The 47,839-nt window shown below is 70.2% G+C and carries 40 protein-coding genes and 2 tRNA genes; 35 read left to right on the forward strand and 7 right to left on the reverse strand.

From position 1 onward, the window contains the following. Positions 1-210 precede the first annotated feature (210 nt). On the forward strand, positions 211-2,184 hold the full coding sequence (locus tag JHN63_RS28885; RefSeq protein ID WP_200686086.1) for a TIGR03960 family B12-binding radical SAM protein: 1,974 nt from the start codon (positions 211-213) through the stop codon (positions 2,182-2,184). Positions 2,185-2,273: 89 nt separating this feature from the next. Here the strand turns inward: JHN63_RS28885 and JHN63_RS28890 are convergent, their stop codons facing one another. Beyond that, positions 2,274-3,194 carry a hypothetical protein gene (locus JHN63_RS28890; protein WP_200686088.1) on the reverse strand — a complete coding sequence of 307 codons (921 nt, stop codon included), beginning with the start codon at positions 3,192-3,194 and terminating at the stop codon, positions 2,274-2,276. Positions 3,195-3,495: 301 nt separating this feature from the next. Here JHN63_RS28890 and JHN63_RS28895 point away from each other — a divergent pair, with 301 nt between their 5' ends. After that, complete coding sequence (locus JHN63_RS28895; RefSeq protein ID WP_200686090.1) at positions 3,496-4,647, forward strand: glycosyltransferase; 1,152 nt, start codon at positions 3,496-3,498, stop codon at positions 4,645-4,647. Between the two features lie 15 nt (positions 4,648-4,662). Here JHN63_RS28895 and JHN63_RS28900 read toward each other — a convergent pair whose 3' ends face one another. After that, entirely contained in the window at positions 4,663-5,520 is an 858-nt protein-coding gene (locus tag JHN63_RS28900) for a helix-turn-helix domain-containing protein (RefSeq protein WP_200686092.1), read from the reverse strand. Positions 5,521-5,670: 150 nt separating this feature from the next. Between JHN63_RS28900 and JHN63_RS28905 the strand changes: the two genes are divergently transcribed. Continuing rightward, positions 5,671-6,423, forward strand: coding sequence for an SDR family oxidoreductase (locus JHN63_RS28905; protein WP_200686094.1), 753 nt, complete (start codon positions 5,671-5,673; stop codon positions 6,421-6,423). Positions 6,424-6,432: 9 nt separating this feature from the next. On the opposite strand, the gene JHN63_RS28910 is transcribed toward JHN63_RS28905, so the two are convergent. Then, positions 6,433-6,978: a cysteine hydrolase family protein gene (locus JHN63_RS28910; RefSeq protein WP_200686096.1), complete on the reverse strand. Its 546-nt coding sequence runs from the start codon at positions 6,976-6,978 to the stop codon at positions 6,433-6,435. Between the two features lie 119 nt (positions 6,979-7,097). On the opposite strand from JHN63_RS28910, the gene JHN63_RS28915 reads away from it, so the two are divergent. From JHN63_RS28915 to JHN63_RS29005, 19 genes are all read left to right on the forward strand, one after another. Beyond that, positions 7,098-7,718 (forward strand): TetR/AcrR family transcriptional regulator, encoded by a 621-nt coding sequence (locus JHN63_RS28915; RefSeq protein ID WP_200686098.1) that lies wholly within the window; start codon positions 7,098-7,100, stop codon positions 7,716-7,718. A 19-nt stretch (positions 7,719-7,737) separates the two neighbouring features. Beyond that, positions 7,738-8,217: a GNAT family N-acetyltransferase gene (locus JHN63_RS28920; RefSeq protein WP_200686100.1), complete on the forward strand. Its 480-nt coding sequence runs from the start codon at positions 7,738-7,740 to the stop codon at positions 8,215-8,217. A 3-nt stretch (positions 8,218-8,220) separates the two neighbouring features. Continuing rightward, entirely contained in the window at positions 8,221-8,754 is a 534-nt protein-coding gene (locus JHN63_RS28925) for a GNAT family N-acetyltransferase (RefSeq protein ID WP_200686102.1), read from the forward strand. A 15-nt stretch (positions 8,755-8,769) separates the two neighbouring features. Further along, positions 8,770-9,882: a hypothetical protein gene (locus JHN63_RS28930; RefSeq protein WP_200686104.1), complete on the forward strand. Its 1,113-nt coding sequence runs from the start codon at positions 8,770-8,772 to the stop codon at positions 9,880-9,882. A 46-nt stretch (positions 9,883-9,928) separates the two neighbouring features. Then, entirely contained in the window at positions 9,929-10,708 is a 780-nt protein-coding gene (locus JHN63_RS28935; protein ID WP_200686106.1) for a TIGR03936 family radical SAM-associated protein, read from the forward strand. A gap of 635 nt (positions 10,709-11,343) precedes the next feature. Beyond that, positions 11,344-14,577, forward strand: coding sequence for a ribonuclease E/G (locus JHN63_RS28940; protein WP_374222953.1), 3,234 nt, complete (start codon positions 11,344-11,346; stop codon positions 14,575-14,577). Positions 14,578-14,807: 230 nt separating this feature from the next. Continuing rightward, positions 14,808-15,128, forward strand: a complete 321-nt coding sequence (rplU, locus tag JHN63_RS28945) for a 50S ribosomal protein L21 (RefSeq protein WP_006374708.1) — start codon at positions 14,808-14,810, stop codon at positions 15,126-15,128. A 14-nt stretch (positions 15,129-15,142) separates the two neighbouring features. Further along, positions 15,143-15,397, forward strand: coding sequence for a 50S ribosomal protein L27 (rpmA, locus tag JHN63_RS28950; protein WP_019063244.1), 255 nt, complete (start codon positions 15,143-15,145; stop codon positions 15,395-15,397). A gap of 104 nt (positions 15,398-15,501) precedes the next feature. Next, the gene (gene obgE, locus JHN63_RS28955; protein WP_200686108.1) at positions 15,502-16,938 is read left to right on the forward strand and encodes a GTPase ObgE; all 1,437 of its coding nucleotides are present in this window, start codon (positions 15,502-15,504) and stop codon (positions 16,936-16,938) included. A gap of 211 nt (positions 16,939-17,149) precedes the next feature. Continuing rightward, on the forward strand, positions 17,150-18,700 hold the full coding sequence (locus tag JHN63_RS28960) for an alkaline phosphatase (RefSeq protein WP_200686110.1): 1,551 nt from the start codon (positions 17,150-17,152) through the stop codon (positions 18,698-18,700). A 97-nt stretch (positions 18,701-18,797) separates the two neighbouring features. Further along, on the forward strand, positions 18,798-19,961 hold the full coding sequence (locus JHN63_RS28965; RefSeq protein ID WP_200686112.1) for a hypothetical protein: 1,164 nt from the start codon (positions 18,798-18,800) through the stop codon (positions 19,959-19,961). A gap of 150 nt (positions 19,962-20,111) precedes the next feature. Then, on the forward strand, positions 20,112-21,605 hold the full coding sequence (locus JHN63_RS28970) for a bifunctional cytidylyltransferase/SDR family oxidoreductase (protein WP_200686114.1): 1,494 nt from the start codon (positions 20,112-20,114) through the stop codon (positions 21,603-21,605). Between the two features lie 58 nt (positions 21,606-21,663). Then, positions 21,664-23,748 (forward strand): hypothetical protein, encoded by a 2,085-nt coding sequence (locus tag JHN63_RS28975; RefSeq protein WP_200686116.1) that lies wholly within the window; start codon positions 21,664-21,666, stop codon positions 23,746-23,748. Between the two features lie 154 nt (positions 23,749-23,902). Continuing rightward, the gene (locus JHN63_RS28980; RefSeq protein WP_200686118.1) at positions 23,903-25,087 is read left to right on the forward strand and encodes a glycosyltransferase family 2 protein; all 1,185 of its coding nucleotides are present in this window, start codon (positions 23,903-23,905) and stop codon (positions 25,085-25,087) included. A 159-nt stretch (positions 25,088-25,246) separates the two neighbouring features. After that, positions 25,247-26,353: a glutamate 5-kinase gene (gene proB / locus JHN63_RS28985; RefSeq protein WP_200686162.1), complete on the forward strand. Its 1,107-nt coding sequence runs from the start codon at positions 25,247-25,249 to the stop codon at positions 26,351-26,353. 236 nt (positions 26,354-26,589) lie between these two features. Next, positions 26,590-27,048: a hypothetical protein gene (locus JHN63_RS28990; RefSeq protein WP_374222954.1), complete on the forward strand. Its 459-nt coding sequence runs from the start codon at positions 26,590-26,592 to the stop codon at positions 27,046-27,048. A gap of 126 nt (positions 27,049-27,174) precedes the next feature. Further along, on the forward strand, positions 27,175-28,461 hold the full coding sequence (locus JHN63_RS28995; protein ID WP_200686122.1) for a glutamate-5-semialdehyde dehydrogenase: 1,287 nt from the start codon (positions 27,175-27,177) through the stop codon (positions 28,459-28,461). Positions 28,462-28,582: 121 nt separating this feature from the next. Continuing rightward, positions 28,583-29,164 carry a hypothetical protein gene (locus tag JHN63_RS29000; RefSeq protein ID WP_200686124.1) on the forward strand — a complete coding sequence of 194 codons (582 nt, stop codon included), beginning with the start codon at positions 28,583-28,585 and terminating at the stop codon, positions 29,162-29,164. A gap of 334 nt (positions 29,165-29,498) precedes the next feature. Continuing rightward, the gene (locus JHN63_RS29005; RefSeq protein WP_200686126.1) at positions 29,499-30,587 is read left to right on the forward strand and encodes a hypothetical protein; all 1,089 of its coding nucleotides are present in this window, start codon (positions 29,499-29,501) and stop codon (positions 30,585-30,587) included. Positions 30,588-30,795: 208 nt separating this feature from the next. On the opposite strand, the gene JHN63_RS29010 is transcribed toward JHN63_RS29005, so the two are convergent. Beyond that, the gene (locus JHN63_RS29010) at positions 30,796-31,923 is read right to left on the reverse strand and encodes a M48 family metallopeptidase (protein ID WP_200686128.1); all 1,128 of its coding nucleotides are present in this window, start codon (positions 31,921-31,923) and stop codon (positions 30,796-30,798) included. A 101-nt stretch (positions 31,924-32,024) separates the two neighbouring features. On the opposite strand from JHN63_RS29010, the gene JHN63_RS29015 reads away from it, so the two are divergent. From JHN63_RS29015 to JHN63_RS29045, 7 genes are all read left to right on the forward strand, one after another. Beyond that, positions 32,025-32,186, forward strand: a complete 162-nt coding sequence (locus tag JHN63_RS29015; RefSeq protein WP_033285921.1) for a hypothetical protein — start codon at positions 32,025-32,027, stop codon at positions 32,184-32,186. Between the two features lie 200 nt (positions 32,187-32,386). Beyond that, positions 32,387-32,548, forward strand: coding sequence for a hypothetical protein (locus JHN63_RS29020; protein WP_200686130.1), 162 nt, complete (start codon positions 32,387-32,389; stop codon positions 32,546-32,548). Positions 32,549-32,615: 67 nt separating this feature from the next. Beyond that, positions 32,616-33,305: a nicotinate-nucleotide adenylyltransferase gene (gene nadD / locus JHN63_RS29025; RefSeq protein ID WP_200686132.1), complete on the forward strand. Its 690-nt coding sequence runs from the start codon at positions 32,616-32,618 to the stop codon at positions 33,303-33,305. Between the two features lie 16 nt (positions 33,306-33,321). Further along, a complete protein-coding gene (locus tag JHN63_RS29030; RefSeq protein WP_200686134.1) occupies positions 33,322-35,025 on the forward strand; it encodes an LCP family protein in 1,704 nt (567 codons plus the stop codon). Between the two features lie 121 nt (positions 35,026-35,146). Continuing rightward, entirely contained in the window at positions 35,147-35,590 is a 444-nt protein-coding gene (rsfS, locus tag JHN63_RS29035; protein WP_200686144.1) for a ribosome silencing factor, read from the forward strand. Next, positions 35,587-36,252: a histidine phosphatase family protein gene (locus tag JHN63_RS29040; RefSeq protein ID WP_200686146.1), complete on the forward strand. Its 666-nt coding sequence runs from the start codon at positions 35,587-35,589 to the stop codon at positions 36,250-36,252. Before rsfS ends, JHN63_RS29040 begins: the two co-directional genes overlap by 4 nt. A 93-nt stretch (positions 36,253-36,345) precedes the next feature. Beyond that, positions 36,346-36,418, forward strand: a tRNA-Ala gene (locus JHN63_RS29045). 70 nt (positions 36,419-36,488) lie between these two features. On the opposite strand, the gene JHN63_RS29050 is transcribed toward JHN63_RS29045, so the two are convergent. Beyond that, entirely contained in the window at positions 36,489-37,334 is an 846-nt protein-coding gene (locus tag JHN63_RS29050) for a helix-turn-helix transcriptional regulator (RefSeq protein ID WP_200686148.1), read from the reverse strand. A gap of 202 nt (positions 37,335-37,536) precedes the next feature. Between JHN63_RS29050 and JHN63_RS29055 the strand changes: the two genes are divergently transcribed. From JHN63_RS29055 to JHN63_RS29065, 3 genes are all read left to right on the forward strand, one after another. Then, positions 37,537-38,913, forward strand: coding sequence for an MFS transporter (locus JHN63_RS29055; protein ID WP_200686150.1), 1,377 nt, complete (start codon positions 37,537-37,539; stop codon positions 38,911-38,913). Between the two features lie 246 nt (positions 38,914-39,159). Beyond that, positions 39,160-39,393 carry a hypothetical protein gene (locus tag JHN63_RS29060; RefSeq protein WP_003976229.1) on the forward strand — a complete coding sequence of 78 codons (234 nt, stop codon included), beginning with the start codon at positions 39,160-39,162 and terminating at the stop codon, positions 39,391-39,393. A gap of 133 nt (positions 39,394-39,526) precedes the next feature. Beyond that, positions 39,527-39,599: transfer RNA gene (locus tag JHN63_RS29065), tRNA-Ala, on the forward strand. Positions 39,600-39,725: 126 nt separating this feature from the next. Here JHN63_RS29065 and JHN63_RS29070 read toward each other — a convergent pair. Together JHN63_RS29070 and JHN63_RS29075 are read right to left on the reverse strand one after the other, a co-directional pair. Further along, entirely contained in the window at positions 39,726-41,339 is a 1,614-nt protein-coding gene (locus JHN63_RS29070; RefSeq protein ID WP_200686152.1) for an NADH-quinone oxidoreductase subunit NuoF family protein, read from the reverse strand. After that, positions 41,336-42,673, reverse strand: coding sequence for a cytochrome b/b6 domain-containing protein (locus tag JHN63_RS29075; RefSeq protein WP_200686154.1), 1,338 nt, complete (start codon positions 42,671-42,673; stop codon positions 41,336-41,338). Before JHN63_RS29075 ends, JHN63_RS29070 begins: the two co-directional genes overlap by 4 nt. Before the next feature lie 444 nt (positions 42,674-43,117). On the opposite strand from JHN63_RS29075, the gene leuS reads away from it, so the two are divergent. The 3 genes from leuS to JHN63_RS29090 all read left to right on the forward strand — a co-directional run bounded on the left by leuS (position 43,118) and on the right by JHN63_RS29090 (position 47,515). Next, complete coding sequence (leuS, locus tag JHN63_RS29080) at positions 43,118-45,997, forward strand: leucine--tRNA ligase (protein WP_200686156.1); 2,880 nt, start codon at positions 43,118-43,120, stop codon at positions 45,995-45,997. 150 nt (positions 45,998-46,147) lie between these two features. Beyond that, positions 46,148-46,879 (forward strand): hypothetical protein, encoded by a 732-nt coding sequence (locus tag JHN63_RS29085; protein ID WP_200686158.1) that lies wholly within the window; start codon positions 46,148-46,150, stop codon positions 46,877-46,879. Between the two features lie 108 nt (positions 46,880-46,987). Next, positions 46,988-47,515, forward strand: a complete 528-nt coding sequence (locus JHN63_RS29090; protein ID WP_200686160.1) for a DegV family protein — start codon at positions 46,988-46,990, stop codon at positions 47,513-47,515. Positions 47,516-47,839: the final 324 nt, after the last annotated feature.

A 47,839-nucleotide genomic window follows, 5' to 3' on the forward strand; every position in this document is an offset into this window, starting at 1 on the left:
GGTGCTGTACGGGCGCGAGGAGCAGCGGGCGGCGGCGGTGGAGGCGGCGTTGCCGGAGGCGTGGGCCGAGATCGTGGCCGAGGGGTCCGCGGCCGGGGCTTAGTCGGGGAGGGGGGAGGTCCGGGGCGCACGGGTTACGGGTGAGGTCCGGGATCGCGTTAGTCTGGATGGTCACCCGTCCGTTCAGTCCCGCTCACGAAGGTTCGCGAGATGCCTGCCGAAGTCGCTGCGGCCGCAGAGTCCGTGTTTCCGCAGCTCGAAGCCCTGCTCCCGCAGGTGCAGAAGCCGATCCAGTACGTCGGCGGTGAGCTCAACTCCACGGTCAAGCCCTGGGAGTCGTGCGATGTCCGCTGGGCGCTGATGTACCCGGACGCGTACGAGGTCGGACTGCCCAACCAGGGCGTCATGATCCTCTACGAGGTGCTGAACGAACAGGAGGGCGTCCTCGCCGAGCGCACGTACAGCGTGTGGCCGGACCTGGAGGCGCTGATGCGGGAGCACCGCGTCCCGCAGTTCACGGTCGACAGCCACCGCCCGGTGGGCGCGTTCGACGTGTTCGGCCTCTCCTTCTCCACCGAGCTCGGCTACACGAACATGCTGACGGCCCTGGACCTGGCGGGCATCCCGCTGGAGTCGAAGGACCGGACGCTGGACGACCCGATCGTGCTGGCGGGCGGCCACGCGGCCTTCAACCCCGAGCCGATCGCGGAGTTCATCGACGCGGCGATCATCGGCGACGGCGAACAGGCCGTCCTCGACATGACGAAGATCATCCGCAACTGGAAGGCGGAGGGCCGCCCCGGCGGTCGCGAAGAGGTCCTCTTCCGGCTGGCGAAGACGGGTTCGGTCTACGTCCCGGCCTTCTACGACGTCGAGTACCTGCCGGACGCCCGGATCGCGCGGGTGGTCCCCAACAAGTCGGGCGTCCCGTGGCGGGTCAGCAAGCACACCGTCATGGACCTCGACGAGTGGCCGTACCCCAAGCAGCCCCTCGTCCCCCTCGCGGAGACGGTCCATGAGCGGATGTCGGTGGAGATCTTCCGCGGCTGCACGCGCGGCTGCCGTTTCTGCCAGGCGGGCATGATCACGCGCCCGGTGCGGGAGCGGTCGATCACGGGCATCGGCGAGATGGTGGAGAAGGGCCTGAAGGCGACGGGCTTCGAGGAGGTGGGCCTGTTGTCGCTCTCCTCCGCGGACCATTCGGAGATCGGCGAGATCGCGAAGGGCCTGGCGGACCGGTACACGGAGGACAAGGTCGGCCTGTCCCTCCCGTCGACCCGCGTGGACGCGTTCAACGTGGACCTGGCGAACGAGCTGACGAGGAACGGCCGTCGCTCGGGCCTCACCTTCGCCCCCGAGGGCGGCTCGGAGCGCCTGCGCAAGGTCATCAACAAGATGGTGTCGGAGGAAGACCTCATCCGCACGGTCTCGACGGCGTACGGCAACGGCTGGCGCCAGGTGAAGCTGTACTTCATGTGCGGCCTGCCGACGGAGACCGACGAGGACGTGCTCCAGATCGCCGACATGGCGATGAAGGTGATCGCCGAGGGCCGCAAGGTCTCCGGCCAGAACGACATCCGCTGCACGGTCTCGATCGGCGGCTTCGTCCCCAAGCCCCACACCCCCTTCCAGTGGGCCCCGCAGCTCTCGGCGACGGAGACGGACGCCCGCCTCACCAAACTCCGCGACAAGATCCGCGCCGACAAGAAGTACGGCCGCTCGATCGGCTTCCGCTACCACGACGGCAAGCCGGGCATCGTCGAGGGCCTCCTCTCCCGCGGTGACCGCCGCATCGGCGCGGTCATCCGCGCGGTCTACGAGGACGGCGGCCGCTTCGACGGCTGGCGCGAGCACTTCTCCTACGACCGCTGGATGCGCTGCGCGGAGAAGACGCTGCCGGCCTTCGGCGTCGACGTCGACTGGTACACCACCCGCGAGAAGACCTATGAGGAGGTCCTCCCCTGGGACCACCTCGACTCGGGCCTCGACAAGGACTGGCTCTGGGAGGACTGGCAGGACGCCCTCGACGAGACGGAGGTCGAGGACTGCCGGTGGACGCCGTGCTTCGACTGCGGGGTGTGCCCGCAGATGGACACGTCCATCCAGATCGGCCCTACGGGGAAGAAGCTGCTGCCGTTGACGGTGAAGCAGCCTGCGGGGACGGGTGGCGGGCACGTGCACTGACGTGGGCGGGGTGGCCGGCCGGGGGTTTGGTTCTGTGCCTGGCCCGGCCGCGTCCTCCGACGCGGCCGGGTCCAGTGCGTGCTGAGCGGTCAGTTGTTGTTGTTCCCCGGTTCCGGTGAGTTCAGTGGGTCCCACTGGCCGGCACAGATCAGGTGGGGCGCGGTGTTCCCGGCCTGGCTCTCCTGGCAGATCGTCTCGAAGACCAGGCCGGTGGTGGTGATGACGTCGAACTTGATGCCCGCCAGATCCTGGTTGCCCTGGCTGTGCTCGTTGACGGACACCCCGCAGGCGAAGCCGTTGGTGCCGCCCTTCGGGTAGCCCGTCAGGGTGCTGAGGTCGGTCCACCGCATCGTGTGGTCCTCGTTGGGGCGGACGTCACGGATGCCCGCGTAGGTGATGGTCCCGCTGATCGCGCCGCGGACCTCGTACACCTGCTGGTCCTGGTACCCGTCGATGTCGACGCAGGGGCCGGTGTCGCCCTTCGGTCCGGCGGGACCCTGGGGTCCGGCAGGTCCGGCAGGTCCGGCAGGTCCGGCAGGTCCAGCGGGTCCGGCGGGTCCAGCGGGGCCCTGGTCACCCTTCGGTCCGGCGGGGCCCTGGTCGCCCTTCGGCCCGGCAGGTCCGGCGGGGCCTTGAGGTCCCGCGGGTCCCGCGGGTCCCGCGGGTCCAGCAGGTCCGGCAGGTCCCGCAGGCCCGGCCGGGCCCGTCGCTCCCTTGTCGCCCTTCGGGCCCTTGGGGCCGGTGGGGCCGGTCGGACCGGTCGGGCCCTTGCAGTGGCCCTTGCCGCCGGACTCGGTCGCCGCGGACTTGTGGTGGTGCGGCTTGCAGTCGCCGCCGCCACCGTTTCCGGCTGTCGCCTTTACCTGCTCGGTCACGCTCTGCGCCGCTGCGGTGGCCGGACCGGCCGCCCCGGCCGCCAGGACCAGTGCGAGCGAAGCCACCATGCCCGCCTTCCGGAACCTGTTCCGGACCAGCGGCCCGAGCGGTGATGTTCGGAACTCAGGACTCATCCACATGCTCCTTGCTCGACCGGTTCGGGTGATGTCCCGAATCCGAGTGCGAGCTTGACCTGAGTGGATCGGGCGCCAGGCCCAACCGGCCTGAACGCGGCTATTTATCATCGTATCGGACTAATCGGCGCGTTCTGGTGGGGCATTTTTTACCTGTGGTCACCCGTCCGGGCTCGGCCACCGCTGTTCGGGGGCTCTCGGGCGCGGTCCTCCGCGTGGATGGACAGGCGGGGAGCGGGCGCGTGTCACTGTGGCGCGCGTGTTTCCGACGGGACGTCAGCAGTCCGGGACGGGTGAGGCCGTGAAGCAGCAGACCCTCTGCCTGTGCATGATCGTCAAGAACGAGTCGCTCGTGATCGAGCGCTGTCTGGAGGCCGTCCGCCCCCTCATCGACTACTGGGTGATCTCCGACACCGGCTCGACGGACGGCACCCAGGACCTGATCCGCGAGGCGCTGGACGGTGTTCCGGGCGAACTCCACGAGGAGCCCTGGGTCGACTTCGGGCACAACCGCACCCGGAACATCCAGCTCGCCCGCGGCAGGGCCGACTACCTGCTCACCCTCGACGCCGACCACGTCCTGCGGCAGGACGCCCCGCTGCCACGGCTGACGGCGGGCTCGTACATGCTGCGCTACGACGGCCCCGGCACCCAGCACCGTTTCAAGCATCTGCTGCGGGGCGACTGGCTGTGGCGCTACGAGGGTGTCACGCACGAGTACCCGTGCACCGACGAGCCCGACGCCCAGGAGAACCTGGGCGCTCTCGTCATCGAGGACCAGGCCGACGGCGGGTGCCGTAGCGACAAGTTCGAGCGGGACGCGCTCCTGCTGCGGCGCGAGCTGGAGCGCGACCCCGACAATCCGCGCACCGTCTTCTATCTGGCCAACACCGAACGCGACCTCGGGCACGCGGAGGAGGCGATCGCTCTCTATGAGCGTCGCGCCGAGATGGGCGGCTGGGGCGAGGAGGTCTACTGCTCGCTCCTGGAGGCCGGACTCCTGCGGGCGGAGCGGACCGACGACTGGCCGGGGGCGATGGACGCGTTCTCCCGGGCCTGGGACGGACGCCCCCAACGGCTCGAAGCCTGCTACGAGTTGGCGTCCCGGCTGCGCCTCGCGGGCCGCTACCGCACCGCGTACGCCCTGCTCCGTGACGTCGTCGGCAGTCCGGAACCGGACGATCTGCTCTTCACCCAACCCTGGGTGTACCGATGGGGGCTCCTCTTCGAACTCTCGATCACCGCCTACTGGGTGGGCGAGTTCGCGGCCTCCGTCGAGGCGTGCGACAGGTTGCTGGCCCTGCCGGACCTGCCCGCCTCCGTCCGCCGGCGGACCCTGGCCAACCGGGAGTTCTCCGCTCCGCACCTCGCCACGGTCCCCGGACCGTCCGCCCCCGTGCGCAGACCGAAGGTCTCCCGGGCGGGCAAGGCGGCCAGGGGGCGGAAGAAGTAGGCGGAATCGCGGGGTTCAGTGCTTCGTCGCGTGCACGGAGCCCAGTCGTGCCAAGGCTGCCGCGTCCTCCGTGCCCGGATCGGCCGTGCCGACCAGGAGGCACTGGCCAGGGGCGCTCTGTACGTCGAAGGTCTGGTACGTGAGGGTGATGCGGCCCACGGTCGGGTGGTTGAAGGTCTTGGACTGGCGGCCGGGGCGGCTGACGTTGTGGTGTTGCCAGAGGGCGGCGAACTCCTTGCTGTGGTCGAGGAGTTCGGAGATCAGGGAGTCGAGTTCGCGGTCGTCGCGGTCGTGTCCCGTGGCCAGGCGCAGCGCCTCGGCCGAGCAGCGGGCGACGTGGTCCCAGTCGGCGAAGAGGTCCTTGGCGGCGGGGTCCAGGAAGAGCGAGCGGACCATGCGTCTACGGTCGCCCAGGGGAGCGAGGAGTGCGTCGGCCAGGGGGTTCGACGCCAGGACCTCCAGGCGCCGGTTGATGACGTACGCCGCCGCCGTCGGGAACGCGTGCATCAACTGGAGCAGCGCCGGGTCCACCTCGTCGGACGGCTCGGTGGGGACGGGCCTCGGGACCAGGCCGGCCAGCCGGTACGCGTGCCAGCGGGCGTCCGTGTCGAGGCGCAGGGCGCGGGCGATGGCGTCGACCACCTGGCCGGAGGGGCTGCGTTCGCGGCCCTGTTCCAGCCGGGCGTAGTAGTCGGCGCTGACCCCGGCCAGCACGGCGACCTCCTCCCGCCGCAGCCCGGCCACCCGGCGCGCCCCGGAACGGGGAAACCCCACCTCGGTGGGCGTCAGCCGGGAACGCCGCGCCCGCAGGAAATCACCGAGCGGGTAGCCGTGTGTGCCCTGCGTGCCGCCCGTTCCGTTCTTTCCGTCCATACCAAAAGGCTACGGCGGCCCGGCTTCTCCGCTTCCTGGGTGTGGCGCACCCAGGAAGTCCCGTCCTGCCTCATCGGGCCCATCCCGCCGATGCTCGGAGGGCGCGGTGGACGGCTGCCGCGCGGATCACGTTTCTCCGAAGGGCTCCTCATGACTGCCACCACCGTCCACTCCACCTCCCGTACCGGCAAGGTCGTGCTGGTCACCGGCGCGAGCAGCGGGATCGGCGAGGCCACGGCCCGGCTGCTGGCCGCGGCGGGGCACCGGGTGCTGCTCGGTGCCCGGCGCGCCGACCGGATCGCCGCCGTGGCCAAGGACATCCAGGCGGCCGGGGGTACCGCCGAGCACCGCGAGCTGGACGTGACCAGCCTGGAGAGCGTGCAGGCGTTCGTCCGGGCCGCGCAGGAGTCGTACGGACGGGTCGACGTGCTCGTCAACAACGCGGGGGTGATGCCCCTGGCGATGCTGGAGGAGGTGCGAGTCGAGGAGTGGAATCGCATGATCGACGTCAACATCCGCGGAGTGCTGCACGGCATCGCCGCGGTGCTGCCCGTGATGCGCGAGCAGGGTGCGGGGCACATCGTGAACGTCGCCTCCGTCGCCGGGCACCGCGTCGATCCCACCGCGGCCGTCTACTGCGCCACCAAGTTCGCGGTCCGCGCCATCTCCGAGGGGCTGCGGCAGGAGAGCCGCGACCTGCGTGTCACCGTGGTCAGCCCCGGCCTCACCCGTAGTGAACTGACCGACGGGATCGGCGACTTGGGCATGCGCGCGGTCGCCGAGGACATGATGGGCGTCGCGATCCCCGCGACGGCGATCGGCGAGGCGATCGTCTACGCCGTCGACCAGCCCGCGGACGTCGACGTCAACGAGATCGTCATCAGGCCGACGGCGCAGGGCTGAAGTCCCGGTTCAGGGCGTCCAGTTCGCGACCGTCGTCACCTCGGCCTGCATCGGGAACACCTTCTCGGTGAGGACGCGGTGGACCTCCGGGTCGTTGTCGAGGCAGCCGTCGGACAGGACGGTGAGGGTGAAGTCCAGGTCGGCGGCCTGGCGCAGGGTGGACAGGACGACGCCGCTGGTGGCGATGCCCGTCAGGACCAGGTGGTCGATGTCGTTCGCCCGCAGGACCATGTCGAGGTCGCTGCCGGCGAACGCGCTGACGCGGCGCTTGGTGACCTGGATGTCGCCGGGGGCGGGGGCCACGTCCGGGTGGATCTCGTTGGCCTGGGCGGCGGCCGCCGGCAGGGTGACGCCCGCGAGCCTGCCGAACAGCTTGTTGCGGGGGCTGATCTCCGGGGCGCCGGGGCGGAATCCGACGGCCGCGTAGATCACGCGGACGCCGTTCGCGCGGGCCGTGTCGATCGCCTTGCGCAGGCGCGGCAGATAGGCCGGGTCGGGGTAACGGTCCACGATCACGCGCTGGACGTCCATGACGAGGAGGGCCTGGTTGGACACCGTCGTCCCTTCGTAGGGCTAAGTCATCAGGTGATTACTTGCTTAACGTAACCACGCCCTGTAGGCATGTCAACGAGTGATTACTTGGACGGGGGACGGGGCATGGGAGGTCGCCGGTGGTGACGGACGGAACTGGTGAGGCCGAAGGGCCCCGTCGGCGGGACGCGGCGGCCACCCGCCAGGCGCTGCTCGAAGCCGCTGGCAGCCGGTTCACCCGACTCGGGTACGACCGCACGACCTTGCGGGACGTCGCCGCCGACGTCGGGGTCAACCTGGCCCTCATCAAGCGGTACTTCGACTCGAAGGAGGGACTGTTCAAGGCGGCCCTGGCATCGACTCCCCGCTTTCTGGGCCGGGATGAGGAGTTCCCCGCGGACCGGGCCGCTCTCGCCGAGGCGCTCAGTCGTCAACTGTCCGCCGGCGCCTGGCCGGAGTTCGGCGAACACCCCGTACTGATGCTGCTGCGCGACTCCGGCGACGAACGCGTGGACGCCCTGCGCCGCAAGGCGCTGGACGAGTACAGCCGCCAGATCCTCGAAGCGTCCGGCGAGGGCCCGGCGGGGGAGGACGACGAACGGCTGCTGCGCGCGGAACTCCTCGTCGCGCTCGGCGTCGGCGTCGCCGTCGTACGGTCCGCCGTAGGTCTGCGCCCCCTGCGTGACGCGACCGCCGCCCAACTGGCCGCGCCGCTGCGGGAGATCGTCGACGCGCTGCTGGCGCCCCCTGCCGACGAGCGCTGAACTGCCGCACAATGCACGGGTGGACGACATCACGATCCGCCCCGCCGAACCCGCCGAGACCGGCATCGTCGCCGGGCTTCGGTGGCGCTGGATTCTCGAGAACGGACACCGACCCGTCACCACCCGCGAGGAGTTCGTCCGCCACTTCGTCAACTGGGCGGCGGAGAACACGGGTTCACACCGGTGCATGGTCGTCGTACGGGACGGCGTGATCATCGGGATGGCCTGGCTGGCCGTGGTGGCGCGGGTGCCGAGTCCGCGTGCGCTGCTGCGGGCCAGCGGTGATCTCCAGTGCGTGTACGTGATCCCCGGCGAGCGCGACGGCGGCATCGGGGGACGGCTCGTCGAAGCGGTGCTGGCCCGCGCCCGGGACCTCGGGCTCGAACGGGTCACCGTCCACTCCTCCCCGCGGGCGATCCCCGCGTACGCCCGCCGCGGCTTCGAGTCCTCGCCCCGGCTCCTCCACGCCCGTGTCGGCCGCGCCGACCCCTACCCTTGACCGATGCCTCAACTGATCCTGCCCGACGCCCGGTTCCGGGTCTCCTTCCTGGACGCGGTGCACGAGCACATCGTCGAGGACGACTTCTTCGGCGGCACCCTCGCGCGTGAACTGCGGGAGCACGGCGGCACCTGGCGGCAGCCGGCCGGGTTCGCGCGGTACGTCGAGGCGGTGCGCGAGGAGGAGTCGGAGACGGGGCGCCGGCCCGAGGGCTTCGTGCCGAGCACCTGGTACTGGTACGTCGACGGCGACACCTACCTCGGCCGGATCCAGATACGGCACCGCCTCACCCCGTACCTCCTCGACTACGGCGGCCACATCGGGTACGGCGTCCGGCCGACCCGTCGTCGCCGGGGGCACGCGACCGCGATGCTCCGTGATGTCCTGCCGTACGCTCAGGCACTCGCCCTGGATCCGGTCCTCGTGACCTGTGACTCCACCAACATCGCTTCCCGCAAGGTGATCGAGGCCGGTGGCGGGGAGTTCGAGGACGAGCGGGACGGGAAGTTGCGGTACTGGATCCGGACGGGGGGCTGAGGCGTCTTGCCCGGTATGGACGCCCCCAGGAAATTCGAGAAGCCGCCCGCCGCGCGGCCGTCGCCGCAGTCGCCCGAGGGATGTCTCGCCGTCGCGATCCGCGTCCCGGTGCGGATCGTCGTGCTCGTGCTCGTCGTGCCGGTACGGCTGGTGTGGGACGGGCTGGTGGCCGGCGGGCGGTTCCTGTACCGGACCGTGCTGCGGCCGGTGGCACGCGCGGTGTTCGTGTGGCCGTGGGTGGCGCTGTGGCGGTACGTCGTCGTGCCGCTCGCCAAGGCGCTCGGATGGCTCGTCAACGTGCTCGTCCTGGTGCCCCTGGTCTGGCTGTACCGCCATCTGTTCACCCCGCTCGGACATGCCCTGGCCTGGGTCGCCCGACAGATCGGGGACGGGCTGGCGTGGGTGTACGCGCGCGTGCTCACTCCCGTCGGGCACGCGTGCGCGTGGGTGCTGACCGGGCTGGCCGCCGCCGTGGCCTGGGTCGTCAACGGGGTGGCCGCCGCCGTGGCCTGGCTCGGCCGGTATCTGCTCGTCGTGCCCGCCGGGTGGCTGTACGCCTGGATCCTCACGCCGGTCGGACATGCGCTCGCCTGGTGCGGACGGGGAGTGCTGTGGCTCGTGAAGGCCGTCGGTACGGGAGTCGGTGTCGTCCTGTACTGGACGGCGCGGATTCTGCTCGTGCTGCCCGCCGTCGCCCTGTGGCGCTGGGTGCTGACTCCGGTCGGGCGGGTGCTCGCCGTCGTCGGGCGGGAGGTGTGGGACGCCCTCGGGCATGCCTGGCGGATCGCCGGGCACATCTCCCGCGCTGTCGGGCGGGTGCTGGGGACCCTCTTCCGGTGGATCTTCGTGGAGCCGGTGACCTGGGTCTACCGGACCGTTCTCACCCCGGTCGGACACGTCGTACGGGACCTGGTGCTGCGGCCCGCCGCCGAGGCCGCGCGCGGTGTGGGGCGGGTCACCCGGCAGGTGCTGGGCGCCGTGCGCGACTCGGCCCGGCAGGCGCGTGCCGACTTCCGGCGGATGGTCTTCGGCGAGCCGCGACAGCCGCAGCCGGTGGAGCGACGGGAACCGATGGACGACGACACACGTACTCTTGGTAGAAGTACGACCGTTCTCACGAAGGACTAGGACACTGGGCAAGCGACAGCCCGAAGGCCCGCCGCCCGCACCCGCGGTGCAGCGCATCCGACTGCGCTACACCAAGCGCGGCCGCCTCCGGTTCACCAGCCACCGAGACTTCCAGCGCGCCTTCGAGCGTGCGCTGCGCCGCGCCGAGGTGCCGATGGCGTACTCGGCGGGGTTCACGCCACATCCGAAGGTGTCGTACGCCAATGCCGCACCCACCGGCACGGGCAGTGAGGCGGAATACCTCGAGATCGCGCTCACCGCCGAGCGCGACCCCGACAAGCTGCGCGAGCTGCTCGACGAGTCGATGCCCGTCGGGCTCGACATCGTCGACGCGGTCGTGGCCCGGACCTCCGGGCTCGCCGACCGGCTCACGGCCTCCGTGTGGGAGCTGCGGCTGGACGGGGTGGCGCCCGAGGACGCCGAGCGCGCGGTGGCCGCGTTCAACGCGGCCGAGACCGTCGAGGTCCAGCGCATGGCCAAGAACGGCATGCGGACGTTCGACGCCCGTTCGGCCGTAGCGAGCCTTGAAGCTGTTTCCGGGACGCACAGTCCCCAGGCTGATAGGCCTACCGACCAGGCCTGTGCGATACTGCGGCTGGTTGTTCGGCACGTGACGCCTGCCGTTCGACCCGACGACGTCCTGTCCGGTCTTCGCGCCGTGGCCGACCTGGCGCCGCCGGTCGCCGCAGCGGTGACCAGGCTGGCGCAGGGGCTGTTCGATGAAGAGACCGGCACGGTGACCGACCCGCTCGCGCCCGACCGCGAGGCAGTAGTGACCGGGAACACCACGGTCGCCGAAGCTGCCGCCGCGAAGGTGCCGGCGTAGGGAAGGTTCCGCGTAGGACGGACGTCGTAGCGTCGCCCTCGGACTCGGGAGCCACCTGGGTCGGGCAGCGCACCGACCACAAGACTTTCGCCAGGCCGTCCGCAACTGGGCGTACGGAACCGGCGAGACAGGACACAGAGAGCTCCCGTGCGGCGCCCGCGCCCCGGACGGCGGCACCGCGCAACGCGCGAGCCGCGGACGTCACCGGCATCCATGCCGGACCAGGCGCGGCGCCCGGGAGCCTGACGGGAGAAACGCCCGCATGCTCGAACCGACCGAACCCATCGAGGGTTCCGAACCGAACACCCCCAGCGACACGCTGCCGCCGCGCCGCAGGCGCCGCGCCGCGTCTCGCCCGGCGGGACCGCCGACCGGCGCCGAGGGCGCGGTCGAAAGCAGCGCTCCGGCCATACCGGCCGACGTGAGCGACGAGAAGAACGACGAGGTGGCTGTCGTCGCCGAGGCGCCCGCCGGAGAACGTCGAGAACGTTGCAGTCACCGCAGTGACCGAAGAAGTGACCGAAGGTTCCGCGGCCGAGGTGTCCGATGAGGATGCCGGTCCGCGTCGGAGCCGTCGTCGCGCCACGCGCCGTGTGTCCGCGCCTGCCGGGACGCCCGTGGGCGAGGAGGCCCCTGTGAACGACGAGACCCCCGCGGACACCGCGGACACGAGTACCCCCGCCGAGGCTCCCGTGGAGGACTCCGGGCCGCGACGTCGGCGTCGGGCCGTACGGACCGCTGCCGGAGGGTTCTCCGCGCCCGCGCCCAAGAACGGGAACGCCGCCGAGGACGAGGACGGACCGCGTCGGCCGAGGCGGCCCGCGGTGGCCGTGTTCCAGGCGCCCGTCTTCACCGAGCCGATGTTCCAGACGCCGGAGCGCGCCGCCGCGGCCGCTGCCGCCGAGGCCGCGGACGACGACGAGGAAGAGATCGTCGTCGTGGCGGAGCCCGTGCCCGTCGTGGCGGAGGCTGTCGAGGAGGAGACCGGCGGGCGTCGTCGGCGTCGGCGCCGGGGGGCCGCCTTCGAGGCGGAGCCCGAGGCTCCGGCCGTCGTCGAGGCCGTCGTCGTCGAGGAGGAGCCGGACGAGGCCGAGGAGGCCGAGGACTCCGCCGACGGTGACGAGGCCGAGGAGACCGGTTCGCGCCGCCGCCGTCGTCGTGGTGGCCGGCGTCGTCGCCGTGGCGAGTCCGCCACCGGTGAGGACGAGGGCGAGGACGGCGAGGAGTACGCCGCCGAGCAGGTCGCCCAGGATGCCGAGGACACCGCCGAGCAGGTCGAGGAGGACGCCGAGGAGGCGGACGACGACCAGGGCGGTTCCGGGTCGAGCAGCAGCCGTCGCCGGCGTCGTCGGCGTCGTCGTGCCGGTGACTCGGGCGGCGAGAGCGAGGCGCCCTCGTCGGCCGACGACCCCGAGCGCACCGTCGTCAAGGTCCGCGAGCCGCGCGCCAAGAAGGACGAGCACCCGAGCGACGAGGTGCAGTCCATCAAGGGCTCCACGCGTCTTGAGGCCAAGAAGCAGCGCCGCCGCGAAGGCCGCGAGCAGGGGCGCCGGCGCGTCCCGATCATCACCGAGGCCGAGTTCCTGGCCCGGCGCGAGGCCGTCGAGCGTGTGATGGTCGTGCGGCAGAGCGGTGAGCGCACGCAGATCGGCGTCCTGGAGGACGGCGTGCTCGTCGAGCACTACGTCAACAAGGAGCAGTCGACCTCGTACGTCGGCAACGTCTACCTGGGCAAGGTCCAGAACGTGCTGCCCTCCATGGAGGCCGCGTTCATCGACATCGGCAAGGGGCGCAACGCCGTCCTGTACGCCGGTGAGGTCAACTTCGAGGCGCTCGGCATGGCCAACGGGCCGCGCCGTATCGAGTCCGCGCTCAAGTCCGGTCAGTCGGTCCTCGTGCAGGTCACCAAGGACCCGATCGGCCACAAGGGCGCGCGTCTGACCAGCCAGGTCTCCCTCCCGGGGCGTTACCTCGTGTACGTCCCCGAGGGCTCGATGACCGGCATCAGCCGCAAGCTGCCCGACACCGAGCGGGCCCGGCTGAAGACCATCCTCAAGAAGATCGTCCCCGAGGACGCGGGCGTCATCGTGCGCACCGCCGCCGAGGGCGCGAGCGAGGACGAGCTGAGCCGTGACGTCGAGCGGCTCCAGGCGCAGTGGGAGGACATCCAGAAGAAGTCGAAGGGCGGCGGCGGTTCGAACGCGCCGACCCTGCTGTACGGCGAGCCGGACATGACCGTCCGCGTCGTGCGCGACATCTTCAACGAGGACTTCACCAAGGTCATCGTCAGCGGCGACGAGGCGTGGGACACCATCCACGGCTACGTCTCGCACGTCGCCCCCGACCTCGCCGACCGGCTGTCCCGGTGGACCTCCGAGGTCGACGTCTTCGCGACGTACCGCATCGACGAGCAGCTGATGAAGGCGCTGGACCGCAAGGTCTGGCTGCCGAGCGGCGGTTCGCTGGTCATCGACAAGACCGAAGCGATGATCGTGATCGACGTCAACACCGGCAAGTTCACCGGTCAGGGCGGCAACCTCGAAGAGACCGTGACCAGGAACAACCTGGAGGCGGCCGAGGAGATCGTGCGCCAGCTGCGGCTGCGCGACCTGGGCGGCATCGTCGTCATCGACTTCATCGACATGGTCCTGGAGTCCAACCGGGACCTCGTCCTGCGGCGCCTGCTCGAATGCCTCGGACGCGACCGTACGAAGCACCAGGTCGCCGAGGTCACCTCGCTGGGCCTGGTCCAGATGACCCGCAAGCGCGTCGGACAGGGTCTGTTGGAGTCCTTCTCCGAGACCTGCGTCCACTGCAACGGCCGCGGTGTCATCGTGCACATGGAGCAGCCGACCTCGGTCGGTGGCGGCGGCAAGCGCAAGCGGCGCGGGCGTGGCGGCGACGGCAGCGGACAGGACGTCCACGACACGCACGACGGTCACGAGACGCACGAGCACGACCACGAGTCCGACGAGGTCGAGACCGAGGCTGAGGTGGCGGCCGAGGTCGCGATGCCGGTGCCGTTCGCCGAGACCGAGTTCCGGCCGGACGAGGACCTGTACAGCAGTGCCGCCGAGGCGGAGGCCGCGGCCACCCGTGGCGGGCGTTCGCGGCGCCGGACGAGCCGGCGGGCGTCGGCTCCGGCCGGTGCGCCGAGGGCGGAGTCCCGTGAGTCGCGGCAGCCGCGTGAGGTGCACGAGGTGCGCGAGGAGGCCGAGCCGGTCGCCGTCGCGCAGGCCGCGCCCGTCGCCGTGGAGGACCCGGTCGTCGAGGCGCCTGTCGTCGAGGAGACCCCGGCCCCCGTGGTCGAGACCCCGGTTGTCGACGACGCCGCGCCCAAGGGGCGTACGCGCCGTCGTGCGACCCGTAAGGCGACCGCGCCCGCCGGGTCTCCGGCAGGGTCCGAGGAGGCCGCCGTCGTGACGGTCACCGAGGCCGCCGCGCCGGTCGTCGTCGAGGCACCCGCCCCGGCCGCCGAGGCCGAGCAGCCCGAGGCGCCCGCCGAGAGCGCGGCTCCGGCCCGCCCCCGGCGCCGTGCCGTGCGCAAGGCCACCGCGCCCACCGCGTCCGAGGAGGCGGCCGTCACGGTCGTACCGTCGGCCGTGGTGGAGGAGAAGCCGGTCGCCGAAGCCGGTGCCGAGGTCGAGGCTGACGCGCCCGCCAAGAAGACGGCCACGCGCAAGGCCGCCAAGAAGGCCCCGGCGAAGAAGGCGGTCGCCAAGAAGGCGGCGGCCACCAAGACCGCGGCCAAGAAGACGGCCGCGAAGAAGACGACGGCCAAGAAGGCCGCCAAGACCACGTCGAAGAAGACCGCGGCGGCGGAGCAGACGAGCCCGTCCACCGTCACCGCCTCCACCGACGAGGGCTGAACCCCGGGTGGGTGCGGCCGGTCCATGTGACCGGCCGCACTCCCCACGGGCCCGGTTTGACCCGTTCGGCTGCGGCCCCGTAACCTTGACTGTCGGCGTGTCCACTGGTGACACGCCACATCCCCGTAAACCTCTTCCTCCCGGGTGTGTTCCACCGGGAGAGGCCGCCTGCTCCCGCAGGGCGGCTGGACTGCGGGGGTGCCGTCCCTGAGCTAGAGAGTGAGATCCGCGTGTACGCCATCGTGCGCAGCGGTGGTCGCCAGCACAAGGTTGCTGTCGGCGACATCGTTGAGGTTGACAAGATTTCCACTGCCAAGGTTGGCGACACCGTAGAGCTCTCTACGCTGCTCGTTGTCGACGGCGACGCTGTGACCAGCGACCCGTGGGTCCTGGCCGGCATCAAGGTCCAGGCCGAGATCGTGGACCACCACAAGGGCGTCAAGATCGACATCCTTCGGTACAAGAACAAGACCGGTTACCGCCGTCGTCAGGGCCACCGCCAGCAGTACACGGCGATCAAGGTCACTGAGATCCCCGCGGCTGCGAAGTAAGGGACTGAGGAGAGATGGCACACAAGAAGGGCGCATCGTCCACCCGGAACGGTCGCGACTCCAATGCCCAGCGGCTCGGCGTGAAGCGCTTCGGCGGTCAGGTCGTCAACGCTGGTGAGATCCTGGTCCGCCAGCGTGGCACCCACTTCCACCCCGGTTCGGGCGTCGGCCGTGGCGGCGACGACACGCTGTTCGCGCTGAACGCCGGTGCGGTGGAGTTCGGTACCCACCGCGGCCGCAAGGTCGTGAACATCGTTCCGGTCGCCTGATCGGAAGCTTGCGCGAGGCGGACCTCACTTCCCCTGGTGGGAAGCGGGTCCGCCTTTCGCGTGTTAGTACGAAGACACCCCGTAAGTAACTGGAGGCACATCCCATGACCACCTTCGTGGACCGCGTCGAGCTGCATGTCGCCGCGGGTAACGGAGGCCACGGCTGTGCCTCCGTCCACCGTGAGAAGTTCAAGCCGCTCGGCGGCCCGGACGGCGGCAACGGCGGAAGGGGCGGTGACGTCATCCTCATCGTCGACCAGTCCGTGACCACGCTGCTGGACTACCACCACTCCCCGCACCGCAAGGCCACCAACGGCAAGCCCGGCGAGGGCGGCAACCGCTCCGGCAAGGACGGCCAGGACCTGATCCTGCCGGTGCCGGACGGCACGGTCGTGCTCGACGGCGCGGGCAACGTCCTCGCGGACCTCGTCGGCCACGGCACCTCGTACGTCGCCGCACAGGGCGGCCGCGGCGGCCTCGGCAACGCGGCGCTGGCCTCGGCCCGCCGCAAGGCCCCCGGCTTCGCGCTGCTCGGCGTTCCGGGTGACGTCCAGGACATCGGCCTGGAGCTGAAGACGGTCGCCGACGTGGCCCTCGTGGGCTACCCGAGCGCCGGCAAGTCCTCGCTGATCTCCGTGCTGAGCGCGGCCAAGCCGAAGATCGCCGACTACCCGTTCACCACCCTGGTCCCGAACCTGGGCGTGGTCACGGCCGGCGAGACGGTCTACACGATCGCCGACGTCCCCGGCCTCATCCCCGGCGCCAGCCAGGGCAAGGGCCTCGGCCTGGAGTTCCTGCGCCACGTCGAGCGGTGCAGCGTCCTCGTGCACATCCTGGACACCGCCACGCTGGAGTCCGAGCGCGACCCGGTCTCCGACCTCGACATGATCGAGGAGGAGCTGAAGCAGTACGGCGGTCTCGACCGGCGCCCGCGGATGGTCGTCCTGAACAAGATCGACGTACCGGACGGCAAGGACCTGGCCGAGATGGTGCGCCCCGACCTGGAGGCGCGAGGCTACCGCGTCTTCGAGGTGTCGGCCGTCGCCCACACGGGACTGCGTGAACTGTCCTTCGCCATCGCGGAGTTCGTCGCCGCGTCGCGTGCCGCGAAGCCGAAGGAGGAGGCGACCCGGATCGTCATCCGCCCGAAGGCGGTCGACGACAGCGGCTTCACCGTCGTACAGGAGGAGGACGGTCTCTTCCGCGTGCGGGGCGAGAAGCCCGAACGCTGGGTCCGCCAGACCGACTTCAGCAACGACGAGGCCGTCGGCTATCTCGCCGACCGGCTCAACCGCCTCGGTGTGGAGGCGGAGTTGATGAAGGCGGGCGCCCGCTCCGGCGACGGCGTCGCGATCGGCCCCGAGGACAACGCGGTCGTCTTCGACTGGGAGCCGACCGTCATGGCCGGCGCCGAGATGCTGGGCCGGCGCGGCGAGGACCACCGGCTCGACGAGCCGCGGCCCGCGACCCAGCGACGCCGCGACAAGCAGGCCGAGCGGGACGAGGCGGCGCAGGAGTTCGAGGACTTCAAGCCCTTCTGAAGTGGACCGGCGCGCTGATCGCCCCTTCGGAGTGAAGATCGTTTGCTCGGCGTGACCGAGACTGGCTGAGACCCGTTGCTCTCGAAGCAACGGGTCTCTTGCTGTGTGCATATTTGCCATGGACGCGATACCTACTGTTCAACAGGCGGGACTCCGCGCACTGTGAGGCTTCCAAGTGACCCAAGAGGCCAACGTCGCAAGGGAGTTCACGATGACCGGAGCCGTATCACCCGATCGACGACGTTTTCTCGCGGCCGGTGCGGCGGTGCTCGGGGCCGCCGCCTCCGCGCAGTTGTGGCTGTCGACCTCCGCCCGGGCTGTCGAAATCCCGCTGCCCGACGGTGTGTTCAGCCTCGGTATCGCCTCCGGCGACCCGCTGCCCGACGGCATCGTGCTGTGGACGCGGCTCGCCCCTGACCCGCTGCACGGCGGCGGGATGCCGGACCAGGTGGTCCCGGTGGAGTGGGAGATCGCCGAGGACGCCCGCTTCAGAAAGCACGTGCGCCGCGGAACCGCCCCCGCCCGGCCCGAGTACGGGCACAGCGTTCACGTGGATGTACGGGGACTGCGCCCGGGCCGCGACTACTGGTACCGCTTCCGCACCGGCGGGCAGCTCTCCGCCACCGGCCGCACCCGCACCGCCCCGCACGCGAACAGCTCCGGCGGCCGGCTCCGCGTCGCGCTCGCCTCCTGTCAGAACTGGCAGAACGGCTACTTCACGCCGTACGCCGACATGCTGGCCCAGGACCCCGACTTCGTGCTCTTCGTGGGCGACTACATCTACGAGTCGGCGCCGTCGAACGCGGGCCCACGCCGGCACGAGGGGACGGGGGAGCCGTACAGCCTGGTGCAGTACCGCAACCGGTACGCGCAGTACCGCAGCGACCCGGACCTGATGGCGATGCACGCCAACACCCCCTGGGTGGTGACCTTCGACGACCACGAGGTCGACAACGACTGGGCGGGGGAGATCCCGCAGGACCCCGCCCAGCAGTCGCACGACGCGTTCGTGGCGCGGCTGACGGCGGCCTTCCAGGCGTACTACGAGCACATGCCGGTGCGCGCGACCGCCGTGCCGAACGGGCCGCACATCCAGATGTACCGGCGCCTCGAGTTCGGCCGCCTGATGCGCCTGAACGTCCTGGACACCCGGCAGTTCCGCAGCGACCAGGCGACCACGCCGGCCGGCGCCGAGGACCCGTCGATGACCATGATGGGCGCCGAGCAGAAGGCGTGGCTGCTGAAGGGGCTGCGCCACTCGCCCGCCCGCTGGAACGTCATCGCCTCGCAGATCATGATGGCCGAGACGGACACCCTGCTCGGCGCGGGCAAGCAGTGGTTCTACGACGCCTGGGACGGCTACCAGGTCGAACGCAACGCCCTGCTGGAGGACTTCAAGAGCGTCCGCAACCCCGTGGTGCTCAGCGGCGACCGGCACCTGACGATGATCAGTGACCTCAAGGAGGACTTCGCCGATCCGGACTCCGATGTCGTCGGCGCCGAGTTCGTCGGTACGTCCATCTCCAGCAACGGCGACCAGGACCAGGCCGCCTTCCACGCCCAGTGGGACCCGCTGATGGCGGACAACCCGCACTGGAAGGTGATCGACGCGCACCGCGGCTACCACCTGTTCGACATCCGCAAGAACGGCATCGACGCGAAGGTGAGGGTCGTGGACACCGTGCTGAAGCCGACGGCCACGTCGAGCACGTACGCCGCACTCCGGGTGGAGTCGGGCGATCCGGGCGTCCGCGTCGTCTAGCCGACTGTGAAGCCTGTGCAACCGGAGCCTGGGACTCATCTGTGTCCCAGGCTCCTCTCAGGTCCGACTCAGGAACAACTCTTACCGTCCGTTAACCATGGAGACGGATTGCATTAAGGAAGCGTTGCCCGTCGGGACCCGGCTGCTGCACATCGGCCCGCACAAGACCGGGACCACCGCCATCCAGGGCGCGCTGTTCGCCGCGAAGGACACGATGCCCGCGCACGGCGTCGACTTCCCCGCGCACAGCAGACACCCGATGGAAGCGGCCCTCGCCGCCTGCGCCCGACCCGCGATGATGGGCGACACCGTGCCCACCGACAAGCACTGGACACGCCTCCTCGACGCCGTACGCGCCACCGGCGACCGCACCTCGGTGATCAGCAGCGAGTTCTTCGCCGACGCCCAGGACGACGAGACCCTGGTCAGGATCGTGGAGCAGCTCGGCGGCGAGCGCGTGCACATCCTGATCACCCTGCGCCCGCTGGCGCGGATCATGCCCTCGCAGTGGCAGCAGTACGTGCAGAACGGCCTGCGCATGGGCTACGACAACTGGCTGGAGCACATGCTCCGCAAGGCGCCGTACGAGCAGCCCAACCCCAGCTTCTGGCGGCGGCACCGGCACGACCGGCTGGTCGAGCGCTGGACCCGGGTCGTGGGTCCCGAGCGGGTCACCGTCGTCGTGGTCGACGACAGCGACCGGGACGGCCTGCTGCGCACCTTCGAGGCGCTGCTCGGACTGCCCGCGCATCTCCTGCAACCGGTTCCGGACACGGCGAACCGTTCTCTTACCCTCGCCGAGACCGAAATGCTGCGGAAGCTCAACGTCGAATTCCGCGGGAATGGGCTCCCCGACGAGCTGTATTCCAAGCTCGTGCGCAACGGCGCGGTCATGCATATGAAGAATGCGTGCAGTCCGACCCCACAGGACGTGAAGATCACCACTCCCCGGTGGGCGCTGGAGGCGGCGGGCGCGATCGGCGCCGAGATGGCCGGGACCATCGCCGCCACCGGCGTACGGGTCGTAGGGGACACGGGGCTGCTGTCGGCCGTACCGGAGGCGGTCGAGAAGGTGCCCGCGGCGCCGCGGATCGCGCCCGAAGTGGCCGCGCAGGCGCTGTACGGGGCGCTCGCGGCGGCCGCTTCGGTGCCCGTCCGGCACAGTGCGTCGGCGAAGGCGCGGACGGTTCACCAGACCTCGTCGAAGGAACTCGTACGCGTTCTCGGTCACCGTTGTCTGAAGAAGCTGCGCCGCCGCTGAGTGGTGTCATCGCCCGGTCACCAGCAGTACAAGATGAATGACAGATGTTGCGCACCTATGCGGCGGAGGTCACTCGCCTTGCACTGCGGTAACCGCGAGTGGGACCATTTGCGCGTTCCCCCATTGTCCCGAGGTAGGTCAAGGTCACCTGTGTCGCACATAGCCAAGCCCCGCACCACCGCAGTGATCCTGGCCGGCGGTACCGGTCAGCGGGTGGGTCTCTCGATCCCCAAGCAGCTGCTGAAGATCGCCGGCAAGGCAGTCATCGAGCACACCCTGACCACCTTCGAGAACGCCGACTCGATCGACGACATCATCGTCCTGATGGCGCCGGGCTACGTCTCCGACATCGAGAAGATCGTCGCCAAGGCCGGCTTCCGGAAGGTCACCCGGATCATCGAGGGCGGCACCACGCGCAACGAGACGACCGAGCGCGCCATCGCCGCCCTCGGTGAGGGCCTGGCCGAGGGCGAGGACCGCAACGTCCTCTTCCACGACGCCGTGCGCCCCCTGCTCTCGCAGCGTGTGATCGACGACTGTGTGATCGCCCTGGAGCGCTTCCAGGCCGTGGACGTGGCCATCCCGTCCGCCGACACCATCATCGTGACCCGCACGCACGGCGACGACGGCGAGTTCATCACCGAGATCCCCGACCGCTCCCGGCTGCGCCGCGGCCAGACCCCCCAGGCGTTCAAGCTGTCCACGATCCGCCGCGCCTACGAGGTCGCCGCCGGGGACCCCAACTTCCAGGCCACGGACGACTGTTCGGTCGTACTCAGGTATCTGCCGGACGTGCCGATCCACGTCGTCGCGGGCGACGAGTACAACATGAAGGTCACCCAGCCCGTCGACGTCTTCATCGCCGACAAGCTCTTCCAGCTCGCCTCCACGGCCGCGCCCGAGCAGGTCGACGAGGCCGCCTACCGCGAGCTGCTCACCGGAAAGACGCTGGTCGTCTTCGGCGGCTCGTACGGCATCGGCAAGGACATCGCCGAGGTCGCCGAGGGCTACGGCGCGACCGTGTACGCGCTGGGCCGCTCGACCACCGGCACGCACGTCGAGAACCCGGAGGAGGTCGACGACGCGCTGTCCAAGGCGTACGGCGAGACCGGGCGCATCGACTACGTCATCAACACCGCGGGCGTGCTGCGCATCGGCAAGCTGGCCGAGACGGACAACGCGACGATCGAGGAGGCGCTGAAGGTCAACTACCTGGCGCCCGTGCAGATCGCCCGTTCCGCGTACAAGTACCTGGCCGAGACCAAGGGCCAGTTGCTGCTCTACACCTCCAGCAGCTACACCCGGGGCCGCGCCGAGTACAGCCTGTACTCCTCGACCAAGGCCGCGATGGTGAACCTCACGCAGGCCCTGGCCGACGAGTGGGCCGGCGACAGCATCCGCGTCAACTGCATCAACCCGGAGCGCACCGCGACCCCGATGCGCACCAAGGCGTTCGGCCAGGAGCCCTCGGGCAGCCTGCTCTCCTCCGAGGCCGTGGCCCGTACCTCGCTCGACGTGCTGCTGTCCGAGCTGACCGGCCATGTCATCGACGTCCGCCAGCAGGACCCGACGGCCGGCGCGGCCAAGGCGTCCGGCTTCGAGGCCGCCCTCGCCTCGGTCCTGGACGTCCAGGACGGCGTTTAATCAAGCCTGACTCTGAGCCCCGGTAAATTACTCGAAACCCCCAAGAGCAGGTTTATCAGTGATTTCCACCGCTATTCGCGTGGCCCGGGTGGGCAGCGCGGCTGAGCTGGCCGCCGCCGTCCTCATGATGCTGGGATTCCCGGCCCTCATGCTGGCCGCCCTCATCCCGAGCGTCCCCGCCTTCGCCGCCGCGGCCGTCGTGACGTACGTCGCGGACCACTATCTGCACCGCCAGGCCAGCTATCTGGTCAGCCGGCTCAGCAAGGTCAGGGCGGGCCTCTCCATCCGCTTCCTGATCCGCCAGCTCCTGCTGATCCTGCTGCTGGCCCGCATGGACCTCTCCGACCACCTGATCTTCTACGGCGCGATCGCCTGCTTCATCGCCTTCTACGGCCTTCAGGCCCCGCACGGCGCGGTCGTCACGCTGATCCGCAACCGCCGCCGGATGCCGGTCGCCACCCGCAACGTCGACCTGGGCTCGCGCATCCACATCCCGGACGCCCCGCCGTTCGGCCTGCTGGAGCGCTCCGCCGAGAAGATGCTCCACCTCGACCTGTTCGCCGTCGTCGGCCTGCTCATCTCCGCACAGCTGGACTCGGCCGTCGCCGCCTTCATCGGCATCGGCGTCACCCTGTTCCTGGGCACTCTCTACGTCGCCGCGCTCCTGCCGTACATAAGGGGTACGAAGATCCCGCCGACGCCCGAGGTCATCCTCAAGGCCGTCGACGACTGGCTGCACGAGTACCAGCCGCAGACGGTGCTCTGCTTCTCCGGCTCCAAGGACTCGGCCTACCAGGTCAACATGTGGCTGGAGACCATGGAGCAGCTGGAGACCCGGCCGCTGGTCCTGCTCCGCGAGCGCGTCATACTGCAGAACCTCGCCCCCACCAAGGCCCCCGTCATCTGCGTGCCCGGCGGTGTGCACCTGATGAACATGGACCTCTCCAGCGTGCGCGTCGCGCTGTACGCGGCGAACGTCGGCAAGAACATCCACCTGCTGCGCGTCCCCACCATGAAGCACGTCTTCATCGGCCACGGCGACAGCGACAAGCTGGCCAGCGTCAACCCGTTCAGCAAGGTCTACGACGAGGTGTGGACCGCAGGCCGCGCGGGCCGCGACCGCTACGCCATCGCCGACGTCGGTGTCCGCGACGACGACATCGTGGAGGTCGGCCGCCCGCAGCTCGCCCCGATCCAGACCTGGCAGGGCGTCCCCGAGGGCCGTATCCCCACGGTCCTCTACGCCCCCACGTGGGAGGGCTGGGACAACGACCCCGGCAACACGTCCCTCCTCCTGGCCGGCGAGAACATCGTGAAGAAGCTGCTCAAGGCCGACCCCCCGGTCCGTGTCCTGTACAAGCCGCACCCCTTCACCGGCACCGTCAGTTCCGCGGCCGGCTCGGCGCACCGCAAGGTCACCGCGCTGGTCGAGAAGGCCGCAATCGAGCGCGCGAGCGACCCGCGCTTCACGGCCGACGCCGCCGCCCAGACCAAGGCCAAGGCCGACCTGGCCCGCATCGAGGCCCGGATCACCGAACTCTCCGGCGGCCCCGCCGACAAGGGCGACGAGGCCGAGCTGACCCGCGACGGCGTGGTCGACCTGGCCAAGTACGAGGAGATCGCCCGGCTGCGCGCCGAGTGGAACGACGCGTACTGGACCTCCGTCGGCACCTTCGAGCACCGGGTCATCTCGGGCGCCGAGCCGCGCCTCTACGACTGCTTCAACGTGTCCGACGCGATGGTCTCCGACATCTCCAGCGTGGTCTCCGACTTCATCGCGAGCGGCAAGCCGTACGCGGTCACCGACTCCGCGAAGCTCGGCGTGGAGGAGTTCAAGCGGCAGAACACGGCGGTGCGCGCGGCGGTGATCCTGTCCAACAAGGCGGCGGAACTGGGTGAGTTGCTGGCGGCGGTCCGCGCCCCGGACGCCGACCCGCTGGCCGAGGACCGCAGGGAACTCAAGGAGTATCTGCTCGGCCCGGACGAGCCCACGTCCATCGAGCAGTTCAACACCGCGGTGGAGAACCTCGCGCTGAAGTCCGAGGCGCGGAACGTCGGGCAGGAGCGGGCGGCGGCGAGCGGTGACGCGGCGAGTCCGCCCTCGGCCGAGGCGCAGCTGTCGGCGGACCCCACGGTCGGCTGACCCGCACGAGTCAGTACTTGGTCAAGAAGAGCCCGGTTTTTGGGGAGTGATCCTCGAAAACCGGGCTCTTCTGCGTATCCCCTGCTGACGGAAGACAACCGATCCACTCGGGCGGCTGTCTTGCAGATGGCGATTCAATGGACAAAGGGGGCGCGTGACCGTGACGCAGCCTGATGTGACCGTGGTCATCGGCGCGTACGAGGCGATGCCGTACCTCGTCGAGTGCCTGCGCTCGGTCGAGGCGCAGACCCTGGACGCGACCCGCATCGAGGTCATCGCCGTCGACGACGGCTCGACCGACGGCACGGGGGAGTACCTGGAGGAGTTCGCGGCCCGCGCCGCGACCCATGTCACCGTGCTCCGCCAGGAGAACTCCGGCGGCCCCAGCTCCCCGCGCAACGTCGGCCTCGGCAAGGCGAGCGGGCGCTACGTCTTCTTCCTCGACGCGGACGACCGGCTCGCCCCCGAGGCGCTGGAGCGGATGGTCGCGATGGCCGACCGCAACGGCACGGACGTGGTGCTCGGCAGGGTCGAGGGCATCAACCGGGTCCCGCCCAAGGCCGCGTGGGTCGAGACGCTGGAGCGCACCGACGTCTTCCACTCCAACATCAAGTTCACGCTGAGCGCCCAGAAGCTGTTCCGGCGGGCGCTGTTGGAGCGGAACGGCATGCGGTTCGACGAGTCGCTGTTCACCGGCGAGGACGCGCTGTTCACGATGGAGGCCTATCTGCGGGCCGACGGCGTCTCCGTGATCGCCGACCACACCTGCTACTACCTGGTGGGCCGCGACGACGGCAAACACGTGACGAAGAGCGGGAGTTACACCCTGCGCTTCGACTCGGCGCGCGCCCTGATGAACCTCATCGCGGAGATGGTCCCGCCGGGGGTGGAGCGCGACAAGCTGATGGTCCGGCCGTTCCTGGTGACCCTGCTCCCGCAGTTCGGCCCCAAGTACGCGGGGGACAGCGAGCAGGTACGGCGCCACAAGTTCGAGCTGGCGAAGCCGCTGATGGCCGCGCACTGGACGGACGAGGTGGCCCTCCGCCTCAAGGTCGACGAACGTCTGCGACTGCATCTGGTGGCCGAGGAACGTCCCGAACTCCTGCTGGACGTGGCCGAGTTCCTCAAGTCGAAGAAGCGGCCCGAGGCGGTGCTGGAGAGGCGGGGGCGGCGGGTGTACCTGGCGTATCCGCACTTCCGCTCAGCGGAGGCCGCCCTGCCCGACTCCCTCTACCTCGCCGAGCCGCGGGAGGCCCGTGCGGTGAAGGGATATCGGGAGGGGGGAGCGGGCGTGTTCCTGCGTCGGGTGGCGCGAAAGGTACGGCGGGCACTGAGGTGAGCCGGTCGGGAACGTGAGTGCGGCTGCTTCTCAGGGGGGCGCGGGGCCGTGTCCGAGACCTGGACCGACGTGCGCAGCCCGACCCGGTTCGCGTAAATTGCCGCGGGGCACCCGAACCTACCCGAGGGGAAGCCGCACGTGGCAGGGGCAAGGCAGGCCGTGACCGAGGCCCGCAGGATCGTCGTCAAGGTGGGTTCCTCCTCCCTGACCACCGCGGCCGGCGGCCTGGACGCCGACCGCGTCGACGCACTCGTGGACGTCCTCGCCAAGAGCCGCAGCGGCGGGGAGAAAGAGGTCGTCCTCGTCTCCTCCGGCGCCATCGCCGCCGGCCTCGCGCCCCTCGGACTGCGCCGCCGCCCCAAGGACCTGGCCCGCCAGCAGGCCGCCGCCAGCGTCGGCCAGGGACTCCTCGTCGCCCGCTACACCGCCTCCTTCGCCCGCTACGGCATCCGCGTCGGACAGGTGCTGCTCACCTCCGACGACATGAGCCGCCGCTCCCACCACCGCAACGCCTCCCGCACCCTCGACAAGCTCCTCGCCATGGGTGCCCTCCCGATCGTCAACGAGAACGACACCGTCGCCACGGACGAGATCCGCTTCGGCGACAACGACCGGCTCGCCGCCCTCGTCGCCCACCTCGTCCACGCCGACCTGCTGGTCCTGCTCTCCGACATCGACGGCGTCTACGACGGCGACCCCAGCAAGCCGGGCACCTCGCGGATAGTGGAAGTCCGGGGACCGCAGGACCTCGCGCACGTCGAGATCGGCAGCGCGGGCAAGGCCGGCGTCGGCACCGGCGGCATGGTCACCAAGGTCGAGGCGGCCCGGATCGCCGCGGCCGCGGGCATCCCCGTCGTGCTCACCAGCACGGTCCACGCCACCGACGCGATGAGCGGCGGCGACACGGGAACGTACTTCCACGCCACCGGGAAGCGGTCCGCCGACCGGCTGCTCTGGCTCCAGCACGCGTCCACCCCGCAGGGTTCGCTGACCCTCGACGACGGTGCCGTGCGCGCGGTCGTGCAGCGCCGGATGTCGCTGCTGCCGGCCGGGATCGCCGCCGTGGAGGGCGAGTTCAGCGCGGGCGACCCCGTCGAACTCCGGGACGGCGCCGGGCACGCGGTGGCCCGGGGGCTCGTCAACTTCGACGCGAAGGAGATCCCCCAGCTGATCGGCCGCTCCACCCGGGAACTGGCACGGGAGCTGGGACCGTCGTACGAGAGGGAAGTCGTACACAGGGACGACCTGGTGATCCTGCACCCGTAGAACAACCGAAACGTCCGCCTCCCCTTGGTGGACCTTCCGCGCTGTGCCCACCCGGGGGACACCTCCCGGACCCCCGGTCGAAAAGAGTGGGAACGCCCGCCCCGGGCAACAGCCGAGAGGTGGACCTTCCGTAAAAGCGCCACGCGGACGCCTTCGGCCTGCTCAACTTTGCTCAGGGACCCATCCGCGCGAGCCCAGCAGCTCGCCCCTTGCGTAAGGAGGCCGTCGTGAGACGAGTGCGCTCTGGGGCGGCGGCGTCCCGCGGTGGTGCCGCCTCCCGCGCGCCCGGCGAGGAGCGCACGCTGACCAGCGTCGCGGCCGGCGCCCGGTACGAGGGCGAGGAACCCAAGGACCTCCCCCGGCTGTGGCATGTCACCCTCAGCGTCTCCGGTGGCGAGGCCCCGCTGAAGGAGGTCCGGCGCGGTCTGGAACAGCTCGCCCACGACCACCCCTTTCTGCTGACCAGCCGCTACGCCAACGACCACGCGGAGATCCGCTACTGGGAAGAGGCCCGCGACCTGCACGACGCCGCAGCCGTGGCCCTGCGCCTGTGGGGCGAGCACCGCCAGACCGCGAAGCTGCCGCCGTGGGAGATCGTCGGCCTGGAGGTCATCGACCGCGAGACCTACCACCAGCGCATTTCCGAGGGGTACGGCCCGCTGCCCGCGACCCCCGTCGGTGTCCATCCGTTCTGAGGCCCGCCGCCCTCGGACCCCCGACCTTCCGGGATCCGTTTTGAGCCGTCTTCGGGCCCTTCCGCGCCTGTCTCGCGGTTTGGGATAGCCGGTGGACGCCTCCGCCCGGCGCACTACCCTTCCCTCATGACCACGCTCTCGCCGTACGACTCCCTGTCCCCGGTCACGCAGGCCGCGTACCGCGCCAAGTCCGCCGCCGCCGACCTCGCGCCGCTCCCGCGCGCCGAGAAGGACGACGCGCTGCTCGCCATCGCGGACGCGCTGGAGGTCCGGACGAGCGAGATCGTCGAGGCCAACGCCAAGGACATCGCCAAGGCCCGCGAGGCCGGCACCAGCGAGACGGTCATCGACCGGCTGACGCTCACCCCCGAGCGCGTCCGCGCCATCGCCTCGGACGTACGGGACGTCGTCGCGCTGCCCGACCCGGTCGGCGAGGTCGTCCGCGGCTCGACCCTCCCGAACGGCATCGACCTGCGCCAGGTCCGCGTCCCCCTCGGCGTCGTCGGCATCATCTACGAGGCCCGCCCGAACGTCACGGTCGACGCCGCCGCCCTCTGCCTCAAGTCCGGCAACGCGGTCCTCCTGCGCGGCTCCGCCTCCGCCTACGAGTCGAACACCGCCCTTGTGCGCGTGCTGCGCGACGCCGTCGGCGGCGCCGGACTCCCCGCCGACGCCGTGCAGTTGGTGCCCGGCGAGAGCCGCGAGAGCGTGCGCGAACTGATGCGCGCCCGGGGCCTGGTCGACGTCCTGATTCCCCGCGGCGGCGCCTCCCTGATCCAGACCGTCGTCTCCGAGTCCACGGTCCCCGTGATCGAGACCGGCGTCGGCAACTGCCACGTCTACGTCGACGCCTACGCCGACCTCGACATGGCGATCGACATCCTGATCAACTCCAAGGCCCAGCGGCCCAGCGTCTGCAACGCCGCCGAGACCCTCCTCGTCCACCAGGACATCGCCCCCGAGTTCCTGCCGCGCGCCCTGAACGCCCTCGCCGAGGCCGGCGTCACCGTCCACGCCGACGAGCGTGTCCTCGCCTACGCCAAGGACTCCGACGCCACCGTCGTCGAGGCCACCCTGGAGGACTGGGACACCGAGTACCTCTCCTACGACATCGCCGCCGCCGTCGTGGACTCGCTCGACAAGGCCGTCCAGCACATCCGGCTCTGGAGCTCCGGCCACACCGAGGCGATCGTGACGTCCTCCCAGCAGGCCGCCCGGCGCTTCACCCAGCTGGTCGACTCCACCACCGTCGCCGTCAACGCCTCCACCCGCTTCACGGACGGCAGCCAGTTCGGCTTCGGCGCGGAGATCGGCATCTCCACCCAGAAGCTGCACGCCCGGGGCCCGATGGGCCTGCCGGAACTGACCAGCACCAAGTACATCGTCACGGGCGACGGCCACATCCGCCGCTGAGCCACCGGCCGTCCGGCATATGCGTCGGGCATACGGGCACGTCCCGGGGCGGACGTCTCACCCAGCGGATGAATTTCTCTACCGCCTGCCCAAACTGACCCCCCAGGTCTACTCTGGAGAGGTGCCGGAGGACGTGGGGGGCACGCCGTTCCCTGACGGCTGGGAGCCCGACGACGACCACGACCGCGGAAAGTCGGACGAAGAGTTCGCTTCCGTGGTCTTCGACGAGGCCTTCGTGCGGGCGGCCGTAGTACACGAGCCGACCGCCGTCGAGCGCCTCCTTGCCGCCGCGCAGGCAAGAGCCGAGGCCTCCGAGGCCGAAGCCCGCCGCGCCCAGTACGGCAGACGTGCCCGAGGCGACGACGACCCCTTCGAGGACGCCTACGGCCGCGAATTCGGCCATGATCCGGAACTCGACGACCTGGACGACCCCGATGTCGTCGAGGGCCGCTACGGCGCGCCGGGGACCTACGGCAAACAGGTCCGCTGGCACCGCCCGGTCGCCTGGCTGCTCGCCCTCGTGATGGGCATCGGCATGGTCGCCCTGGCTTTCTCGGCGGTCTACCGCGGCGCGTCCTCGGGCAACAGGGACCGCGTCCCGCCCCCGGCCTCCACCGGCGTGGAACAGGGCACGGCGGCGGCACCCTCCGCCTCCGCCGACAACTCCCAGCCACCAATGTCCGCGGTCCCGCGCACGCCCTGAGCGGGCTGTGACCGGCCAGGGCCTGTCCGGCGGATCAGGTCGCGGGAAATCGGCGGTGCCTGATCGGTGCCGGTGAGCAGGGCGTGGTGCGTGCGGCTGCAAGGCGGAGGAGGCGTTGACATCAGCGGCTGCCGCCGCGGGCGACGCGATGGGGACGTCGGCGAGTGACGACAACGCGGGCGGGGTCCCCCGACGCCTTTGAGACAGTGGGGGAGTGCGTGCCACGCCCCGCGTCCGCGACAGGATCCGCCGGACAGGCCCTGGGTGAGAACCTGTCAGAACTTGTCGTGTAGCAGGGCGTTTACCTGAGGCTCCAGAGACCTACTCTGAAAGTATGGGCGGTCCAGGAGACCCACCCGAGGGGACGCCCCAAGGCGCTCCCGGTGGTGGTGAGGACGAGTACCGATCCGTCGTCTTCGACGAGTCGTTCGTCCGCGCTGCCCGGCTCCAGGAGTTCTCCGCGCAGGAGCGCATGGCCGACCACGCCCCCGCCGTCCGCCGCCGCCCGGCCCTGCGCCGCGGTCTCTCCCGCCAGGCGCTGATCCTGGTCATGCTGATCGCCGTCGCCTTCGGCACCGCGATCTACATGGGCGTACGGCACCCGTACACGACCCCCACGGCCCAGCAGCCCGTCGAGCCGCTGCGGATGACCGTGATCCCGCTGTCCCCGCAGGGCAAGGTGCCGGGGGCGGCCGACGCCGAGTCCCTCTACGCGCACAGCCCCGCCGCGCAGTTCGGCATCGGCGGCGAGGGCATACCGCTGCCGGCCGCGCGGCGCACCGCGCACTTCTCGGACAGCCAGGTCATCGCCGCCCTGAGCACCGCCAAGGACTACATCGTGGAGTCCTCGCTCTACCCGGCCGTCCTCACCGGCGGACAGATCCGCCCCGCGCGCGTCCTCGTCGACCCGGACCAGCTCGACCAGTTCGACCAGAGCTTCGAGCACCCGACCGCCGACGGCCGGCACGAGCCCACCGGATGGCTGGTTCGCTTCGACCCCTCACGCGTCCAACTGGCCGACCGCAAGATCCGCGTCCAGGGCACCCTCCAGGCCACCGAGATCGACTCGTCCATCCTCGAGGTCACCGCCGACGGAACCTTCGTCTACGCGCTACGGCCCACCGGCTCGACGGCCTCGGCCGGCTCCGGCGTCCAGGCCGAGGCGTCCCTGTTCACCGTCCGCCGCGAACTGCACTTCCGCTTCGACCGCGACGACCTGCGCATGCACCAGGCCCAGCTCGTCGTCTCCTACGTCCAGGCCGGGCCCCTGTCCTGCGCCGAGGACTCCGTGACCCATCTGCGCCCCCTGCTCGCCGGCCAGACCGCCAAGGCGGGCGGCCCGGCCGGCACGGACCCGTACGCGACGGGCAGCGCGACGGCGCTGTGCGGGACCCTGGCGACGAGCGCGCAGCCCAAGGTGTGAGTGTGCCCAGGGTGTGAGTTTCCTGAATTTCCGCCCGCCCGCACACCACACCGGTTCGCCCACCCGCCTGGCCACACACCGGCACCGGTCCACCCCACCCGCACACCGACCCGGGGCTGCCTCCCGCGCGGGCGGCAGCCGTAGGTGTGAAGCCGGTGTGGGTGGACCGGTGCCGGTGTGTGGGTTGGTCCGGGTGGGTCGGTCCGGGTCAGTCCTCGTCGCGCGGCGGTGCGTCCGTGGGCGGCTGCTCGGTGCCGTTGGCCGAACCGGACGGGGACTCGTCCTGCGGTGACGTGCCCCCGAAGCCGCCGAAGCCGCGCCGCACCCGGCCGCCCAGGTCGCCCGCGCCGCCGGCGATGTCGCTGACCAGCTTCATCAGCGGGTCCTTGGAGCTCTTCACGTTGCTGGCGTAGCTCGCCGCCGACTCGCGGAACGAGTCCGTGACCGAGGTGTCCTTGTCCTCGCTGCGCCGCGGGTAGTGGCCGTCCATGATCCGCTGGTAGTCGCGGGACTCGGCCCACTTCTTCAGCTCGGCCGCCCGCACGGTGGTGAACGGGTGGGACCGGGGCAGCACGTTCAGGATCTTCAGCACCGAGTCGCGCAGGTCGCCGCCCGACTCGAACTCCTCGGCCTGCTTGAGGAAGGCGTCCACGTTCATCTCGTGCAGGTGGTTGCCGCCGGCGATCTTCATCAGGCCGCGCATCGAGGCCCGCAGGTCCTGGCCGACCAGCAGACCCGCGCGGTCGGCGGACAGCTCCGACTTGCGGAACCACTCGCGCAGCGCCGTCACGATCGCCAGGATCGCGAGGTTGCCCAGCGGGATCCAGGCGACCTTCAGGGCCAGGCTGGTCAGGAACAGCAGGATCGTGCGGTACACGGAGTGGCCGGACAGCGCGTGGCCCACCTCGTGGCCGACGACCGCCCGCATCTCCTCCTCGTCGAGCAGCTCGACCAGGCCGGTGGTGACGACGATGATCGGCTCGTCCAGGCCGATGCACATCGCGTTGGGCTGCGGGTCCTGGGTGACGTACATCGGCGGGACCTTCTCCAGGTCCAGGATGTAACAGGCGTCCCGCAACATGTCGTTGAGGTGCGCGAACTGCTGGTCCGACACGCGCACCGAGTCGGACAGGAACAGCAGCCGCAGACTGCGCTCGGGCAACAGCCCGCTGAGCGCCTTGAACACCGTGTCGAACCCGGTCAGCTTGCGCAGCGCCACCAGGGCGGAACGGTCGGCCGGGTGCTCGTACGCACGCGAGGAGATTCCTGGGAAGCGCCTGCGCTGCCTGCTCGGTACGTTCTCGTGCCCGTTCTGCTCGTGGCCGTCTTCGGACATGTGGTCCCCCATGTGCGTGTGAGTGCCCTGAGTGCCCCCGAAGCAGAGCCCAGCCTAGGCGGAGATACCGTGGACGGGCAGTACAGCGAAGGAGTCAACGCATGGAGCCCCATTCCGCAGCCGCCTGGCTCGCAGAGGCCGCGAGCGCCGCCCCCCGGCAAGGGTCGGGGGATCTGCTCAGGGTCGTACTGATCGTGATGTTCCTCGGCTGCATCCTGACCGCGTGGTTCCTGCTGCGCGGGTACAAACAGAAGGACGACTGAGACGCCCGTCGAGTTCCCTCTCGCGTCCCAGGTCGTGTTCCGGTCGGCTGCCCGTCGGCTGCCCGTCGGCTTCCCAATGGCGGAGTCGGCGTGATCGCCGCCGGGGCGCCCGCTTACCATGGGCCGACATCTTTATCCCGCCCTCCCCACTCTCGACTGCGCTCGAGCGGGGGGACCCCATTGGATAGGTTCTGCTGAAGATGAACATCCACGGCACCGCTGCCCAGTTGGTCACTCTTGCCGCCGAGGGTGAGGGCGGGGGCAACCACGAGAGCCTCCAGCCGATCATCACCGGTGGCGGCGCGTTCATCGTCCTGATGCTGTTGCTGTGGATCACCACCCGCTTCAACCGCGACCGCTAGGGTCTGTCCCTTCTGTCCACCGGACGGGTCCCGGGGTCTTCACACCGGGCCGGTAGGGTCTGCACGCATGGGAGAGCAGGACATGCCTACCGGTCCGGCGAACGACACGACGCGCGGCACGGAGATCCGAATGGTGAACGGCCCGCGCAACAACGGCCCGTCGAACCCCGGCAAGCGCCGGCTCGGCGTGATGGGCGGAACGTTCGACCCGATCCACCACGGACACCTCGTGGCGGCCAGTGAGGTCGCCGCGCAGTTCCACCTGGACGAGGTGATCTTCGTCCCGACCGGTCAGCCGTGGCAGAAGACCGACCGCAAGGTCGCGCTCGCCGAGGACCGCTACCTGATGACGGTCATCGCGACCGCCGAGAACCCGCAGTTCTCGGTGAGCCGGATCGACATCGACCGCGGCGGCCCCACCTACACCACGGACACCCTGCGCGACCTGCGCGCGCTCAACCCCGACGCGGACCTCTTCTTCATCACCGGCGCCGACGCCCTCGGCGCGATCCTGACCTGGCGGGACGCGGAGGAACTCTTCTCCCTCGCGCACTTCATCGGGGTCACCCGCCCCGGCCACACGCTGACCGACCCCGGTCTTCCGGAGGGCGGTGTCTCGCTGGTCGAGGTTCCCGCGCTGGCCATCTCCTCCACAGACTGCCGTGCGAGAGTCGCGAAGGGCGATCCCGTCTGGTACCTGGTGCCCGACGGAGTCGTGCGCTATATCGACAAGCGCGAGCTGTACCGCGGCGAGTGAGCCGAGAGGGGCACCGGTGAACGACCGATACGACGCCGGGTACGGCGGCGACCAGTACGAGCTCGTCGGCTACGACGAGTACAACCAGCCTGTCTACCGCCAGGTCCCGGCCCAGCAGACCCAACAGCCCCCGCAGCAGCAGCCGTACGACCCGTACGGGCAGCAGCAGGGCTACGCCTACGACCCGTACGCGACCGGCACCCAGCAGCAGACGCCCGACTACGACACGGGCGCCCAGCAGGCCTACGACAGCCGGCAGGCGCCCCAGTCCGGCTACGACCCGTACGCCACCGGGACGACGACGGCCTACGACCCCTACGGGCAGACCGCGACCGGTGGACAGCAGCCCCGGGTCGCCGAGCAGACCGCCTACATCCCGCAGCAGGGCGGCCCGGCCGAGGACACCGAAGCCCCGAAGACCCCCGAGACGGGTGAACGGGACTACCGTACCGAGCAGTTCGCCTTCGTGGAGGAGCCGACCGACGACTCCGAGGACGTCATCGACTGGCTGAACTTCACCGAGAACCGCACCGAGCGCCGCGAGGAGGCCAAGCGCCGCGCCCGTGGTCGCATGGTCGCCCTCGTCGTGGCCCTCGCCCTGGTCGTGTCCGGCGGCGTCGGCTACCTCTGGTACGCCGGGAAACTCCCCGGAGTCTCCTCGTCGGCCTCGAAGTCGGGCACCACGACGGCCGCCGGCGCCCAGAACCGCGACGTGATCGTGGTCCATCTGCACAACACCGCGAAGGGCGGCACCTCTTCGGTGCTGCTCGTCGACAACACCACCCTGAAGCAGGGCACCACCGTGCTGCTGCCCAACTCGCTGGCCCTCACGGACGACGACGGCAACACGACGACACTGGCCAAGTCGGTCGACGACGACGGCACGTCCGGGACCGTCGACCAGCTCAACACCGTCCTCGGCACCGACATCGAGGGCACCTGGCGCCTCGACACCCCCTACCTGCAGAACCTGGTCGACCTCGTCGGCAACATCGATCTCGACACCAACGCCGACGTGCCCGACCCGGCCGCGACGAAGAAGAGCGCCGCGCCGCTCGTCCACAAGGGCAAGGACCAGACCCTCAGCGGCAAGATGGCCGTCGCCTACGCCACCTACCGCGCCTCCGGCGAGGCCCAGAACGCCCAGTTGGAGCGGTTCGGCCAGGTCATGCAGGGCGTGCTGCGCCAGCTGACCTCGGACCCGACGGCGGCGACCACCACCGTGCAGACGCTGGCCCAGATCCTGGACCCGCCCCTCACCGACAAGGACCTCGGCACCTTCCTCGCCAAGCTCGCCGACCTCGCCAAGAGCGGCGACTACAAGACGGCCCTGCTGCCCGTCCAGAACGACGGCACCCTGACCGCGCAGGCCTCGGCCAGTGTCGTCAAGGACATCCTGGGCGGCACCGCGAAGAGCCCCGACGAAGGTTCGGCGGTCCGGGTCGCGGTCCAGAACGCCACCGGCGTCAAGGACGACACCGAGAAGGCCCGCGTCGTCCTCCTCAACGGCGGCTTCACCTTCCTGGAGGCCGGCACCGCGTCCGGGACCTCGGCCACGTCCAAGATCACGTACTCCGACGCGGCCGACAAGGAGAACGCCACCGAGGTCGCCAAGACCCTGGGCCTGCCCACCAGCACCGTGACCAAGGGCACAGTCGCCGCGAACGCGGATGTCTCGGTGATCCTGGGCACCGACTACAAGCCGTCGTCGTCCTCGTGACGGAGAGCACGCCCCGGAGGCCGCAGCCGGTGTCCGGGGCATGATCCGTTATTCACGTGGGGGCCCGTCCGCGGTCCGTGAGACCCTTGAGGTCTGTTGACCGCCGACCGAAAGCCGCGTAGTGACCGCCACTGACCGCTCCATCGAGCTCATCTCCGCCGCCGCCCAGGCGGCCGCCGACAAGCTCGCGCACGACATCATCGCCTACGACGTCAGCGATGTGCTGTCGATCACGGACGCCTTCCTGCTGGCCTCCGCTCCCAACGACCGTCAGGTCAAGTCGATCGTCGACGAGATCGAGGAGCGGCTGAACAAGGAACTCGGCGCGAAGCCGGTGCGCCGCGAGGGCGACCGTGACGCCCGCTGGATCCTGCTCGACTACGTCGACATCGTCGTCCACGTCCAGCACAGCGAGGAGCGTGTCTTCTACGCCCTGGAGCGGCTGTGGAAGGACTGCCCCGAGCTGGACCTCCCCGAGGAGGCGAAGGCCACCCGCGGCAAGGCTGCCGAGCACGCCAAGCTGCAGGCCGAGGAGGACGTCTCGGAGTACGGGGAGGTGCGGTGACCGCCGGCGCGGACGGCCGCAAGGCGGGCCGGGGTCGCCGGGTCATCCTGTGGCGGCACGGCCAGACCGCGTGGAACGTGGAGCGCCGCTTCCAGGGCACCACGGACGTCGAGCTCACCGAGACCGGCGTCGGCCAGGCCCGCCGCGCCGCCCGGCTGCTGGCCTCTCTCAAGCCGGACGCGATCGTCGCCTCCGACCTGAAGCGGGCGGCGAACACGGCCGCCGAGCTGGCCGCTCTCACCGACCTCGACATCACCCACGACGAGGGCCTGCGGGAGACCTACGCGGGCGTCTGGCAGGGGCTGACGCACGAGGAGATCATCGCCCGCCACGGCGCGGAGTACGCCGCGTGGAAGCGCGGGGAGCCGGTCCGCCGTGGTGGCGGTGAGCTGGAGAGCGAGGTCGCCGACCGGGCCGCCCCCGTCGTGCTGCGGCACGCCGAGAAGCTGCCCGAGGACGGCACCCTCGTGGTGGTCAGCCACGGCGGCACCATCCGCACCACCATCGGACGTCTCCTCGGTCTGGAGTCCCAGCACTGGGAGAGTCTCGGCGGCCTCTCCAACTGCTGCTGGTCCGTGCTCGGCGAGGGCGCCCGCGGCTGGCGCCTGCTGGAACACAACGCCGGCACACTCCCGGAACCGGTGCTCGGCGACGACGACTGAGCGGCCCTCCAGGGCCCCGACCCCGGATTTCACTTTCCGGCAGGTCGCAGGCTAAAGTTCTTCTTGTTCGCCCGCCGAGCGGGAAGAACAGACGGGGCTATAGCTCAGTTGGTAGAGCGCCTGCATGGCATGCAGGAGGTCAGGAGTTCAATTCTCCTTAGCTCCACAGATCGACACTCTTGAGTTGTCAAGGATCGAGAGTCGTCCACGATCGAATCGATGAGATCCCATCCCTTTCAGGGGTGGGATCTTTTCGTCGCTGTCAGCGTCTGCGCGCGTAGCCGAGTCTCCTCGTCGGCCGGGGTGTAGACGACGATCCGGCACTCCGGCATGCCGTTGATCGACAACGACACCGAGGTCATCCGCATCTCGCCCACCTCCTCGTGCCGGAACGTCTTCACCCGCCGCCCCGGCTCCGCCACGTCTCCCCTCTTCCACAACCGCGCGAAGAGCGGACTCGCCGCCGACAGCCCCCGTATGAAGTCCTCCCAGACGGGCTCGCCCGTATGCAGTCCGTAGGTCGAGCGCAACGTCGCCACCATCACCGGCAGTTCCGTCTCCCGGTACAGCAACGGGCACTCCTCCTCCGGCACCGTGAACAGCTTCCACAGCGCGTTGGCCATCGGGCCCGGTGGCAGTGGGTCCAGCCAGAACACCGTGCGGTAGGGGGCGTTGGTGGCGAGGATGTCGTAGCGCGCGTTGTAGACCACCGCGGGACGTGGTTCGAGGGCGTCGAGGATGCCCTGGATCTCCGGTCCCACCGACTCCGCGATCACTTCCGGCGGATGCGCGTACGGCACCTCGGCCAGGTGGTACAGATGCTCGCGCTCCGGCGCGTCGAGCCGGAGCGTGCGCGCCACGGCGTCCAGCACCTGCGCGGAGGCGTTGATCGGGCGCCCCTGTTCGAGCCACGTGTACCAGGTGACGCCCACTCCGGAGAGCTGCGCGACCTCCTCGCGACGCAGCCCCGGCGTACGCCGACGGAAACCCGGCGGCATGCCCACGTCGTGCGGTGTCACCCTCGCGCGCCTGCTGCGCAGAAACGCGGCCAGCTCAGGTCGTCGGCGCTGTGTCGTCCCCATCGTCACATCCCCCATGTTCGGCGCCCGACCTGGTCGCTGCCAGGTGCTGCCAGTACCAGCATCAGCGGGCTCTCGGCACCCGTACCGGAGCGCCCCCACGCTCGACCGCATGACGACAACACCCCGGACGGAACCGGATTCCGCACCCGTCCCAACTCCTGCCACCAGTAAAGACCCTGGCACTGACAATCGCCGTGGGCCGATGCTCGCGGTCCTGCTCGCGGCCATGTTCATGGCGCTGCTCGACGTGTTCATCGTGAACGTCGCCGCCCCCACCATCGGCACCGAACTCCACGCGTCCGGCGCCGACTTGCAGCTGGTGATCGCCGGTTACACCATCACGTACTCGGTGCTGCTGATCACCGGCGCCCGGCTCGGCGACCGGCTCGGTCACGCCCGGGTCCATCTCGCCGGGCTCGCGCTCTTCACCGCCGCCTCGCTCGCCTGCGGTCTGGCCCAGGGCTCGACCGAGCTGATCGTGTTCCGCCTGATCCAGGGCTGCGGCTCGGCGCTGATGATCCCGCAGGTGCTCAGCCTGATCCAGCGGAACTTCATCGGCGAGGCCCGGATGCGGGCGCTCGGCCTGTACTCGGCGGTCATCGCCGTCGGCGCCGCGGCCGGACAGATCCTCGGCGGCGTCCTCGTCAGCGCCGACCTGTTCGGCACGGGCTGGCGGCCGGTGTTCCTCGTCAACGTGCCCGTGGGCGTCGTACTCCTGCTCGTCGGCCGACGCGTGCTGCCGTGGGACGGCGGGGCGGAGCCGGAGCGGGCGCGGGCCTTCGACGTGCCGGGGCTGGTGCTGCTCGCCTCGGCCGTCTCGCTGCTGACGGTGCCTCTGGTGCTGGGGCAGGAGGAGGGCTGGCCGCTGTGGTCGTGGCTGTCGCTGATCGCGTCGGCTGTGCTCTTCGCGGCGTTCTGCGGCTACGAGTCCCGGCTCGCCCGGCGCGGAGGCGCCCCGCTGATCGCACCGCGTGTGCTGCGTCACCCCGGCATGGGCCTGGCCGTCTTCCGGATCCTTGCCGTGATGGCCGTCAACGCCGGTTTCCTGTTCGCGCTCACCCTGCATGTCCAAGGCGGCCTCGGCTTCAGCGCGCTGCGCGCCGGCCTCACTTTCGCGCCGACCGCGGTCGTCTTCGGGGTGGTCGGTCTCACCTGGCGCAGGTGGCCGGCGGCCTGGCAGCGGGCGCTGACCCCGCTCGGTTTCGTGATCGCGATGCCGTCCGTTCTGGGAGTCGGCCTGGCGTTCGAAGGCGGCGACCGCGGTGGAGCCGTACTGTACGTGGCGTACGTCGGCGTGGGGGCCGGGCTCGCGCTCGCCTTCAGTCCGACGCTGACCCGGGCCCTGGCGGCCGTGCGGCCCGAGGACGCGGCGGACGCCAGCGGTCTGCTGTCCACGGTCGCGCAGTTGGGTCAGCTGCTCGGGGTCGCGGTTTTCGGCACACTGTTCTTGAACCGGCTTGAGTCACTTGGGGCCCCGGGGGCGTATACCTCTGCGAAGGCGCTTTTGGCGTGCATGTTCGCGCTGACGGGGACGGCCGCGGTGGGTGCCGTGTCCGGACTGGTACGAAGGCGTCGCTGACCGTATTGGTCCGGCCGTGGCAGAATCAAACGGCCGGAAGGGGGCGCGGCCCGACGGGAGGGAGTAGCGATGCCTGCGAGCATCATCGAGGAGGTCGACCACCTCTTCGATGCGGCGTTGATACGAGATACGATCACCCGCCTGAGCTGCCCTTCCTGCGGTTCCGCCCACGTGGCCCAAGTCCTTGGTGACAACGGCGGAGTTTCCTACGTGTGCACGGCCTGCGGCCACAGCTGGAGCTGATCGATGGGTGCACACAGGCGAAAGTGCGACTGGTGCGGCAGTGGGACGCCGATCGTCCGTGACATGGAACCGGTGAATCCCGACTACCAGTACTGGTGCGAGGAGTGCGCGCGGGCGCTGATCATAAAAGGCGACCCGATCGAGACGTACCGCGAACTCGAGGGTGAGCCGATCTACGGTCGACTCCTCGAAGAGCACTGCACTTTGAAGCGGTTCTATTCGTTCGTCACGGCTTGACTTGGGCCGGGACCCCGTGAGGAGGTCCCGGCGATCACGGTCACGGTGACGTGGACGGAAACGATTTGGTGGTGCGCAGGGTCCACCGGTAATGTTGGCGTCGTCGCCGGGGAGACCCGGTAGCGCACCGCAAGGGGCTATAGCTCAGTTGGTAGAGCGCCTGCATGGCATGCAGGAGGTCAGGAGTTCAATTCTCCTTAGCTCCACAGAAATCGAAGGCGGGTCATCCCATCGGATGACCCGCCTTCGGTGTGTCCAGGGGGAGTTGGCGCAGGACATGGAGCGGCGGGCCGCCCCTTCTCAAAGAAGAGGGCGGCCCGCCGTTCGTGTGCTCAGCGGCCCAGGGCCCGCCGGCCGCGGCCCTGGGAGAGGACCGGCAGGTTGCGCGCGGGCCCCTTGTCCCGTGCGGTCTCCTCCTCCAGGCGGAGGGCGAGCGCCGGGCAACGGCGTACCGCGCGGAGCGCCTTCGCCTCCGCGTAACGCGGCACCTGGGCCTGCGCGACGGTGGGGAAGCCGTCGGCGCCGAGTTCGAAGACCTCCGGGAGGATGTCCGCGCACAGACCGTGGCCCCGGCACAGCGTCCAGTCGACGTAGATCTTCTGACGGCTGGGGCCGTTGTCCTCGGCCTCCGCGCCGCTCGTGATGCCCGCGGGGAGCTGGCCGCCCTCGAAGAGCGGCAGAACGCCCTCCACGGGCCTTCCGCAGCCGTTTCCGAGGACGTGGGCGGCGAGGTCGTCCGTGAACGCCTTGATGGTCGATTCCAGGAACATCGCGGAGCCGTCCGGGTGCGAGCACGCACCGCGCCGCTTCACGGCCTTGGCGACCTGCTTCAGCGCCTCCAGGGCGGCCGGGCCGCCGCCGTTGAGGATGTCCTCCATGCCGCGCGCGGCGGCGGGCAGACCGAGGTAGCAGGGACCGCACTGTCCCGCGCTCTCGTCGGCCAGCCACTGGGCCACGCGCAGTGACTCGCCCAGGGGGCAGGTCTCCTGGGTGATCGGCATGATGGCGCCCGCGCCGAGCGCACCGCCCACCGCGTCCAGGGAGTTGCGGGAGACGATCGCCTCGTTGACCGTCGCCGCGTCGATCCACTTGCCGTGGTAACCGCCCGTCAGCACACCCTGGGGGACCGGCGGGGCGCCGGCCAACTGCAGGACGTAGCGCAGCGGTACGCCTGTGGGGACCTCGATCACCATGGGGCGGGCGACCGCTCCGGAGACCGTGAGCATGACGGTGCCGGGCTCGTCGTAGAGACCGGTGTTGCCGTAGCGCTCGGGGCCTATGCGGGCGGCGATGGCGAGTTGGGCGAAGGTCTCGGCGTTCGACAGCAGGGTCGGGACGCCGCCTACGCCGTTCTGGGAGGCGCTGACCTTGCGGCCGGGCGGGATCGCCGGGCCGCCGTCGATCGAGCGGATCAGCGACGCGGCGGCGCCGGTGACCATGCGGACCGGGTTGCGCTGGACGAACGCCTTCAGGGCCGAGCGGCGGGTGTTGCTCAGGCCGCGCTCCGAGAGCGCGGCCTCCATGGAGCGCTGCGTCGACTCCCGGGTGACCCCCACCACGAGCGTGCGGGCACCCAGGGCTTCGGCGACCAGGAGGGCGCCGTCCAGGATGAGGTGCGGGGCACGGTTGATGAGCACCGTGTCCTTGCGGCAGGCCGGTTCGTCCTCACTGCCGTTGACGACGACGACCGGTCGTACACCGCGTTTGATCGCCGCCTCGGCGACCGACCGGAGCTTTTTGTGGAAGGGGAAGCCCGCGCCGCCGCGGCCCTTCAGGTTGATGGCCTCGGAGAGCTTCGCGAGCTGCTCCCCGCCCATCGGTTCGAGCGGCCCATGCACCTTGAGGTGCATGGGCAGGTCGAGTCTCTCGACAAGGTCGAAGCCCGACGTGAGCTGCGGAAGCCCGACGACGCGGACTTCTGGGACGTCGGGCAGGGCCTCGTTCACCTATAGCCTCCGGAAGGCGTGTTCCAAGGTTCGCCCGAGCCGCCCTGCGCGTCGAAGTCGTACGACGCGTTGGGCGTTTGATCAGTGGCGGGACCGCTGTTGTACGTGTCATTGGGGTTGTACGTACCGGAGGTGCCGTTCGACTCACCGGTGGGGTACACGTATCCCTCGCCGTATCCGCCCGTGCCCGCGTTGTTGTTGTACGTGGGGATGTTGTACCCGGTGTCCTGGAGCGGGTCGTAGGCGGACGGGGGCGCCTCGCCGACCGGCGGCGGCGACGGGACCGGCCAGGTTCCCGAGGTGCTGCCGCCGCTGTCCGCGCGGGGGACGGCCTGTGTGTTCTGCATGTCCATGGGCACGTTCATGCGGGCGTTCTGGTCGGTGACGTACGGCATCTGACCGGTGGACTCCGGTGTGGCGGTGCGGTAGGCGGCCGCGAAGCCGTTCGTGTCGGCGACCGGGGTCATGGACCTCGTCTCGTACTGCGCAGCGATCGGGTCCACGCGGGGGACCGACCCGGTGTCCGTGAACGAGGGCTGCGACGCGGCGCGTCGGCCCTCGGCCGGACGCCGGCTCTCGTAGCCCGGCAGCGCGGACTCGGCCACGCGGCCCCGGCTCGCGTCGAGTTCGTCGAGACCCGGCCGCTCCTCGTTGCCCAGGAGCATCGCGACCTTGTCGGCGAACTTCCGCTTGATGGGGCGGGGTGCCGAGCGCAGGGCGAGGGCCGCGGCGACCCCGACCAGGCACAGCTCGTACGAGATCATGAAGAACGGCTTCGCCGCGCGGCCCGCGAACAGGCCGTGGACCAGCGCCGCGCACCAGGCCGGGTAGGCCAGCATGTGCATCGCGCGCCAGCGGGCGGCCACCGGCGCCGGGGACGCGAACTGGTTGCGCAGGGCACCGGTGATGCCCACGAAGATCATGAGCAGGCCGGCCAGGGAGCCGAGGCCGATGAGTCCGGCGCTGCCCGTCACACCGAGGCTGAAGGGGATCAGCGCGGCGATCAGGACGGTGTGGTCGAGCGCCAGTTTGACCGTGATGTGAATCACGAGGAACGCGATCGAGCCGACGGCGGTCACCCGGTGGATGCCCTGGGCCACGATCCGCTGGCGGATGTTGAGGATGACCCGGTCCTGGGCGACCAGCCCCCAGATCACCGAGCAGGTCAGGGAGACGAGCGAGAGAACGCCCGCACCGAAGTTGAGGAAGTCCTGTACCCGGTTCCCTCCGAGCAGCACGAACACGGGTATGAAGAGCAGGACGACGAGGCTCACCACGCCATAGGCCGAACGGCCCGGCTTGGGGAGCGAACTGGTACTACGACGAGCGTTCATGGGGGCAACTCCGAGCAGTATCGGGAAAGCGGTCCCGCTGCCGAACTCTAAGTGGCTCCATACCGGTGGGTACGAGGTTTGAGTTATTGCGTTGTTATCAAACGACAATGCGCTTGCTGCGATGTCCCGTAGTGGGTGGTACGCGAAGGTAGTCCTTGAACCTGGTTCAGTGTCGGCCGGTGCGGTCAGGGGTGCCAAGGGTGATACGGAAGCGCGTCGCGTTGTGCTCAAGGGCTGCGGTACCCTCATGCCATGCGTGCCGTACGCCTTCTGCTTAGCGAGCCGCGCTGATGAGTCCCGACCACCGGTGACCGGTGAGGTTGGAATCGGCGCGGCGTCCCCTCCTGTGCGAGGGGATTTTTCATTTGCCGGATGTCACACCTGGACATCACGGCCTGAACGACGCAGCCGCTGGCAGAGACGATCGATGGAGCTTTGAGGATCATGAGCGAGACGAACCCCGCTGCCGCCGCCGAGGTGGTCGCGCCGCACCGCTACACGGCCGCCATGGCCGCGGACATCGAGGCACGCTGGCAGGACTTCTGGGACGCCGAGGGTACCTACGAGGCGCCGAACCCGACCGGTGACCTGGCCGGCGACCCCGAACTGGCCGCCCGCCCCAAGAAGTTCATCATGGACATGTTCCCGTACCCCTCCGGTGCGGGCCTGCACGTCGGCCACCCCCTGGGCTACATCGCCACCGATGTGTTCGCCCGGTTCCAGCGGATGACCGGCCACAACGTGCTGCACACCCTGGGCTTCGACGCCTTCGGACTGCCGGCCGAGCAGTACGCCGTGCAGACCGGCACGCACCCGCGCGTGTCCACCGAGGCCAACATCGAGAACATGACGTCCCAGCTGCGCGCGCTGGGCCTGGGCCACGACAAGCGCCGGTCGTTCGCCACGATCGACCCCGAGTACTACAAGTGGACCCAGTGGATCTTCGTCCAGATCTTCAACTCCTGGTACGACGACGAGGCCGACACGGCCCGCCCGATCGCCGAGCTGATCGCCCAGTTCGAGTCCGGTGAGCGCGCCGTACCGGGCCACACGCGCGCGTGGCCGGACCTGACCGCCACCGAACGTGCCGACGTCCTGGGCGAGTTCCGCCTGGCGTACGCCTCGGAAGCGCCGGTCAACTGGTGCCCCGGCCTGGGCACGGTCCTGGCCAACGAGGAGGTCACCGCCGACGGCCGCTCCGAGCGCGGCAACTTCCCCGTCTTCAAGGCCAAGCTGCGCCAGTGGAACATGCGCATCACCGCCTACGCCGACCGGCTGCTGGCGGACCTGGAGGAGCTGGACTGGCCCGAGGCCATCAAGCTGCAGCAGCGCAACTGGATCGGCCGCTCCGAGGGCGCCCGCGTCGACTTCCCCGTCGACGGCGAGCACATCACCGTCTTCACCACCCGCCCGGACACCCTGTTCGGCGCGAGCTACATGGTGCTGGCGCCCGAGCACCCGCTGGTCGACAAGTTCACGCCGGCCGCCTGGCCCGAGGGCACACACGACGTGTGGACCGGCGGCCACGCCACTCCGGTGGAGGCCGTCGCCGCGTACCGCGCGCAGGCCGGCACCAAGTCCGACGTGGAGCGGCAGGCCGAGGCCAAGGACAAGACCGGTGTCTTCACCGGCGCGTACGCGACCAACCCGGTCAATGGCGAGCGCATCCCCGTCTTCATCGCCGACTACGTACTGATGGGCTACGGCACCGGCGCGATCATGGCCGTCCCCTGCGGCGACCAGCGCGACTTCGACTTCGCGCGCGCCTTCGAGCTGCCGATCCACTGCATCGTCGAGCCCACCGACGGCCGCGGCACCGACACGTCCACGTGGGAGAACGCCTTCGGGTCGTACGACGCGAAGATCATCAACTCCTCGAACGACGACATCTCCCTGGACGGCCTGCCCGTAGCCGAGGCCAAGGCCCGCATCACGGAGTGGCTGGCCCGCAAGGGCATCGGCGAGGGCACCGTCAACTTCCGCCTGCGCGACTGGCTGTTCAGCCGCCAGCGCTACTGGGGCGAGCCCTTCCCGATCGTCTACGACGAGGACGGCATCGCCCACTCGCTGCCCGAGTCGATGCTGCCCCTGGAGCTGCCGGAGGTCGAGGACTACTCGCCGCGCACCTTCGACCCCGACGACGCGAACACGTCCCCGGAGACGCCCCTGTCCCGCAACGAGGACTGGGTCGCCGTCACCCTGGACCTGGGCGACGGCCGCGGCCCCCAGAAGTACCGCCGCGAGACCAACACCATGCCGAACTGGGCCGGTTCCTGCTGGTACGAACTGCGCTACCTGGACCCGCACAACGACCAGAAGCTGGTCGACCCGGCCATCGAGCAGTACTGGATGGGCCCCCGCGCGGGCATGCCGCACGGCGGCGTCGACCTGTACGTCGGCGGCGCCGAGCACGCCGTACTGCACCTGCTGTACGCCCGCTTCTGGTCCAAGGTGCTGTTCGACCTGGGGCACATCTCGTCCCCGGAGCCGTTCCACAAGCTGTTCAACCAGGGGATGATCCAGGCCTACGTCTACCGGGACAGCCGCGGCTTCCCGGTGCCGGCCGCCGAGGTCGAGGAACTGGGCGGCGAGTACTACTACCAGGGCGACAAGGTCTCCCGGCTGCTGGGCAAGATGGGCAAGTCCCTGAAGAACGCGGTCACTCCGGACGAGATCTGCGACGAGTACGGCGCCGACACGCTGCGCCTGTACGAGATGGCCATGGGCCCGCTGGACGTGTCCCGGCCGTGGGACACGCGCGCGGTGGTGGGCCAGTACCGGCTGCTGCAGCGGCTGTGGCGCAACGTCGTCGACGAGACGACCGGTGAGGTCACGGTCGTCGACACCGAGCCCGGCGAGGAGACGCTGCGTGCCCTGCACAAGGCGATCGACGGCGTCCGCCAGGACCTGCAGGGGCTGCGCTTCAACACCGCCATCGCCAAGATCACCGAGCTGAACAACCAGCTGACCAAGGCGGGTGGCGCGGTGCCGCGTTCCGTCGCCGAGTCGCTGGTGCTGCTGATCGCGCCGCTGGCCCCGCACATCGCCGAGGAACTGTGGCGCAAGCTGGGCCGCACCGACACGGTGGTCCACCAGGACTTCCCGGTCGCCGACCCGGCGTACGTCGTGGACGAGAGCGTGACCTGCGTCGTGCAGATCAAGGGCAAGGTCAAGGCGCGCCTGGAGGTCTCCCCGACGATCTCCGACGCCGAGCTGGAGAAGGTCGCGCTGGCCGACGAGAAGGTCGTCGCCGCGCTGGAGGGCGCGGGCATCCGCAAGGTCATCGTGCGGGCGCCGAAGCTGGTCAACATCGTTCCGGCGTAGTTCGGCACAGCGGTGGGCCGTCCGGGGTGAACGCCTCGGGGTAGTCCCCTACGGGCAGGTTCGGGGTTCTTTTGGAACTCCGGGCCTGCCCTTTGCGTTTACCGTTGAAGAGCGGCGCGGCGTGTGCCGCCCGGAGCCGGTGGAGGAGCGTTGGAAGCCGTGATCGCAGTCTTCGCCCTTCTCTTCCTGCTGTTCGTCGTCGTAGGCGGCTATGCGGCGGTCAAGGCCGTGGGCGCGGCCAAGCGAGGCGTCGACCGTACGGTCGCGCAGGCCCGGCGCTCGGTCGAGGACCACACCCTGCGTGCCAAGTCCTTCGCCCAGCCCGGCCCGCAGGGACAGGTGGCCCAACTCCGGCTCGCGCTGCGCACGTCGATGCGCGCGACGCAGGACGCGCTGCACGCGGGCGTGACCGAGGACGAGTCCCTGAAGGAGTCCCTGGGCCTCTTCGAGCGACTCAGCGCACACGGCCGCGAACTCGACGGCGAACTCAGGCGACTGGAGTCCGAGCCGGACCGCAGGACGCTCGCCGAGCGGCTGCCCGCCCTGCGCGAGCGCACCGAGCGCATCACGAAGTCGGCGGACTCGCTGCGCTGGGCGGCCCGCGACCGCGCCGGCCGCTTCGCGGAGGACGACCTGGACACGCTGAGCGCCCAGATAGACATGGAGGCGGGCGCCCTGCGGCACTGGACGAAGTCGGAGGACCCGACGCCCCCGTGGCCCGACGCCCCGCCCGCCGACCCCACGGCGGGCCGCCAGACCTGGCCGGAGCCCCCGCGCTCCCGCCCCACCGCCGAGGAACCGGCGCCGTCCGCCATCACCCCGCCGGGACGGCGCCCCACGTACCCCTGGCAGAAGAAACCCCGTCCCGAGAGCACGACTTGATCGGGCGGCACGGATCGGTCCGTCGGTGCGGTGTGATCCGGCCGGTTCCGGCCCAGGTGAAAGGGGTCGGGCTGCCGCCCGGCCGCTACGGCAGGTAACCTCCAGCTCATGTCCCGCCATGTCGCGATCGTCACCGATTCAACGGCCTACCTGCCGCCGCTGACGATGGAGCGCCACGGCATCACCGCGGTGCCGCTGACCGTGGTCCTCGGTGACCGGGCACTCGAAGAGGGCACCGAGATCTCGACCCGCTCGCTGGCCCAGGCCCTGCAGAAGCGACGCCCGGTCACCACCTCACGCCCCAGCCCCCAGCTCTTCGCGGAGACCTATCGCAAGGTCGCCGAGTCCGGCGCCACCGGCATCGTCTCCCTCCACCTCTCCGCCGAGCTCTCGGGCACCTACGACGCGGCCGTCGTCGCCGCGCGTGAGGCACCGGTGCCGGTGCGGCTCACGCGCGGCGACGACGGCCGCGTCGTAGGTGCCCGAGAGCTCGGCGNCGAGCGGGCGTCGGCTCTCGCGGACCGGTTGCGGGCGCGGGTGCCGGGGTTGGCGGATCTGCATGTGAGCGAGGTCGGGGCGGTGATCGGGGCGCATACCGGGCCCGGGTTGTTGGGGGCTGTGGTTTCGCCTCGGTGACGGGGGTGGCTCTGCCGGTGACGGGGGTTGCCGGGGTGGTGTTCGAGGGCTGATGCCTTGGGCCGGGAGTACGGGGGCGGCGCCTTGAGCGGGCATCTTGAGCGGGTGCCTTGAACGGGTGCCTTGAACGGGCGTCCTGGACTGGTGCCTTGGCCGGTTCCCCGCGCGGGTGACGCTCGTGTGGGTGACGGAGTTATCCACAACTGGGCGGTCGTCCCCGGGAATTGACCAAGATCATCGCGAAGTCGCGGAATGTCCGATCCTCGGCGCATGGCACTTCGATCACGCTCACACACAGCGACTGCGACCAGCGGCCCGGGCCGC

The organism is Streptomyces sp. MBT65 (assembly GCF_016612545.1).
Taxonomy (GTDB): domain Bacteria; phylum Actinomycetota; class Actinomycetes; order Streptomycetales; family Streptomycetaceae; genus Streptomyces.

Coding starts and splice junctions, on each gene's coding strand:
- JHN63_RS28885 (WP_200686086.1), top strand. CDS start 211: ATGCCTGCCGAAGTCGCTGCGGCCGCAGAGTCCGTGTTTCCGCAGCTC.
- JHN63_RS28890 (WP_200686088.1), bottom strand. CDS start 3,194: ATGAGTCCTGAGTTCCGAACATCACCGCTCGGGCCGCTGGTCCGGAAC.
- JHN63_RS28900 (WP_200686092.1), bottom strand. CDS start 5,520: ATGGACGGAAAGAACGGAACGGGCGGCACGCAGGGCACACACGGCTAC.
- JHN63_RS28905 (WP_200686094.1), top strand. CDS start 5,671: ATGACTGCCACCACCGTCCACTCCACCTCCCGTACCGGCAAGGTCGTG.
- JHN63_RS28925 (WP_200686102.1), top strand. CDS start 8,221: ATGCCTCAACTGATCCTGCCCGACGCCCGGTTCCGGGTCTCCTTCCTG.
- JHN63_RS28930 (WP_200686104.1), top strand. CDS start 8,770: ATGGACGCCCCCAGGAAATTCGAGAAGCCGCCCGCCGCGCGGCCGTCG.
- rpmA (WP_019063244.1), top strand. CDS start 15,143: ATGGCACACAAGAAGGGCGCATCGTCCACCCGGAACGGTCGCGACTCC.
- obgE (WP_200686108.1), top strand. CDS start 15,502: ATGACCACCTTCGTGGACCGCGTCGAGCTGCATGTCGCCGCGGGTAAC.
- JHN63_RS28960 (WP_200686110.1), top strand. CDS start 17,150: ATGACCGGAGCCGTATCACCCGATCGACGACGTTTTCTCGCGGCCGGT.
- JHN63_RS28965 (WP_200686112.1), top strand. CDS start 18,798: ATGGAGACGGATTGCATTAAGGAAGCGTTGCCCGTCGGGACCCGGCTG.
- JHN63_RS28995 (WP_200686122.1), top strand. CDS start 27,175: ATGACCACGCTCTCGCCGTACGACTCCCTGTCCCCGGTCACGCAGGCC.
- JHN63_RS29005 (WP_200686126.1), top strand. CDS start 29,499: ATGGGCGGTCCAGGAGACCCACCCGAGGGGACGCCCCAAGGCGCTCCC.
- JHN63_RS29010 (WP_200686128.1), bottom strand. CDS start 31,923: ATGTCCGAAGACGGCCACGAGCAGAACGGGCACGAGAACGTACCGAGC.
- JHN63_RS29015 (WP_033285921.1), top strand. CDS start 32,025: ATGGAGCCCCATTCCGCAGCCGCCTGGCTCGCAGAGGCCGCGAGCGCC.
- JHN63_RS29020 (WP_200686130.1), top strand. CDS start 32,387: ATGAACATCCACGGCACCGCTGCCCAGTTGGTCACTCTTGCCGCCGAG.
- nadD (WP_200686132.1), top strand. CDS start 32,616: ATGGGAGAGCAGGACATGCCTACCGGTCCGGCGAACGACACGACGCGC.
- JHN63_RS29050 (WP_200686148.1), bottom strand. CDS start 37,334: ATGGGGACGACACAGCGCCGACGACCTGAGCTGGCCGCGTTTCTGCGC.
- JHN63_RS29055 (WP_200686150.1), top strand. CDS start 37,537: ATGCTCGCGGTCCTGCTCGCGGCCATGTTCATGGCGCTGCTCGACGTG.
- JHN63_RS29060 (WP_003976229.1), top strand. CDS start 39,160: ATGGGTGCACACAGGCGAAAGTGCGACTGGTGCGGCAGTGGGACGCCG.
- JHN63_RS29075 (WP_200686154.1), bottom strand. CDS start 42,673: ATGAACGCTCGTCGTAGTACCAGTTCGCTCCCCAAGCCGGGCCGTTCG.
- leuS (WP_200686156.1), top strand. CDS start 43,118: ATGAGCGAGACGAACCCCGCTGCCGCCGCCGAGGTGGTCGCGCCGCAC.